This is a genomic window from Brachybacterium netajii (SeqCode), assembly GCF_054114245.1.
Genome location: NZ_JBSYXB010000011.1, coordinates 1 through 57,671, shown reverse-complemented (window position 1 = coordinate 57,671; position 57,671 = coordinate 1). Strand labels below are relative to the sequence as shown.

Genomic DNA, 57,671 nt, shown 5'->3' with positions numbered 1-57,671 from the left:
TCATGGACTGGGTGACGGGCCTGGTCATGCTGCTGATGCTGATCCCCGGGGTCATGCTCACGGTGTGGTTCCAGAAGCGCTCGCGCGTCGAGTACCGGGCGATCCGCTCGCACTCGGCCCGCCTGATCGTGCACTTCGTGGAGGCCATGGCCGGCATCCGCGCCGTCGCGGCCTTCCGCAAGGAGACCCGCAACGAGGCCGAGTTCGACACCCTCGCCCAGGACTACCGCGACGCCTCGCTGCGCTCGATCAACGTCTTCGGCATCTACCAGCCGTCGCTGCGCGTCCTCGCCAACGCGACGATCGCGGTGGTGCTGCTCGTCGGCGGATTCCGCGTCGTCGGCGGCGACCTGCAGGTCGGCGTGCTCATCGCCCTCGCCCTGTACTCGCGGCGCTTCTTCCAGCCCATCGACCAGCTCGCCAGCTTCTACAACACGCTGCAGTCGGGCCTGTCGGCCCTCGAGAAGATCGCCACGTTGCTCGCCGTCGCCCCGCACGTCAAGGACCCGGCGCGTCCGACGCCGCTGCCGACCTCCACCGGCCGCGTCGACTTCGAGGACGTCTCCTTCCGCTACTCGGCCGACGGGCCCGTCGTCCTCAAGCCCCTGGACCTGCACATCCCCGCCGGCCAGACCGTCGCGCTCGTCGGCCAGACCGGTGCCGGCAAGTCCACCGTCGCGAAGCTGATCTCCCGCTTCTACGACGCTACCGAGGGCCGCGTGACCCTCGACGGCGTCGACCTGCGCGACATCACCCTCGAGGACCTGACCCGCAACATCGTCATGGTCACGCAGGAGGCTTACCTGTTCTCCGGGACCGTCGCCGACAACATCGAGCTCGGACGCCCCGGCGCCCCGCGCGAGGACGTCGAACGGGCCGCCCGCGCGATCGGCGCCGACGTCTTCATCGAGCAGCTCCCCTACGGCTACGACACCGACGTGAACAAGCGCGGCGGACGCGTCTCCGCCGGCCAGCGCCAGCTCATCTCCTTCGCCCGCGCCTTCCTCGCCGACCCGCGCGTGCTCATCCTCGACGAGGCCACGAGCTCCCTCGACATCCCCTCCGAGCGGATGGTGCAGGAGGGGCTGACGAAGCTCCTCGGCGAGCGCACCGCGCTGATCATCGCCCACCGCCTCTCGACGGTGATGATCGCCGACCGCGTGCTCGTCGTGCACGACGGCGAGGTCGTCGAGGACGGCTCCCCGCAGGAGCTCGTCGCCGCCGGCGGGAGGTTCGCGGCGCTGTACCGGGCGTGGCAGGAGTCGATGTAGGGGGCGGAGGTCTCGGGTGCGTCACCGGCCCGGGCCGGCTCGTCGGCACCCGGGGCCGTCGCATAAAATGGTGGGGCTCCCGCGACATCCGACGGCGCCCGGGCACGCTCACTCGGTCTCGCCTGCAGCATCACGACGCCGATCTGCCCTCGGGAGCCGCGCATGGCCACACTCGCACTCATCATCGGACTTCTCGCCGTCACCGTCGTCTGCGTGGCGCTCGGGGAGAGAGTGCGATTGCCGTACCCGATCCTGATGCTCCTCGCGAGCTCGCTGATCGCCTGCATCCCCGGGCTGCAGCACTTCTCGATCGACGCCCACCTGATCCTGCCGCTGTTCCTGCCGCCGCTGCTGTTCGCGACCGCGCAGAAGACCAGCTGGTCCGTGTTCCGATACCGCTGGCGGACGCTGCTCGTGCTCGCCGTCGGCCTCACCGCGATCACCGCCTTCGCGGTCGCCGGGACCGTGTGGCTCCTCGTGCCGGGCCTCGCCGTGCCGCTCGCGCTGATGGTCGGCGCGATGGTCGCCCCGCCCGATCCGGTCGCCGTCGAGGCCGTCGCCGGCCCCGCCCGCATGCCCCGCCGGATGCTGTCGATGCTGCAGACCGAGGGCCTGTTCAACGACGCCGTCGCCCTGGTCCTGTTCACCTCCGCGCTGTCGGCTCTGACCAGCGGCGACGAGCTCGGCTGGGGTCTCGTCCCCGAATTCCTCCTCGGCGCCGCGATCGCCGCCGCGATCGGCTTCGGGATCGGCTGGCTGTACCGGACCGCGACCCGCATGGTGACGACGACTGCCGCCCGCACCGCCATGAGCGTCGTCGTCCCCTTCGCCGCCTACATGCTCGCCGAGGAGCTCCACGCCTCCGGCGTCATCGCCGTGGTCATCACCGCCCTCGAGACCCGGCGCAAGAGCCGGGCCGAGGACTCCGAGGCCCGCATCTCCCGCTACACCTTCTGGGACGTGGCGAACCTGCTGGTCACCGGTCTCGCCTTCGGCCTCATGGGCATGCAGCTGCGCGACATCGTCGTCGAGGAGGGGTGGGCGGTCCTCGACTACCTGCCGCTGTGCGCCGCGGTCTGCGCGATCGTGATCGCGCTGCGATTCGTCGCGATGCTCGTCGTCGCCCCGCTCGAGCGCTCCGGCGGCGAGCAGCACGTCAGCTGGAAGGACTCCGTGGTCCTGACCTGGTGCGGCATGCGCGGCCTCGCGACCCTCGCGCTCGCCCTCGCGATCCCCACCACGACGGCCTCCGGCGACCCCGTCGAGTACCGCAACATGATGATCATCGTCGCGAGCGCCGTGCTCCTGGTGACGCTCGTGCCCACCGGCATCGGCCTCGGCTGGCTGCTGCGCCTGCTCAAGCTCCAGGACGACGGGTCCATCACCGACGACGAGATCAGCGAGCTCACCGAACGCGGCAAGCAGGCCGCCCTGGCCGCGATCCAGGAGCGCTTCGGGGAGACCGGCGAGCTCTCCGAGCAGCAGATCGCCGCCCTCAAGAAGAAGTTCCGCAGCCTTCGACAGGAGCTCGACACCACCACGCAGGCGATGGCGGCGCTCACCCCCGACGGCGAGGTCGCCGACCCCGAGGAGATGCGGAAGCTCCAGGCCAAGCGCAAGATGATCCGCCGCGGACGCGAGCTCATGGTCGCCGCGCAGACCGTCGGGCTCGACGCCGCCCGCGCCGAGGTCCTCCAGGCCCGCTCCGAGCCCGGTGTCGACCCCGAGGCCGCCGACCACGTGCTGCGGCAGCTCGACCTGCAGATCATGGCGGCACCGCCGGCGCACGGGAGGGCGAAGGCGAAGGCGGGGCGCTGAGGAGGATCCCTGCCCGGAGGGCGGAGTGCGGAGTGCGAGAGTGCGAGAGTGCGCAGACAGGCCAGTGCTCTCCGGCGCCAGCTCTGAGGGATACGACGCCGACGGAAACCCCCGCACGGCGTAGGATTCTTGGACAGGCTGTACCGGATCGGACCGCTCTCGATGATGCGTTGCTGGTCAGGGCGTGTGTGCCCCGTGCAGCGGGGATGAGCCTGCGCTGATGAAGGCCAGGACGGCCTCCTCGGCGTGTTCCCCGCGCAGCGGGGATGAGCCCCTCGGGTTCGAGCACCGCGAACGAGTCGATCGGTGTGCCCCGCGCAGCGGGGATGGGCTCCGCTCACGAATGACGGTCCGGCCTCCGATCCGGTACGACCCAGCCCCAGCAGGCGACACGGGTTCGAATCCCGTTGGGGGGCATCGCACGATCCCAGCGTCCCTCCGCCTCCCTTACGGCGGCTCGCCCTCTCCCACGTCTCCCTCATCCCCCTCATCTCCGGCCCCCTCGCCCTCGCCCCCGCGCTCCCGCTCCGACCTCGTATACCGCGCCGGGTACGTCGTCCGCGTGATGCCGTGGAAGCTGGTCCACCGGACGCCGTGTCCGGCATCGGACGCACCGGTGCCCGTCGTCTCGACGCCCGCCGCGTTGTTCTCCTTGTCGTTGTGGTGGACGCAGGTGCCCTGCCCGTTGCTGAATGCGGTCACACCTCCGCGGCTGTGGGGCTCGACGTGGTCGAGCTGGCGGGGTGCGGCGTTGCAGAAGGGGCCGCGGCAGGTGCCGCCATCGCGCCAGCGGACGAGCCGCTTGAGCGCGGGCGGGAAGGCTCGGGCGACGGATTCGACGGCGACGAGCTCTCCGGTGCGCGGGTGCGTGTACAGGCGCCTGAGGGCGACTCGCATCGCGGGGCCGTCGGGTCCGAGGGGCTCCTCAGGGGGTTGCCCGTCGGGTCCGGGGGCCGGCTCCTCGAGCGATCGGCGCAGCTGCTCGCGCACGAGCTCGGGCGGGACGGGCCCGTAGCCCTCGATGTGGGCGACGTCGTCGGTGCCGGGGTCGAAGAGGGCGCGGTCGGTGATGATCGCTCCGACCTCCAGGGTGACGGGCTCGAGCCCGCCGTCCTCCCCGGTGATGGCTCTGACCAGGGAGTCCGCCATGATCGCCTGGTGTCCGCGGTCGTCGCCCTCGGCGCGGAGACGCTCGGACTCGAGCTCGAGGCGCTTCATCGCCGCGCGGGCTCCGACGGCCGGCAGGTACGCCTTGAGCGTGGCCATGCCGTGGGGCTCGTGCGTGAGCGTCACGTGCGCGGATCGGCGTTCGCGGTGGTGGCGGTCGGCGGCCTTCTGCGGGTCGTCCGTCCGGACGAGCTTCGCGAGGTCCGCCTTCCAGCGGCCCGTCCCCTCGTCCTGCCGGAGGGGCAGGAGCTTCTTGATCTCCTGGTCGACCTCGCGCTGCTCCTCGGGCTCGAGCGGTCCGACGGTGCCGGCGGCCATGTGCGCGACGGCGTCCATCATGCGCCCGTGGGCGAGCGCGTCGAGGGTCTCGGGCATGGTCCCGACGAGCCGACGGGCTGCGGCGAGATCGCGGCCGACGGAGGTCGTGGACTTCCGCGTCGCCATCGAGAGGTCCTGGCGGATGCGGCTCGCGACGGCTCGTCGGGCGCGTCGTTCGGCGCGGTCCGCGGCGGGCCCCTCGTGGGCGTTCTCGGCGCGCGCCTCGGCGACGGCATCGCGCTCGGTGGCCTCGGCGAAGGCGACCGCGGCCCGGTCGCCGAGGGCCTGGAGGGCGCTGCGGGCGTCGGCGATCGCGAAGACGATCGCGTGATAGTCGCCCGCGCTGCGGGAGCCGACGTCGAAGAGCGCGCCCGGGTCCGACGCCAGCTCGGCGAGCTCGGCTGCGACCTCGGCGAGGATCTCGCCGGCCGGTCCGGGCTCCTGCCCGCGCAGACCGAGACGAGGAGGACGGGGCGTGTCGCCGTCCCTCTCGTGCGGTGCGCTGATGCAGGTGGTCATGGCTCCATGCTCCCGACGGCGACGCCGGTCCGACAGCGCAGGCCCGAGAATGTGGACCGCGGGGGTCTGGGGAGGAGCACTCCCGCCCCGGGTCCCCGGCTCGCGTCCTCGGCTCGCATCGTCGGCTCGCATCCTCGGCTGGCATCCTCGGCTCGCACCGTCCGACCGCCCGCTGCGCCGCCCGCCCCCAGCCCCCGCCCGGGCACCCGGCCGATAATGGCCGCATGAGCACTCTCTCCGACTTCTCCGCGACCGCCATCGACGGTTCTCCGACCGCTCTCTCCCAGCATCTGGGCTCCGTCGTGCTGGTGGTGAACACCGCCAGCCAGTGCGGCCTGACGCCGCAGTACGAAGGCCTGCAGGCTCTCCACGAGCGCTTCGGCGAGCAGGGGCTGACGGTGCTCGGCTTCCCCTGCGACCAGTTCGGCCATCAGGAGCCCGGGACCGAGTCGGAGATCGCGCAGTTCTGCTCGACGAGCTACGGCGTCACCTTCCCGCTCCACGCGAAGGTCGAGGTCAACGGCGACGGCGCGCACCCGCTGTACCAGTGGCTGACCGGCGCGCACGAGACGCCCGCGGGGTCGACGATCGAGCCCGGCGACATCGCCTGGAACTTCACGAAGTTCCTGCTGGACCGCGAGGGCCGCGTCATCGCGCGCTTCGAGCCGACAGTCACGCCCGACGAGCTGACCGGCCCGATCGAGGACGCGCTGGCCGCGAAGGCCTGACCCGCCCTCGGGCGGGACGGATCCGGTCTGTCGCGCCCGACCGGCCCGAAGCGCCCGTCGTACGCATCCACGGTGCACCGGCGGCACGCCTCGTCGGATCACTCTGCGCCGATCGCTTGACAGCATCCCGCTCTGTGCCGCATCATCTCCGTCATACGATTAACGCATCGTCGCTGAGCACCTAGGAAGCACCGGCAGGACGGCATCACCGCCGCCCGCCGGAACCCCTTCCGCCGACGAGCCCGAGCCGCCGAAGGAGGCGCACCATGGCCAAGCGCCCCACCATGCACGACGTCGCCGCATCCGCCGGCGTCTCCCAGGCGATCGTCTCGCTGGTCCTGTCGGGGAACTCCGCGGGACGCGCGTCGGAGACCACCGCCCAGCGCGTCCGCGAGGCCGCGACGGAGCTCGGCTACCGCACGAACCTGCAGGCCAAGACGCTCAAGACGGGCGTCGGCGAGATCGTCGGCCTGGTGGGCGACGAGGTCGCGACCTCCCCCTTCTCGGGCCAGATGATCAAGGGCGCCCAGGACCGCGCCTGGCGCGAGGGCAACGCGCTGATGACGGTCGACACCGGCGGCGAGCAGGAGCTCGAGGACGCCGCGATCGAGACGATGCTGTCCCACCAGGTCCGCGGGATCCTCTACACCGCGATGTACCACCGCGAGCTCGAGGTCCCGGATGCCGCGCTCGAGGCGCGCACGGTGTGCCTGAACGCCCGCGACCTGTCCGGTCGGGTCCCGAGCGTCGTGCCCGACGAGGAGCGCGGCGGCTACGAGGCCACCCGGCTGCTGCTCGAGGCGGGGCATACGCGCATCGGCATGATCAACATCTTCATCGGCGAGACCCTGCCGGCGGCCCGCGACCGGCGCCGCGGCTACGAGCGCGCGCTGCGCGAGGCGGGCATCGAGCCCGATCCCGAGCTCGTGCGCGCGGGCAGCGGTCTTCCGGCCGACGGCGATCGCGGGACCCGCGAGCTGCTCGCGCTCGACGATCCCGCCACCGCGATCTTCTGCGGCAACGACCGCACGGCGCTCGGCGCGTACCAGGCGCTGCAGGCGTCGGGCCGGCAGATCCCCGAGGACATCTCCGTCGTCGGATTCGACGACCAGGACGTGCTGCGGGACTTCTTCCACCCCCCGCTCACCACGATGCAGCTCCCCTTCCACGCGATGGGCGAGCGCGCCGCCGACCTGCTGCTGGACCCGTCGGCTCCCGCCGAGGTCCATCCGATCCACTGCCCCGCGATCCTCCGCGGGTCCGTCGCCCCTCCGAAAGGACACGCCGCATGAGAACCGACACCGCCGTCGGGCCGGCATCCCCACCGGGCTCGCCCGTCCCCGCCGCTGGCCCCGCCTCCGCCGGCAGCGCCGGCAGCTCCGCCCTCGCCGGCAGCTCCGGGAGCACCAGTCGCACTGATCGCGCCAGCCGCCCCGGCCGCCCGACCTCCGCCGACGGGCGCCCGCCCTCGCGACGCCTCGCGCTGCTGCGACGCGTCCTCCACAGTTGGCAGTTATACGTTTTACTCGCGCCGGCGCTGATCTACCTCGTGGTGTTCAAGTACTGGCCGATGTACGGCGCGCAGATCGCGTTCCGCGACTACAACCCGGCCGACGGCTTCTTCTGGAGCCCCTGGGTGGGCCTCGAGCACTTCCAGGCGTTCATCTCGAGCTTCCAGTTCGGGCGGATCCTCGCGAACACGCTGACGATCAACACCGTCGGCCTGCTCGTCGCCTTCCCGGTGCCGATCATCCTCGCGCTGATCGTCAACCAGATGTCCAACGAGCGCTTCAAGCGGCTGACGCAGACGATCCTCTACTCCCCGAGCTTCATCTCGGTCGTCGTGGTCGTCGGCATGATCCGCCTGCTGTTCTCCCCGAGCTCCGGCCTGGTGAACCACCTGATCGGGCTCGCGGGCGGGGAGTCGATCTTCTTCATGGGCGCCCCGGAGTGGTTCCGTCCCCTCTACATCGGCTCGGACATCTGGCAGAACGCCGGATTCTCGATGATCATCTACCTCGCGGCGCTCACGGCGATCGATCCGTCGCTCCACGAGGCGGCCCGGATGGACGGGGCGAACCGCTTCCAGCGCATCCGCCACATCGACATCCCCGGCATCCTCCCGGTCATCTCGATCCTCTTCATCCTGGCCGTCGGGAACATCTTCAACCTCGGCTTCGAGAAGGTCTACCTGATGCAGACAGACCTCAACCTCCCGACCTCCGAGGTCATCAACACCTATGTCTACAAGGTGGGTCTGCAGGGCGCCCAGTTCTCCTACTCGGCGGCCATCGGGCTCTTCAACTCCGTCCTGAACCTGCTCCTTCTGCTGACCTTCAACTGGGTCGCCAAGAAGGCCGACCAGTCAAGCCTGTGGTGATCCCGATGACGAGCTCCCCGACGACCTCCGCCGCGCCCTCCGTGCCCTCCCCCGGCGCGCACTCCCCCGGCGCCCCCTCTGCCCCGTCCCCTGTCTCCCGGCCCGCCCGTGCGCAGCAGCGCGCGAGCCGCATCGGCGACATCCTGTTCGTCGCGATCGCCTACGGCATCATCGCGTTCGCGATCATCGTGATCGTCTACCCGCTGTACTTCATCGTCATCGCCTCGATCTCCGATCCGACGCTCGTGCAGCAGGGGAAGGTGGTGCTGTTCCCGCGAGGCGTGACCTTCGACGGCTACACCACGATCTTCGGCACGTCGACGATCGTGCGGGGCTTCCTGAACTCGGTCCTCTACACGACCGTCGGCACCGTCATCAGCGTGACGATGATCCTCTGCGGGGCCTATGCGCTGTCGCGCAGGGACATGCCGGGGCGGAACATCTTCATGATCCTCTTCGTCATCACCATGTTCTTCGACGGCGGCATGATCGCCCGCTATCTGGTGGTGAAGGAGCTCGGAATGCTCGACACGATCTGGGCGGTCGTGCTCCCGGGCGCCGTCGGCGTCTGGAACCTGGTGATCGCCCGGACGTTCTTCGAGCAGAACCTCTCCCCCGAGCTGCGCGAAGCCGCTCAGCTCGACGGGGCGAGCGACTTCCGCTTCTTCTTCAGCATCGCCCTGCCGCTTTCGACCTCGCTCATCGTGCTCATGGCGATGATCCACATCGTCGCGAACTGGAATGCGTTCTTCGACGCGATGATCTACCTGTCGGACGAGTCGAAGTATCCGCTCCAGCTGATCCTCCGCAACGTCCTGATCCAGTCCCAGGCCAGCTCGGGCGGGCTCGACATGGCGTCGATGGATTCGACCGCCGCCGCCCAGAAGATGGGCGAGCTGCTGAAGTACGCCATGATCGTCGTCTCCACGGTCCCGCTGCTCGTCGCCTTCCCCTTCCTGCAGCGCTACTTCGTGAAGGGCGCGACGCTCGGCGCCCTCAAGAGCTGACCGCCGGTCCCCGCGCACACCGCCCGACGACGCACACCCTCCACCACCGCCCCGTCATACGAAAAACTCCCCTCTCACCTGCGACCATCCCGCTCTCCGGAGCACATGACGAAGGAGTCATCCCATGTCCAGCAGCCTGACCCCCACCCCGGCCGGCACCCCGTCCGACACCCGGACCGGCACCCGGCCCGACACCCGGCCCGACACCCCGTCCAGCCCCCTCTCCCGCCGCCGCTTCGCCCTCGGCGCGACCGCCCTCTCGGTGACGGCCCTGGGTCTCGCCGCCTGCGGGCGTCCGTCGGCCGAGGCCGTCGAGGACCTCTCGGCCGACGTCGGCCTGACCGACTCCGGCCTCCCGATCGTCACCGGCGATCTCACCCTCTCCTTCGGCGGCGCGAAGTCCGCCCTCGCCCCCGACTACGAGACCATGGAGCTGGTCCAGACCTGGGCCGAGGACTCCGGGATCACGATCGACTGGGTCAACGAGCCCGACGAGGTGTGGGCGGAGAAGAAGAACCTGCTCCTGGCCGGCGGCGATCTGCCGGACGCCCTGTTCAACACCGGGCTGAGCGACGCCGAGGTCACCAAGTACGGGGAGAACGGCACCCTGCTCGCCCTCGAGGAGCTGATCCCCGAGCACGCGCCGACGCTGAACGCGATCCTCGAGGAGCGTCCGGACATCCGTTCGGCGATCACGAGCGCCGACGGCCACATCTACACGCTGCCGAGCGTCGAGGAGCTCAACCTCGTCGAGTTCCCGCGCATGCTGTTCATCGACACCGCCTGGCTCGAGCGCGAGGGCCTGGCGCTGCCGACCACCGTCGACGAGTACCACGAGGCGCTGCTGGCGTTCCGCGACTCGGGTCCGAGCGGCACCCTGCCCCTGTCGTTCATCGGCGCCGGCGACATCGCCGACCTCATCGCCGCGATCGGCGGCCAGGCCGACAACCCCGATCACCGCATCGTGCAGGACGGGAAGGTCATCTTCACCGCCCACCAGGAGGGGTACCGCGACGCGCTCGCGACGCTCCACACCTGGAGCACCGAGGGGCTCATCGACCAGGAGGCGTTCGCCCAGGACTATGTCGCGTTCATCGCCAAGGGCAAGGCCGATCCGCAGACGCTCGGCTCCTTCTACTTCTGGGAGATCCCCGAGGTCGTGGGGACGGAGCGGGAGGACCAGTACGAGCTCGTGCCGATCTTCCCCGGCCCCGACGGGACGCGCCGCGCCTGCGTCGCCAACAACCAGGAGATCAACCGCGGCGCCTTCGCGATCAGCGCCCGCAACGAGTACGCCGCGGCGACGCTGCGCTGGGCCGACATGCTCTTCGACCCGGTCATGAGCGCGCAGGCGAACTGGGGTCCGATCGGCGTGACGCAGCAGGTCAACGCCGACGGGCTGCTCGAGCAGATCCCCGTCGGCGAGGGCGAGACCGAGCAGGAGCGCCGCGTGAAGGTCTCCCCCGGAGGCCCGAAGATCATCACCGCCGAGGACTTCGAGACCGTCGTGCTTCCCGAGCCCCGCGCGGCCGAGCGGCAGGCGCAGATCCTCGAGCACTACGAGCCGTACCGGGCCAACGAGAAGTACCCGCCGGTCATGCTGTCCCCCGAGGAGCTCGACCGCCTGTCGACCATCGAGTCCGACATCCGCACGCTCGTCGAGGAGAAGGCCTCGACGTGGATCGTCAAGGGCGGCATCGAGGACGAGTGGGACGGGTACGTCTCCCAGCTCGAGACCATCGGCGTGAGCGAGCTCGTCGCCGTCTACCAGGAGGCCTACGACCGCTTCACCGACGCGGCCTCCTGAGCACCGCCGCCCCACCGCACCCCCGCACCCCCCACTGACGGAGAGACCATGACCGCGCCCAGCGCAGCCCTCACTGACCGCCATCGACCCGCCCTGCATCTCACCCCGGGATCGACCTGGATGAACGACCCCAACGGGCTCATCCGGCACGACGGACGGTGGCATGCGTTCTTCCAGACGAACCCCGAGGGGAGCCAGTGGGGCCGGATCAGCTGGGGCCACGCGGTCTCGGACGACCTGGCGACCTGGGAGGAGCTGCCGATCGCCATCCCGTCGTCCGAGACCGAGCTGATCTTCTCGGGGAGCGTCGTGCACGACGCCGCGAACGTCTCGGGGCTCGGAACCGGCGCCGCCGGCTCCGGTGATGGCGCCGGCTCCGGCGCCGGCGGCTCCGGTGATGGCTCCGCCGCCGACGGCCCCCTCCTCGCCTTCTACACCAGCGCCTACACCGACCGGCATCCGACGCTCGCGGGCCGCCAGGCCCAGTCGGTCGCCTCCTCGACCGACGGCGGCCTCACCTGGACCCCCTATCCCGGGAATCCGGTGCTCGACCGCGGGAGCGAGAACTTCCGCGATCCGAAGGTGCTGTGGCATGAGGAGACCGGGCGCTGGGTGATGGTCACGGTCGAGGCGCTCGACCACACGGTCCACCTCTTCACCTCCCGCGACCTCCTGACCTGGGAGCATGCCTCGGCCTTCACCCATCCCGCGCTCGACGGCGGGATCTGGGAGTGCCCCGATCTCCTGCGGGTCCCCGTCGATGGGCCGACGACCGAGTCCGACGACGGATCCGCCCGCGAGGCCTGGGTGCTGATCGTGTCGACGAATCCCGGCGGTCCGGCGGGCGGCTCCGGCGCATGGTGCTTCGTCGGCGAGTTCGACGGCACCGCGTTCACCACGGCCGACGAGCAGCCGCGCCCCCTGGACCTCGGTCCGGACTGCTACGCGATCGTCTCCTTCGCCGGGGTGGCCGGCGAGCCGCTGCTGCTGGGCTGGATGAACAACTGGGCCTACGCGTCGACGACGCCGACGGACCCGTGGCGCTCCTCGATGACGCTCCCGCGTCGCCTCGGGCTCCGCAGCGGAGGCGCGGGCCTGCTCGAGCTGGTCCAGCGTCCGGTGGTGCCGGAGGGCATCGAGACCCTCGATCTGGGTCGTATCGAGGACCCGCAGGCCGACGGTCGGCGCTCCGCCGGCCCGCGCTCCGCCGGTCGGCACTCCGACGGCCCGCGCTCCGAGGGATCCCGGCTCCTCGCGGAGGTCGACGGGACCCGCGCGTTCCGCTGCCGGGGCACGCTGCCCGTCGGACGCGCGCAGCGCCTGGTCCTCCGCTGGACCACGGACGTCGGCCTGCGCGAGCTCGCGATCGAGATCGCGGCCGACGGGTCGGTCGTGATGGACCGCAGCCTCGCCCACCGCGACGAGTTCGCCCCCGAGCATCCGCGCTCGGCCGCCTCTCCGACGGTGCCCGGCGCCGCGGAGGTCGTCCTCGACCTGGTCGTCGACCGGTCGTGCGCGGAGCTGTCGATCGACGACGGCCGGGAGCTCATCTCCCAGCAGATCTTCCCCGGACCGGGTGCGGTGGAGATCCTCGTCGAGTTCGCCTGAGGGGTCTGCCCCGAGCCCGCCTGAGCAGTTGGCTCCGAGCCCGTGCGCGCCATCGGCCGCACGGGCTCGAGGCCGTCGCCGTCCCGCTCAGCGGTCGCCGTCGAGGCTCAGCACCGGCACGTCCGGGACGCTGAAGCCGAGCACCTGCCCGTAGAACGAGAGCGCCGCCTCGGTCGCGCGGATGATCGAGGAGGCCTGCCGGAAGCCGTGCTGCTCGCCCTCGAACAGCAGGTAGGCGTGCGGGATGCCCTTGGCGGCGAGCGCGTCGCGGAACAGCTCCGACTGGCGCGGCGGGACGATGCGGTCCTCATCGCCCTGCAGCAGCAGGACGGGGCAGGACAGCTCGTCGACGTGGCTCAGGGGCGCCCGCTCGACGTACAGGTCCCGACGCTCCGGGTAGGGGCCGACGAGGCCGTCGATGTAGCGGGATTCGAAGTCGTGGGTGTCCAGGCGGAAGCCCTCGAGCTCGGCGACGCCGTAGCTGGAGACGCCGGCGGCGAAGGCGTCGGTGCGGGTGAGGCAGGCGAGGGTGGTCCAGCCGCCGGCGCTGCCGCCCTCGATCGCGAGCCGGTCGCCGTCGGCGATCCCCTCGGCCACGAGGTGCTCCATGACGGCGACGGTGTCGGCGACGTCGACGACGCCCCACTGGCCCCGGAGGCGGTCGCGGTAGGCGCGGCCGTAGCCGGTGGAGCCGCCGTAGTTGATCTCGACGACGCCCAGTCCGCGGGACGTCAGGTAGGCGACGGACAGGTTCAGCACGGGCGGGACGTGGCTGGTGGGGCCGCCGTGGACGCGGGCGATGAACGGCGGGAGCTCGCCGTCGCGTCCGGCGAAGCCCTCCTGGCGGGGACGGTAGAGGATCGCGTGGACGACGCCGCCGTCGGCCGTGGGCACCTCGATGGCCTCGCCGATGGGCAGGGCCGACGGGGCGGGGGCATCGCTGCGGGATGAGCGCACGAGCGTCAGCGGGGACAGCGTCGGCCGGGACGGCGTCAGCGTGCTCGCGCCGCCGGTTCCGTCGCCGCTCGCACCGCCTGTCCCGGCACCGGCCCCGTCGCCCAGGTCGAGCACGGCCTCGTAGATCGCGGGGAAGGCCGTCGGGGAGGCGCCGGCGAGGACGAGGCGCCCGCGGGGGCCGACGAGGAGCCCGCCGAGGGAGGTCAGCGGGCAGTCGAGCTCGACGAGCGCGCCGGTGGCCACGTCGAGGACGCCGAGGCGGTCGGCGGCGCGGCCGAACTGCACGAGGACGCGACGCTCGTCGAGCACATGGAACCAGGTCGTGCCGAGGGTCCACAGGGCGCCGGCGAACTCCTGCTCGGCCGCGGGCTGCCCGTCGGCGAGGATCGTGCCCTCGCGGAGCACGGGGCGGGACCCCTCCTCCTGCGTCCACAGGCGCGGGTTCCACCAGCCGGTCTCGTCGGAGACGAACAGGAGGCGGTGGTCGTCGAGCCAGGCGGGCTGGAGGACGGAGACGTCATCGCCGCCGGCGATGATCTCGCCCTCGCCGGCGCTGCCGGCGATCAACGGGGCGACGTGCAGTGCGGTGCCGTCCCAGGGCATCCGCGGATGCTCCCAGCTGATCCAGGCGAGGCGCGTGCCGTCGGGGCTGAGGCTCGGGAAGGCGACGAAGCGGGCCGACGGGGTCACGCGGCGGATCCGCACGGGGTCCTCGGCGGCGGAGCCGTCGAGGGGGACGGCGGCGATGTAGCGCTCGATGTGCGGGGCGCCGTCAGCGTCGGCGCGGGGCCCCTCGGCGCCGCCGGTGTGGTCCTCGCAGATCCACCAGACCTCGGCGGTCCCGTCGGCGAGGGTGACGGGGGTGGGGCAGGCCCAGCGCAGCGAGGGCCCGTGGGCGGACTCGACCTCGGGGCCGACGGGCGTCAGCGGGCGCGGCTCCTCGCCCTCGCGGAAGGCATGGACCCGCTGGTCGGCGAAGTCGACGAAGACGATGAGGGGGCGGGCGGCACCGGAGGAGTCGGCGGCGCCGGATGCGCCGGTCTCCGCATCCGCGTCCGACGGCACCGCAGCCCAGGAGCTCCCGCCGTACTCGTGCACCCGCGAGCGGGCGTTGTAGGGGGCGGGCAGCACGGTGACGGGCGCCCCGGTGGTGCCGGTGGCGTCGGTGGCGTCGGCGGCGGCATCGGTGCCGACGGTGCCGACAGCGCCGGCGCGGACGATCGCCTGACGGCCGCCCTCGGTGGCGATCCCTTCGAGCCACCACAGCTCCTCGCCCACCAGCTGCGGACCGCCGAGGCGGGTGCCGCCGGTCGCGAGCCGGCTCGCGCTGATCGGGGAGGGCCAGGAACCGTACGGGAGCGTCGTCGTCATACGGCCCAGACTAGGCGCGGAGGCAGGCCCGCGGCGGCGCGGGAGCCGACGCCTGGGAACGGAGGGCCGCTGGGGAGGAGCATTCGCGGGGCGAGCGTCGGCGCGCGCACGGATCTGTCGCACGACGATCCGTCCCACGACGATCCGTCGCACGACGGTCGGTCATACGACGATGCGTCCGCTGATCCGCACCGTCGTCTCGCCCCCGATCCAGACGGTGCCCGTGCTGTCCGCGTCCGTGCTGTCCACGTCGATGCGGACGCGGCCGCTCCGTCCGAGGCGCGTGCCCTGGGAGACGGTCCACGGCGGCGTCCGGGCGCGGCGCTCGAGCATCCACTGGGCGATGCCGGCGTTGAGGCTGCCCGTGACCGGGTCCTCGAAGCCCGGCGTCCCGGAGTCGGGGTCGGAGGCGACGAAGCCGCGCACCTCATATGCGGGCGCGTCCTCGTGCGCGCCGCTCGCCGCGCCACCCGTCACGCCACTCGCCGCGCCGACGACCCCGATCGCGCCGAGCTTCCGCCCGGGCAGCCGGGCGAGGTCGGGCTCGAGCGCGAGGACCTCCTCGGCCGACGCCAGCTCGACGACGTACCAGCCAGCCCCGTTGTCGACCCAGGCGTGGTCGAGGATCGCCGCCGGGGCGATGCCCAGCGCGTCGGCCGCGAGCCACAGATGCTCGGGGTCGAGGGGACCGGTCCGACGCAGCGGGGGCGCCGCGAAGGCGAAGGTCCCCTGCTCGACGCGCACCTCGACGAGCCCGATGCCGCACTCCTGCACGATCCGTCGCCCCGGCGCGGCGTCCCGTCCGTCGGCCCGGCCGTCTGCCGGGTCGCCGTCCGCCGGGTCGCCGTCCGCCGGGTCGCCGTCGTGCGCCGCGAGCCAGGCCGCGGCGGTCCCGAGGGTCGGGTGGCCGGCGAAGTCGAGCTCGCCCGTCGGCGTGAGGATCCGGACCCGGTAGTCGGCGCCCGGCTGCGTCGGCGGCAGCACGAAGGTCGTCTCGGAGAGGTTCGTCCAGCGAGCGATCGCCTGCATCGCGGCGTCGTCGAGGCCGTCGGCGTCGAGCACGACGGCGAGCGGGTTCCCGCCGAAGGGGACCGCGGTGAACACGTCGACCTGGGCGAAGGCCCGGGAGCGGGGAGTCGAGGGGGTCATGCGGGCATCCTCCCACTGTCCTCCGACGGCCTGCTCAGCCCCGTGCGCGAGCCCCTGCGCGGTCCCGGCGCGTTCTCTGCCGCGGCTCAGCCCAGCGGGTGCCACACGAGCTCGAACAGCTCCGCGGGCTCGATCCCGGCGAGCGCGCAGAACAGCGCGATGTGCGCGTCCTCGGGGTCGATATCCGCTCCGTCGCCACCGCCGCCGAGGATCGTCTCGACGGGCAGCGGATCGCCCTCGTCCTGCACGAGCTCGCGCTCGAGGAGGACCCGCAGCCGGGGGCGCGTGCCGAGGACCTCGAGGGCGAACACGTCGGCGGTCCCGCCGATGGTCACCAGGACAGTGCCGTCGGGGGCGCCGGCGGCCAGCCCGGGCAGGCTCAGCACATCCGCCGTCCGGTCGACGAGCAGGGTGTGCTCGCCCACCTGCGCGGCCGACGGGCCGGTCGCCGCGAGGCCGCTCGCCTCCCAGAAGTCGAGCGGCGCGCCGAGCACGGCGCCGAGGGCGGCGGGGGCGGTGCGCGGGACGAATCCGAGCATGACGTTCAGCGACATGCCGCGGAGCCTACCGCCGTCGGCCCCGTCGGCCGGCTGCGCGACGACCGGCAGCCCGTCGTCCGACGGCGCGTCGGCCGACGGATCCGACGGGGTCAGCGCCAGCCGCGATCGTCGTCGTCCCAGGACCACCCGGACGGATCCTCCGGGCGGTAGGTCGCGGCGATGGCGTCGATCTCCTTCGGGGTGATCTCGCACAGATCGCCGAGGGCTCCCATGACGAGGGTGAGCTCCTCGCGGGCGATCCGCGCCGACTCGTCGCGCTGCGGGAACCCCTCATCGCCGTCGGAGGCGCTCCACTCGCGGCCGCGGCGGATGTGGACCTCGGCGACCGTCCTCGAGAGGGCCTGCTCCAGGCGGCGGCGCCGCTCGATGCGCTCGCGCTCGGTCGTCCCGGGATGCTGCTTCTCCATGACTCTTCACCCTGTCTCCCATAGGCCGGAGGGCGTGCTTCGCCCAGGTCTCGGCTATAGGCAGGCCCTCTGCCGCCGCAGACTGCGCGGAGGAGGAGGGGGTCGATGGATGAGGACAGCCGGTCCTCGCGGGTCAGAGTACGACGACCGGATGCGGGGCCGCAAGGCACCGCATCCGACCGACACCCCCGCTCCCCCGGTTCCCCGGTTCCCCGGTTCCCAGCTCCCCCGCTTCCCCGCTCGCCCGGTTCCCTCCGATTGCGGGCTCGCCTGGCGCGCGGGCCCCTCGGAGTGGCAGAGTGTCCGCCAGGTGAGCCGGGAAGTCTGGTCGGCACAGGGCAGACGCATGCCCTGGTCCCTCGCCCCGCCTCCCCCCAGGAGATCCGATGACGTTCCCCGCCTGGACCATCGCACCGTTCGTGCTGATGCTCGCCGCGATCGCGATCGCGCCCCTCGTGCCAGCCCTCGCCCACCGGTGGGAACGGCCGCGCAACCAGCTGATCTACGCGCTGGTCCTCGGTCTGCCCGTCGCGATCGGGGTGCTCGCCGTCGGCGAATGGGAGCTCGTGGTCGACGCGCTCGTCGAGTACGGCCAGTTCATCGCGCTGCTGTTCGCGCTGTTCGTGGTGTCCGGCGGGATCTTCCTGCGCGGCGACATCGCCGCAACGCCGCGCACCAACACGATCTTCCTCGCGATCGGCGGACTGCTCGCGAGCTTCATCGGCACGACGGGCGCGGCGATGCTGCTGATCCGTCCGCTGCTGAACACGAATGCGGAGCGGAAGCACAAGGCCCACACGGTCGTCTTCGCGATCTTCATCGTGGCGAACTGCGGCGGCATGCTGACCCCGCTCGGCGATCCGCCGCTGTTCCTCGGGATGCTCCACGGCGTCCCCTTCCTGTGGACGCTGAACCTGTTCCCCATGTGGCTGTTCGTCAACGCGATGCTGCTGCTGTCGTACTGGGCGCTGGACCGTCGGATCATCGCGCACGAGCGTCCGGAGGACGTCGAGATCGACCGCACCCGCACGGTCCCGCTGCGTCTCGTCGGTGCCTCGAACCTGATCTGGTTCGCGGTGATCATCCTGGCCGTCGCGCTCGCGCCGTCGATCGACGCCGAGGCCATCACCCACGGCGAGGCCGGGATCGGCGACGTGATCCCCTGGCGCGAGATCATCATGGTCGGCGCCGCGCTCGCCTCCCTGCGGTTCGGGGACCGGACCGTCCGCTACGAGGACAACGCCTTCGAGCTCGGCCCGATCCAGGAGGTCGCGGCGCTGTTCATCGGCATCTTCCTGACGATGATCCCGGCGCTCGCGGTGCTCCGCGCGGCCGCTCCCTCACTGCCGCTCGACGAGATCACGCTGTTCCTGTTCACCGGCGGCCTCAGCGCGGCCCTCGACAACGCCCCCACCTACCTGACGTTCTTCGAGATGGCCTCGCAGCTGCCGGGCGAGCCCCGCGTCGCCGACGTCCCCGAGCTCTACCTGATCTCGATCTCCCTCGGCGCCGTCTTCTGCGGGGCGATCACCTACATCGGCAACGGCCCGAACTTCATGGTGAAGTCCGTCGCCGAGTCCCGCGGCGTGCAGATGCCCAGCTTCGGCGGCTATATCGTGCGCGCGTTCATGTACCTCGTGCCGACGCTCGCGGCGATGGTGCTGCTGTTCATCGCGCAGCCGACATGGGCGAAGGTCGTCGGCGCGCTGCTGACGCTCGCGCTCCTCGCTCGCGCGCTCCTGCTCGCCGCGTCCCACCGCGGCGGCGTCGGCTCCGCGCTCGACGCGCTGGACCCCGACGCGCGCGCCACCCGTCCGCCGGGCGCGCTCGAGGACGCGCCGCGGGAGGGCTGAGGCCCTCCCTCTGCCGACGGGACCGGAGGACGACAGGAGCAGATGACCCGCACGCGGCGGATCATCTGCTCCTGGTGGTCGATCAGGACCGGCCGGTCGGCGCCGATCGCTCGGCGCCGACCGCTCAGCGCTGATCAGGCGTCGTCGTCGCCCTCGGTGCCCTCGGCATCGATGTCGACGTCGCCCGCGACGGGAGCCTCAGCGGCGCCCGCGGCCCGACGACGAGCGGCCATCGCCGCACCGCCCGCGCCGACGAGGCCGAGGCCGGCCGCGATCGGCAGGGCCGCGCCGAAGCCGGTCTTGGCGAGGTTGCCGACGGGGTTCGACGAACCGCCCGAGGTGGAGCCCCCGGAGGTCGAACCGTCGGAGGTCGAACCGCCCGACGTCGAGCCGCCGGTGGACGAACCGCCGGTGGACGAGCCGCCGTCGCTCGCCGCGGGGGCGGAGGTGGTCGGCGCCGCGGTGGTGGGCTCCTCCGTGGGCTCCTCGGTCGGATCCACGGTGGGCTCCTCGGTCGGGTCGACCGTGGGCTCCTCGGTGGGCTCCTCGGTGGGCTCCTCCGTCGGCTCCTCGGTGGGCTCGTCCGAGGCGATCGGGAGGATCTGCACGACGGTCGGCTTGGGGCCGGTGCCGTCGAACTCGGGGAAGAAGGAGACCTGCTCGTCGAAGGAGCCGTCCTCGCCCGGGTGCTGCACGGAGACGAAGGCGGTGCGGTCGACGTCGCGGACGATCGGGCCGCAGGTCTCGCCGTCGCGCGGGACGGAGAGGAACTGCTCGGTGCGGCCGCGGTTCTCCCCGTCGAGGGTGACGCGGAACAGGCCGTCGTTGTAGCCGATGCCGCTGGGGGCGCCGTCGGTCGAGATCCACAGGTTGCCGACCGAGTCGAAGGCCAGGTTGTCGGGGCAGGAGATCGGGGAGACCTGGTCCAGCGGGAAGCCGGAGAAGTAGGTCGAGGAGTTCTGCGCCGGGTCGCCGCAGACCATCAGCAGGTTCCAGGCGAAGGTCGTCGAGGTCTGGTCGCCCTGCTCGTCGATCTCGACGATGTGGCCGTCGCGGTTCTCGGTGCGGGGGTTCGCCTCATCGGCGGCCGCCTTGCCCTCGGTGCCGCGGTTGGAGTTGTTCGTGCAGGCCACGTACACCTTGCGCGAGTGCAGCGAGGGCTCGACGTCCTCGCAGCGGTCCATCTTCGTCGGGCCGACGGTGTCGGCCGCGAGACGGGTCAGCACGAGGACCTCCTCGACGGACATGCCGTCGACCTGGGACTCGCCGTCCAGGACCAGGGGCAGCCACTCGCCGGAGCCGTCGAAGGCGCCGTCGGAGGGGACCGCGCCGGAGCCGTCGATCTCGGTGGCCGGCGAGTTGCCGGTGAACTTCGCGACGTAGAGGTCGCCGTTCTCCAGCAGCGTCATGTTGTGCGCGCGATCGCCCTCGATGTAGGTGTCGCGGGAGACGAACTTGTAGAGGTAGTCGAAGCGCTCGTCGTCGCCCGAGTAGGCGACCGCGCGGCCGTCCTCGGCGATGATGACGTTCGCGCCCTCGTGCTTGAAGCGGCCCAGCGAGGTGTGCTTGCGGGGGGTCGACGTCGGATCCCACGGATCCACCTCGACGATCCAGCCGAAGTGGTGGGCCGAGTTCTCCTGGCCCTCGTTGCGGGTGTCGAAGCGGGGCTCGACGTTCTCCCAGCCGCGCGCGGTCGCCTCGTCGGACATGCCGTAGCGGGCGTCCTCCTCGGTCGTGCCGGAGGTGCGGAAGTACCCGTTGAAGTTCTCCTCGCCGCTGAGCAGCGTGCCCCACGGGGTGAGGCCGCCGGCGCAGTTGCCGTAGGTGCCGTGCGTGGTGAGGCCGTCGGCGAAGTCGACGGTGCGCAGCAGCTCCGAGCCCGCGGCGGGGCCGGTGAAGGCGTACTCGGTGTCGTCGAGGAAGCGGCGGTTCAGGGGCGCGTCGACGACGTAGTCGTAGGCCGACTCGCGGTCCTTGCGCTCGAGCTCGACGACGGTCAGGCCGTGCGCGGCCATGCCGATCGCGACGACCTCCTCGGCCGACGTGCCGGCCGGGAGCATGATGTTCTCGTTCGTGTACTCGTGGTTCACGAACATGACCGCACGGAGGCCGTCGGAGCCGGGGATCTCCTGGATCTCCGTGTAGTCGTTGTTGTAGCCGAACTGCTGCTTCTGGGCCTCGCCGCTCTGGGCGTTCCACTCGAAGTCGGGGGCGTCGGACCACAGCTTGTCGCCCCACTTGATAACCGGGTGCCACTCGAAGCCCTCGGCCACGGTGAACTCGTCGACCTCCCAGTTCACGGGGTCGATCGCATCGAACTCGAGGGCGCTGCCGTTGGGGGCGGCCGGAGCGGCGGGGACCACGCCCAGGCCCGGGGCGGCCTGCGCGGGCGTCGCGCCCGAGGTGCCGGCGACGGCGATCGCGATGGCACCGGCGGCGGCGCCGCCGAGCGCGGTGCGACGGCTCAGCACGGCCGAGGCGATGTCGCGGAAGTAGCCGTTGGAGCTGGAGTTGCAGGTCTCCATGGTGCAGGCGTTGTTGCACTTGAGAGCACAGGTCACGGCCGAACGCTTACCGGCGACGTGCCCCTTCATCAGCAGAGGGAGATCGATCAGAGCCATGAGGAGGTTCCTTCGGGTCGAGGGCGGACTCGTCCCCGCTCTCGCCGGGACGACGTGCTGACCCTCTGTCAGGAAGGTGTCCGGCAAGGCAGGAGCGGGCGCACCGCGAATCGACCTGCAGGTGAACACTCCGGTGGAACCGGGCGGATCGGCGGGGCGCCGGGAGGGGCCGACGAGCCGCTCCTGCGAAGTCGCCGGGCACCGGAATCGGCCGACGACGCCCGGGTCAGCGCCCCCTCACGGCCTCCGCGGCGGCACGAAGCTCTTCGGCTTCACGAGCACGACGGGCGCGGCCGACTCCATGACGACCCGCTGCGAGGTCGAGCCCAGCAGGATCTTCCCGATGGGCGTGCGCTTGCGGATCCCGAGCACGACGAGGTCGACGTCCTCGGCGTCGATCGCGTCGAGGATGTCGTCGGCGGGGTCGTCGCGGCGCGGGACGGTGCGCAGCTCGAAGGGCACCTCCGTGTCCTTGAGGCGCACGGCGAGGGGGCGGGCGTCGGCGACGCCGCGCGCCTTGCGCGGGTCGGGGCCGGCCTCGGAGGCGAGCACGAGAAGGGTGGCGCCGCGGCGTCGTGCCTCCTCGACGGCGAACTCGAGCGCGGCCTCGCTGGTCGCGCTGGGGACATAGGCCAGCAGGATGGTGGGCATGGCTCTCCTGTGTCGTCGAGGGTCGGTCGTCGAGGGTCAGTCGTCGTAGTCGCGGAAGCGGGTGCGGCGGGCGCGGATGGCGCCGTTGTAGAGGTAGCTGGCGATGAACAGGATCAGGCCGATGCCGAGGAGCGCGCCGGCGATGACGTAGTTGCGGGTGTCCTGCGCCCACGGGCCCACCAGGAAGAGCGTGGTGGCGGCGCCGAGGAACGGCAGGACCGTGGGGGTGACGTAGTGGTCGGCGTCGACGTGGTCCTTGCGGAGCACCACGACGGCGATGTTGACGAGGCCGAAGACGGCCAGCAGGAGCAGCGCGGTGGTGCCGCCGAGGGCGCTGATGGTCTCCGCGTCGAGGACGAGGCGCACCACGAGGATGAGGCCGACGGCCAGGGCGGACGAGAAGGCGATGCCCGCCCAGGGCGTCTGCCGGCCCGGGAGCACGTACTTCAGGAAGCCCGGCAGGACGCCCTGGCGGGACATGCCGTAGAGGAGCCGGGAGGCCATCATCATGTTGATCAGCACGGTGTTCGCGACGGCGAAGATCGAGATGAACGGGAAGATATCGCCGATCGGGAGGCCCGGGGCGCCGTGCTCGACGACGGACAGCAGCGGGGTCGTCGCGGTGGTCAGCTCGCCGATCGGCACGATCGCGACGGCGGTGAGCGAGACCAGGATGTAGACGACGCCGGTGATCGAGAGTCCCGTGATGAGCGCGCGCGGGAAGTTCTTGACGGGGTCGACGACCTCCTCGGCCATGTTCACCGAATCCTCGAAGCCGACCATGGAGAAGAACGCGAGGGCGGTCGCGCCGACGATCGCCATCAGCAGGCCCTTGTCCTCGGGCGTCTCGAAGAGGATCACGCGCGAGAAGTCCGCCTGCCCCTTCGCGATGGCGAAGAAGCCGACGAAGATGACGAGCGCGAGACCGGTCAGCTCGATGAGGGTGAGGACCACGTTCGCCTTCACGGACTCGCTGACCCCGTAGAGGTTCACGGCGCCGACGAGCAGCACGAAGCCGATCGCGATGGCGGTGGCGAGGGTGGCCGCCGAGCCCTCCCCCATCCGGTCCGTGAGCCCGAAGGCGACCAGCACGTTCTCGGCGAGGAACACCGAGGAGGTGGCGGCCGAGGTGATGCCCGAGGAGAGCACCGCGAAGGTGACCATGAAGGTCAGGAAGTGCAGGCCGAAGGCCTTGTGGATGTAGTGGCCGGCGCCGCCCGCCCGCGGATACTTGGTGACCATCTCCAGATACGACAGCGCCGTGACCATCGCGACCGCGAAGGCCAGGATGATCGGCACCCAGCCGGCGCCGCCCACCTGGGAGGCGACCTTGCCGGTCAGCGCGTAGACGCCGGTGCCGAGGATGTCGCCGACGATGAAGAGCAGCAGCAGCTTCGGGGTGATGGCCTTGCGCAGCTCGCTCTCGCCGTGCTCGCCGACGCCGCCTCCGGCGTCGATGCCGGCCGCGCCGCCCGCGCCGGCTCCGCCCGCGCCGGAACCGCCGGAGCCGGGCCCGTTCTCGCTCGGTGCGCTCATGAGGAGTCCTCCCAGCTCGGGGTCAGGTGCGCGGCACTCTACCGCACCGTGACCGCCGTCACACCATGTCGGGGCGGGTGTCCTCGTGCCCTCTCGTCGCGGCGCGCTCGAGCTGGATCAGATCGGGGCCGGGCCCGTCGGCCGCCTCATGGCGGGACATGCGCAGGGTCTGCACCCACAGCCGCGAGGCGTCGGAGGAGATCGCCATGACGCCGAGGGCGGAGGCGCCCGCGGAGACCAGCAGCGAATGGGTCGCATCGCCCGTGATCGCGGTCGCGAAGGCGAGCCGGGCGACGGCGTCGGCGAGGAACAGCGTCATCAGCGCGATCCGCGACCAGCGCCGCCTGCGGAGCACGCCGGTCTGCAGGATCACCAGCAGGAGCGCGAAGACGGTCGCGTACCAGAGGGAGCCGACGGCGGGGAACAGCAGGTTCGCGTCGTCGGCGAGGGCCTGCAGGTCCAGCCCGGCGGCGCGGCCGATCCACTGCACGATCACGAGCACGACCTGGAGGATCACCAGCAGGCCCGTGAACAGCACCGTCGGCGGCGGGAGGTGATGGTCGGCGGCGCTCGCGACGGCCTCGTGGAAGTCCTCGACGGCGCCCTGCCACTGCGCCGCGAGGGTGTCCTCGCCCTCCGGCGGCTGACCCGCCGGCCGCTCACCCGTCGGCCGCTCCCCCGCGCCGTGCGCGTCGCCGACGGGGAGCGGCGTGCGCATCAGGTCGATCGTGCGGGCGCGGGCCGCGGCGATCGCGGCCTGCGTCGCGGCGTGGGCGCGGGGACGCAGGCGCGTCGTGCCCGTGGGCCGGTGGCGCGGGAGCATGACGGCGCTCGATCCGTCGGACCGGGCGGCGCAGCCGGAGACGTCCACGACGGGGAGGCTGCCGTCGGTGGAGAAGCGGTCGCCCTGGCCGTTGCGGGACTGGTAGGAGGTGGAGAAGTCCTCGATGACCTCGACCTCGACCTCCGGATCCGCGTAGCGGACGGTGTCGATGAGGTAGTCGCGCTCGACGTCGGTGTTCTCGTCGATCCGGTGGGTGACCTGGAGGGTGAAGAAGGAGAACCCGACGGCGCGGTCGTAGGTGCCGGCGGCGAGCCAGTCGGCCCGGTACCCGCCGGGCAGCACGAAGTCGCGGGGCATGCGCCAGAAGCGCACGTGATGGCGCTTGGCGGTGGTCCCGCCGACCTCCTGCTGATAGGTGAAGTCGTGGCGCCGCCCCTGCAGGTACAGGTCGGAGACGGGCGCCGCGGGATACGAGCGGCGCAGCAGCGTCGCGGTGACCATGTCGAGGGCGGAGCCGACGGTGCGCTCCTCGGCGAGCACCCAGCCGGCTCGCCGCATCGCCACATGCAGGTCGACCTCGTCGCCGTCGAGAGCGAGGTTGATGGGGTCCGAGAGCATGCCCTCGGCGGTGCGGGTGCGGCCGAGGAAGTAGTCGGGCAGGTAGATCCACGTCATCAGCTGATGCAGGCGCGGGAGCGTGATGTAGGTCAGCAGGATCCAGAAGCCGACGAGGTAGAGCAGCCGCACGGGCGTCAGCGAGAAGCCCTCGACGAGGTACAGCAGCGCGAGCCAGATCGAGATGACGACGCCGGCGACGATGAACAGCGTGTCCAGCAGGGCGTACAGCTCGAAGCGCGGGCCGCGCACGGAGTGGCCGCGGCGATGGTCGTAGACCGGCGGCTCCTCCGGGACGGGACGACGCAGCGGGACCGGACGCGCGGAGCGCGCCGGGGTCACCGCCCGCTCTCCGGGGAATGCGCCGTCATGGGCCCCATCGTAGGCGGGAACCCCTGAGGGCCGACACGGTGCCCGGGCGACGGGCGGGCAGGCAGGCCCGGGGGCGGGAGGCCGACGGGCCGACGCTCCGCCCAGCGCGAACGGCGCCCCACCCGCACCGCGGCCCGGCCTACGGTGGGACGCCCGATCCGCCGACCCCGGCGATCGGCTCCCGGTCGGCCGTGCGTCGGCCGTGCGGACCGTCGGCCGACCGCCGGACGGGCCCCGCACCGCAGGGGAGGACCAGCACGCGAGGGAGGGACACCCCTCCCATCAAGGAGAAGCACCGCATGACCAGCACCCCCGAGGTCCGCTTCCACGACGGCCGCAGCATCCCGCAGGTCGGCTACGGCGTGTGGCAGGTCGCGGACGATGTCGCGGCCGATGTCGTCGAGCAGGCGATCCGGGCCGGCTACCGGCACATCGACACCGCCGCCGTCTACGGCAACGAGGAGGGCGTCGGCCGGGCGATCCGTGCGGCCGGAGTGCCGCGCGAGGAGCTCTTCGTGACCACCAAGCTGTGGAACGACGCGCATGCGCACGACGACGCCCTCGCCGCCGTCGACGAGTCCCTCGAGAAGCTCGGCCTCGACCATGTCGACCTGTACCTCGTGCACTGGGCGAAGCCGATCCAGGGCCGTTACGTCGAGGCGTGGAAGGCTCTCGTCGAGATCCAGAAGCAGGGGAAGGCGACGTCGATCGGCGTCTCGAACTTCCCCGCCGAGCAGCTCGAGGAGATCATCGAGGCCACCGGCGTGGTCCCCGTGATCCACCAGGTCGAGACCCACCCCTACTTCCAGCAGCGCGAGCTGCGCGAGGTCGAGGCCCGCCACGGGATCCAGCACCAGTCCTGGTCGCCGCTCGGCCAGGGCGGCGAGCTCCTCGCCGACCCGGCGATCGTCGAGATCGCCGCGGCGCACGACGCCGCCCCCGCGCAGGTCGTCATCGCCTGGCACCTGGCGAAGGGCTTCGTCGTGATCCCCAAGTCCGTCACCCCCGAGCGCATCGCCGCGAACCTCGCCTCCACCGAGCTCGTGCTCACCGAGGACGAGATCGCGCGGATCGACGCGCTCGACCGCGCCGACGGCCGCATCGGCGCCGACCCGGCGACCTGCGACTTCTGACAGGTCCCGCCGTCGGGCGCCCGCACGGCGCCCGGCGGCGGCCGCCGGTCGCCCCGCGGCCGACGGTCGCCCGACAGCGGTCGGCCGGCGCTCCGCGCCCGACGGCCGTCGGCGCATCGCCCCGGCTAGGCTGGTGGCGGCGCGCCGGCCGCGCCGTCGTCGGCGCTGGTCGCAGCTGCGACACCCGGCACCGATGCCGGCACCGGCGCCCGTCCCTCCGCCCCGTCGAGGAAGGCTCCGCCATGACCACCCCCGCTCCCGTGCCCGCCACCCCGTCCGGCTCCACCGGCTCGACCGGCGCGTCCGGCTCGTCCGTCCCCACCGTCCGCCTGTCCGACGGCCACGGGATCCCGCAGCTCGGCTACGGGGTCTTCAAGGTCGATCCCGACATCGCCGCCGACGTCACCGGTCAGGCCCTCCGCGCCGGCTACCGCCACATCGACACCGCGATGGCCTACGGGAACGAGGCGGGCGTCGGCCGGGCGATCGCGGAGTCCGGGATCCCGCGCGAGGAGATCTTCGTGACCACGAAGCTCTACAACGCGGACCATGACCGCGACCGCGCCCTCGCCGCCTTCGACACCTCCCTCGAGGAGCTCGGCACCGAGTACATCGACCTGTACCTCGTGCACTGGGCGGTGCCCTCGCAGGGCAAGTACGTCGAGGCGTGGAAGGCGCTGATCGAGCTGCAGCAGTCCGGTCGGGTCCGCTCCATCGGCGTCTCGAACCACCCGCGCCCGCAGCTCGAGGAGATCATCGGGGCCACCGGCGTCGTCCCCGCGCTCCACCAGATCGAGCTGCACCCCTACTTCCAGCAGCACGACCTGCGCTCCCTGCACGCCGAGCACGGGATCGCCACAGAGGCCTGGGGTCCGCTGGGGCAGGGCAAGCAGGGCCTGCTGGAGGACGAGACCCTGGTGCGGATCGCCCGGGAGCACGGGGCGAGCCCCGCGCAGGTCGTCCTCGCCTGGCATCTCGCCGAGGGCATCGTGACGCTGCCGAAGTCGGTCACGCCCTCCCGGATCGTCGAGAACCTCGAGGCCGCGCAGCTCGAGCTCTCCGACGCCGACATCGCTGCGATCCGCGCGCTGGACCGGCCCGACGGCCGCGGCGGCGCCGACCCGGCGACGAAGACCGCCTGAGCCGGCTCGAGGCGCCCGACGGACCGCCGGCGGGCCGCTCAGTAGTAGACGGCGAGCGGCCCGTCGGGCCCGTCGATGACCTGCACCGGGGTGTTGAACACGCGCGAGAGGATCTCGCCGTCCATGATTTCGGCGACGGGGCCGTGCTCGACGACGCCGCCGTCCTTCATGGCGATGATGCGGTCGGCGTAGCGGGCCGCGAAGTTGATGTCGTGGAGGACCACGACGATCGTGCGGCCGAGCACCCGGGCGGCGTCCCGCAGGCGGCGCATCATGTGGACGCTGTGCTGCATGTCGAGGTTGTTCAGGGGCTCGTCGAGGAGCACGTACTCGGTGTCCTGCGCGAGCACCATGGCGACATAGGCGCGCTGGCGCTGCCCGCCCGAGAGCTGGTCGAGATAGCGGCCCTCGAGCTCCTTCAGGTGCAGGAAGTCGATGGCCTCGGAGATCTTCTCCTCGTCGCGGGCGGTGAGCCGGCCCTGCGAGTAGGGGAAGCGCCCGAAGCCGACGAGCTGGCGCACGGTCAGCCGGGTGATGAAGTGGTTCTCCTGGCGGAGCACCGAGATGATCCGCGCGAGGTCCTTCGAGGCGGTCGTGGAGACGTCGAGGCCGGCGACCTCGATCGCGCCCTCGTCGATGCCGAGGAGGCGCCCGACCATCGTCAGCAGCGTGGACTTGCCGGCGCCGTTGGGGCCGACGAGCGCTGTGACGCCCCCGGCGGGGATCTCGAGGTGCAGGGGCCCGATCTCGACGGTCCCGTCGCTCGAGGTGTACTGCTTGCGCACGCCGTCGATGGTGATCACAGGCGACCCTTCCGCATGATGACGACGAGGAAGACGGTCCCGCCGACGAGCTCGATGATGATGGACACGACGCCCTGCGCGTAGAACACGTGCTTCATGACGTAGTACGCGCCGGCGAGGACGACGAAGGCGACGAGGAAGCCGATCGGCATCAGGCGCCGATGGTCGTTGGTGCCGGCGAGCTGGTAGGTCAGCGTCGCGGCGAGGAAGCCGAAGAAGGTCATGGGGCCGACCATCGCGGTGGACACCGCCATCAGCACCGACACCAGGATCAGCGTGATGATGGTGTGGCGGCGGTGGTCGACGCCGACGTTCACCGACACGTCCCGCCCCAGGGCGATCACGTCGAGGCGGCGCGCGTTCAGCCACAGCCCGGCGCCGGCGGCGAACGCCAGCGGGATCGCGTAGGGCAGGTAGGCGGGGTCGGCGTTGGAGACCGAGCCGAACAGCCGGGCGGTGAGCACGTCGAACTCGCTGGGCGTGAGCAGGCGCTGCATGAACGCGGAGACGGAGCCGAGGCCGCCGCCGATGATGATGCCGACGAGCAGCATGATCTGCAGGTTCGCGTAGCGGCCGCGCAGCAGCCATCCGTAGAGCGCGAGGGAGAGCCCGACCATCGCCGCGACCTGCAGCAGGAACTGCCCGGTGCCCTGGAGGGCGACGACCCCGGCGACGCCGAGGAGGTAGACGGCGGCGGTCTGGATCGCCGTGTAGAGCGACTCGAAGCCCATGATCGACGGGGTGATGATGCGGTTGCTGGTGACCGTCTGGAACGAGATCGTGGCCATGACCTGGCAGAACGCGACGAGCGCCATCACCACGAGCGAGGTCAGGCGCAGCTCGGCGATGAGCCAGAAGCCGCGCGAGCCCGTCGGCATGGGGTTGTCGACGGCGAGCAGCCCGAAGGCGAGGCCGGCGGCGGCGATCGCGAGGGCGATCAGCAGGATCCAGTAGCGGCGGCGGGCGCGCGCGTCGGCGAAGGGACCCGAGAGGGCTCGCGGGGCCGCGGTCGCAGCGGGCGCCGCCTGCGCGGCCGTCGGGTCCGGCGCGGCCGACGGGTCCGGTGCGGCCGACGGGTCGCCCGCTGCGGCGAGGGCGGCCGACGGGGTCGCGCCGAGGGCGGCGGCCTGCGCGGCGAGCGCCTCGGGCAGCGGCGGTGTGGTCCGGCGGGCCGGGGCCTCGTCGGCCGGGGCGGCCAGGGTCTCGTCGGCCGGGGCGGCAGGGCCGGGGGCGGTGGTGATGGCGGCGATGGGGTCGGTGGTGATGGTCGGGTCAGCCATGACGGCGCTGCCTCAGCAGGAGGAGGATGAAGACGACGGCACCGAGGATCCCGAGGATGAGGGACACCGGCACCTCGAAGGGCATGATGATCGTGCGTCCGACGAGGTCGCAGACGGTGACGATCGCGATGCCGAGCAGGCACACCCACGGGAGGTTCGAGCGGAGGTCGTCGCCGCGGACCATCGAGACGACGTTGGGGACGATGAGCCCGAGGAACGGCAGGTTGCCGACGACGACGGTGACGATGCCGGTCGCGACCGCGACGAGGCCCGTGCCGAGCAGGACCATCCGCTGATAGTTCACGCCGACGTTGGTGGCGATGTCCTCGCCGAGCCCGGCGACGGTGAGGCGGTCGGCGACGAGGAAGACGGCGACGCCGACGAGCAGGACGATCCACAGCACCTCGTACTGCCCCCGCAGCACCGAGGTGAAGGAGCCGGCGAACCACACGCCGAGGTTCTGCAGCGCGTCGAACTGGAGCGCCACGAAGGTCGACACGGAGCTGACGACGGCGCCGAGCATGATGCCGATGATCGGGACGATCAGGGAGCTGCGCAGGGTGACGCGGCGCAGGAAGGCGAAGAACACCATCGTGCCGATGAAGGAGAAGACGATCGCGACGACCATGCGGGTCATCAGCGAGGCCGTCGGCACCAGGATCATCACCGCGATCAGGCCGAGGCCTGCCCATTCGGTGGTGCCGGTGGTGGAGGGCTCGACGAAGCGGTTCTGCGTCAGCAGCTGCATGATCAGGCCGGACATGGCCATGGCGGCGCCGGCGAGCACGAGCGCGATGGTGCGCGGCACACGGGTGATCGCGAACATCTGGGCGCCGTCGTCGGCCCCGAAGATGTCGTAGACGCCGGTCAGCAGCGAGGCGGCCAGCAGCGCCACGACGACGAGGACGCCGACGAGCAGCTTGAGGTCGACGAGCTTCTCGCGGCCGCGACGGCGCACGGGAGCCGCGGTCGCGACCGGCGCAGTCGGTGCGGCCGGAGCGGCCGACGCGGCCGGCTCAGCGGGAGGGGTGGAGGTCATCGGGGTCACCGGGCAGGAGGGGTCGTGCGGAGCGGGGGCGCCGCGCGGGGGCGGTGGAGCCGAGGACGGCGGAAGGGCCGCGCGACGGACGGGAGCCTGCCGATCCCGTCCGCCGCACGGCCCTCACCGTGAGGGCGCTCCTCAGGCCTTGGCCTCGAGGGCGTCGGCGAGGGAGTCGAAGTACTCGGTGTACGTCTGGACGGACTCGTTGGTGTACGTGTCCGCGGGCATGTACACGATATTGCCCTCGGCGACGGCGGTGACGCCGGCGAGCGCCTCCGAGGCCTCGAGGATCTCGGCGGCCGGCTGGTAGGCCGGGTCGTCGGCGCTCACGGCCGCGTCGCGGTCCATGACGAGGATCCAGGTGGGGTTGGAGTCCGCGATCGCCTCGACGGAGATGTCGTCGCCCTGGTGGTCGTCGGAGGAGCCCTCGACCTCGAGCGCCGGCACGAAGCCGAAGGCGTCGAAGGTCCAGCCGAGGGCGCGGCCCTGGCCGGGGGCGATGAAGCCGATCTCGCCGCCGGAGACGTTCACGGCCATGACGGTGTCGGAGCCGTTGTAGGCGGCGGTGACGCGCTCGATGGAGGCGTCGAAGGCGTCGTTGAGCTCCGTGGCCTCGGTCTCCTTGGAGAAGATCGTGCCGAGGGTCGTGATCTGGCGCTTGAGCTCGTCGGCGAAGGGCTCGTCGTCGCGCGGGTCGAGCTCGAGGACGACGGCGTCGGGCGCGAGGGCCGCGAAGTCGTCGTGGTACTGGGAGAAGCGCTGGCCGTTGATGATGAGCGTGGGCTCGGCGGCGACGACGGCCTCGAGGTCGGGCTCGCGGTGGTTGCCGAGGTCGATGATCGACTCGTCGTCCTTCAGCGGGTTCGTCGACGGCATGAGGGCGCGCGCGGCGGCGGTGAGGGTGATGCCCCAGTCCGCGAGGGTCTCGAAGGTGCGGTTGTCGGTCGCGACGACCGAGGCCGGCGGGACGGCGACGGTCTGGACGCCGTTGTTGTCCTCGACCTCGACGGTGCCGGCGGCGGCGTCGGAGCCCGCGTCGCTCGCGGCGCTCGAGCCGGAGGCGGTCGAGCTCTCCTCGGAGCCGCAGGCGGTCAGCAGGACGCCGGCGGCGCCGAAGGCGGAGAGGGCGCCGAGCGAGCGGCGGGAGATCAGGGCGGAGGTCCGGGGGAACGCGGTCATGGGGAACGGCCTCTGTTCGGGGGTCGGGGAATGCTCCACGGCGGAGACGATATTGAGGCTAGCCTCGCCTGAGCTTTTTCGCTAACCCGATGTAGCGGAAATGAACGCTCGGTGGCGTGAGAGTTCTCGCAGCACGATCGCGCCTCGGCCCTTGAGGTCCGCGCGACTCTCTGGCACGCCCGCGGGCGGCGGGACCCGCGCGAGAATGCTCCCTGTGATCACCGCCGCCGTCCTCCTGCGCACGCTGCTCGGGGTGGGCCTGCTCGTCGCCCTCACCGCGATCGTCCTCACGGCGACCCGCGCGCCGCGCCGCTGGGCGCCGGCTCTCGCGATCCTGCGCGGGATGCTGCAGCTCGCCGCGATCAGCGTCGTCCTCACCGGGGTGATCACGAACCCCTGGTGGGTGGGCCTCGCGCTCGCGGTCATGTTCGCCGTCGCCGTCGTGACCAGCGCGCGCCGCCTGCGCTGGACCCGGCAGACCCTCGCGCTCGTGGCCGCGGCCATGGCCGCGGGCGTCGGCGCGAGCCTGACCATCGTGTTCGCCACCGGGGCGATCGCGCTGAGCCCCCGCTACGCGCTCGCGATCGGCGGCATCGTCATCGGCAACACGATGGCCTGCGCGACCCTCGCGGGGCGCCGGCTGATGCAGGCGGCCGACGAGCGCTGGGACGAGATCGAGGGCTGGCTCGGCCTCGGCGCGACCCCGCGCCGGGCGACCGAGGAGATCTCGCGGCACGCCCTCGCGGAGGCGCTCATCCCGAGCACCGACCAGACCCGCACGACCGGGCTGGTGACGCTGCCGGGCGCGTTCGTCGGCGCGATCTTCGGCGGGATCTCGCCGCTGGAGGCGGGCCGCTTCCAGGTCGTCGTGCTCGCCGCGATCATGGCCTCCGGCGCGATCACCGCCGCGATCGTCGCCTTCGGTCTGGGGCCGACGGTCCGACGCGGCGAGAGCCGGGCGCGCTGACGGCTCGCGTCGTCAGCGGCCGACGGGCACGCTCCGTCGGCCGCCGACGGGCTCGCATCGTCGGCGGCCGACGGGCTCGCGCGATCAGCGGCCGACGGGCTCGCGGGCCGGCGCCGGCTCCTCGGCCGCGACGACACCACGGGAGCGGGAGGTGAGCACCTTCTTGCGCAGCGCCGCGATCACCATCGGCAGCACCGAGATCGCCACCAGCAGCAGCACGGCGACCTCGAGGTTGTCGGCGATGAGCTGCACGCCGCCGAGGGCGAAGCCGAGCAGCACGAACAGCGCCGCCCAGCCGACCGCGCCGACGGCCGACCACAGCAGGAACACCTTCCGGGGCATCCGTCCGACGCCGGCGACGACCGTCACGAAGGTCCGCACGATCGGGACGAACCGGCCGATGACCAGGGCGCGTCGGCCGTAGCGGTCGAAGAACTCGATGGTGCGGTCGAAGTAGGCGCGCTTGAGGATGCGCCCGTCGCGCTCGTAGAGCTTGGCGCCGGCGGCACGGCCGATCTCGTAGCCGATCACGTTGCCGGCGAAGGCCGCGAGGGTGAGCGTGATCAGCGAGATCCACAGCGGCGTCGTGATCGCCCCGGAGCGGGTGAACATCCCGACGGCGAACAGCAGCGAGTCCCCCGGCAGGATCGGGAAGAACAGGCCGCACTCGATCAGCACGATCAGGTGCGCGACCCACCAGAACGCCGAGCCGAAGCGCTCGAGCAGTCCGGCGGGGTCCATGAGCAGGTGGAGCAGTTCGATCACGGGAGGGTCCTCCTCGGGCGGGCCGGGACAGGACCGGCGGGGTGAGCGGGCGGAGCGGCACGCGGGGCGGTGGGCAGTGCGGTGGGCGACGCGGTGGGCGGGGCGACGAGCGGCGCCGTGAGCCGGGCCAGGATCAGGGCGAGCACGGGGACGAGCACGGCGGCGACGAGCACGTCGGTGGGGTGATGCATCCCCAGCGCCACCCGGGACCAGGCGGTCGCCACGACCACCAGGACGCTCGCGGCCGCTCCGATCGCGACCGCGGAGCGCGGCAGGAACGCCGACGGCGCGGTCGGCGTCCGCGGGGCCGGCGCGGTCGGCGTCGGCGGGGTCGGCGTCGGGCCGGTCAGCGAGAGCATGATGCCGCAGCAGAGGGCCGCCGCGAAAGCGGTGTGCCCGCTGGGGAAGCTGAAGGAGGCCGGCTGCACGAGCAGCGGGTGCGCGAGATCGGCGAGATCGGGCCGGAGCCGCTGGACCGCGAGCTTGAGCAGCTCCGAGCAGCCCCAGGGCACGGCGATCAGGAGCGCCGTGCGCACGCCCGCGCGTCGGCTGCGCCGCAGGAGTCCGCAGCCGACGGCCGCCAGGGCGGCGAGACCGAGGGCGAGGGGGCCGCTGAAGACCTCGGCGATCCCCACCGCGAGCAGCGTCGTGAACGGGCCGAGGGCGTCGTTCGCGGCCCGGACGAGCGCGTCGTCGGCCGCACGGACCGCCGGCAGCGGCGCGACGAGCAGACCGACGAGCATCGCCGCGACCAGCACCGCGAGCAGCGCGGCGAGGCGGACGACGGTCTCTCGTCCGGCGTACGAGCGGGAGGCGCCGGGGGCAGGGGAGGTCACGGGGACCAGCTTCGACCACGCCCGGCCCGATCGCGCACCGATCCGGCGTACGTGCACGGAACCTGCGCAGATGCTCCCCAGGTCGGCACCCGGCGGCGCGCAGGACGCGGCCCGGCACGGCCCCGCCCCCGCCCGGCGGGTTCGCAACGATCCCGTGACCTATTCCGCATGGACGCTGTTGGACAGCAGCGCAAGGGCAGGCTTACCTTTTTCCGCGTCAAGCCCTGCGGGCGACCATGACGGTCGCCCGGACCGGACTCCGCCGTCGTCCTCGGACGACCGACGCCGCCTCGGCCCGGGGCACCGTCGACCCCGGAGTCCGTCGCCATGTTCCTGCCCAACCTGCTGATCTCGCTGCGAGAGGGCCTCGAGGCCTCGCTCGTCGTCGGGATCCTGGTGGCGTACCTCGTCAAGTCCGGCCGTCGCGACGTGCTGCCGAAGCTCTGGGCGGGCGTGGTGCTCGCCGCGCTGGTCCCGCTCGTCGTCGGCGCGATCCTCACCTGGGGCCCGAAGACCCTCACCTTCCAGGCGCAGGAGATCCTCGGCGGCACGCTGAGCCTCATCGCGGTCGCGCTGACCACCGGGATGATCTTCTGGATGTCGAAGAACGCGAGGTCGATGAAGCATCGCCTGGAGAGCGACCTCGAGAAGGCGCTCGAGAGCGGCACCGGCTGGGGCGTCGTCCTGATCGCCGCCATGGCCGTCGGCCGCGAGGGCGTCGAGACCGCGCTGATCCTCTGGGCGACCGTGAAGTCGTCGATCGAGTCCAGCGTGTACGTGACGACCGCGGGCATCGTGACGGGCTTCGCCGTCGCGATCGTGCTCGGGGTGCTGATCTACCGGGGCGCCCTGCGGCTGAACCTCGGTGTCTTCTTCACCTGGACCGGGGCGTTCCTGATCCTCGTCGCCGCGGGCATCACCGCCTACGGCATCGGCGACTTCCAGGAGGCGGGCGTGCTGCCCGGCATCACGCACCGCGCCTGGGACCTCTCCGGCCTGCTGCCGGCGACGAGCTCGCCGATCTACTGGCTGTACGTGCTGCTCAACGCCATGTTCCAGGTGAACGTGAACCCGACGGTGCTGCAGGTCGTGGCCTGGTTCGCGTACATCGTCCCCGTCGGCGCCCTGTTAGTCCGCCGCACCCGCGCGCCCCGTCCGGGCCGCCCCGCCCCCGCCCCGCCCGTCCGGGCCGGCGCCTGACCGCAGTCCGCCGCCCTCCCGCTCGCCCTTCCGCTCATCCCCTCAGGGCGCTTCTCGTGCGCCTGCAGTCCCCACCCCGCCGCCCCACGCTCCCAGGAGACCCGTTGACCCTCACTGCCGCTTCCTCCGCCCGTCGGCCCGTCCGCTCCTCGCGCCCCTCGCGCCGCTCCCTGCTGGGCGCCGCGCCGATCGCGCTCATGGGCCTCGGCCTCGCCGCCTGCGCCGACAACGTCGACACCTCCGCCTCGTCGGCCTCCGACGGCGGCGGCGCGGGCGCCGGGACGATCACGGTGACCATCACCGACGACGCCTGCGAGCTCTCCGCGGCGACCGTCCCCTCCGGCCAGGTCACCTTCTCGATCACCAACTCCGGCACCGTCCCCAACGAGTTCGAGATCCTCGCCGAGGACAAGCTGCGGATCCTCTCCGAGAAGGAGAACATCGGCCCCGGCACCACGGTCTCCCTCACCACGGCGCTGCGCGAGGGCACGTACTTCACCGCGAGCAAGCCGAACATGGTCGGCGCGCTCGTCGGCCTCGCCGCCTTCACCGTCACCGCCGGCGAGGAGGTCGAGGTCGACGAGGACACCGCCGCCCTCGAGGAGGCCGCGGTCACGAACTACACCGCCTACATCAAGGACCAGGTCGGCCAGCTGGTCGCCAACGCGCAGCTCTTCACCGACGCCTACACCAGCGGCGACACCGAGCTCGCGCAGGCCCTGTTCCCGCAGGCCCGCCGCTTCTACGAGCGCATCGAGCCCACCGCCGAGGCCTTCGGCATCGAGGAGGCCGGCGACCTCGACGTCGCGATGGACGCCCGCGTCCAGGACCTCGCGGCCGACGCCGGCGTCGCCGTCACCGACCCGTCCGTCCTCGCCGGCTGGACCGGATGGCATCGCATCGAAGCCGACCTCTTCACCGAGGACGGCTCGCCCTTCGACTTCGCCGACGACGCCGCCCGCCAGGCCGCCGCCGACGACCTCACCGCGAACATCCAGGTCCTCTACGACCTCGTCTACGGGACCGAGACCGGCCTCGGCGGGGCCGCCTTCTCGATCACCCTCGAGGACGTGGTCCAGGGCGCCCAGGGCCTCATGGAGGAGGTCGCGACCGGCAAGATCGTCGGCGAGGAGGACACCTTCTCCCACACCGACCTCGACGACTTCCAGGCCAACCTCGACGGCGCGCAGGTCGCCTACGGCAACGTCCAGGACCTCGTGAAGGCCCAGGACGCGGACCTCGACGCGACCATCACCGAGCGCTTCGACGCCGTCCAGGCCGTGCTCGACCAGCACGTCGACGGCACCACCCCCGACGGCGAGCCCCGCTTCGTGGACTACTCCACCATCGCGGCCGTGCAGGAGGACGCCGGCGAGGCGCCCTCGACCGACGACTACACCGACGAGCAGCGCGCGATCTCCGACGCCGTCAACGGCCTCGCCGAGAGCCTCTCGCAGGTCGCCGGGACGATCCTGCACTGATGAGCACCCCCGAGGAGAGCACCGCGGGCGCGGCCGACGTCGGCGCGGCGGAGTCGAGCACCGCGGGCACGAGCACCGCAGACACGAGCACCGCGGACACGAGCACCGCAGACACGAGCACCGCAGACACGACCGCGGCGGACGCCAGCACCGCCGACGCCCCGCGCCGGGACGTCGGCCGCCGCGGGCTGCTCGGCGCGGCCGGCGGCGCCCTCCTCGGCGGGGCGGCGCTCGGCTTCGGCGGGGGCCGCGCCTCCGCCGGGGCGAGCATCCTCGGCGTCGGCACCGCGACGACCGGCGCCGACGGGACCGTCGACCCGCTCGCGACCGCGCACCCGCTGCGCGGCGAGCACCAGGCCGGGATCGTCACGCCCGCCCAGGACTGCATGTTCACGGCCGCCTTCGACGTCACCGCGGAGAACCTCGACGCGGTCCGGCAGCTCATGGGCGACTGGCTCGTGGCGGCGGAGCAGATGTGCGCGGGCGAGCTCGTCGGCGGCACCCCGTCCGCGAACCCGTACCAGGTCCCGCGGGACACCGGCGAGGTCTGGGGCTACCCGCCGAGCTCGCTGACGATCACCGTCGGCGTCGGCGGGAGCCTCTTCCGCGACGCCGACGGCAACGACCGCTTCGGCCTCGCCTCCCGCAGCACCGCCGTGCTCGACGCCGGCATGCCGACCTTCGGCAACGAGGCGCTGCGCTCAGGCCAGTCCGACGGCGACATCGTCGTCCAGGCCTGCGCCGACGACGCCCAGGTCGCGATGCACGCGATCCGCAACCTCACGCGCCTGGCCTTCGGGACCGCCGCCCTGCGCTGGAGCCAGATCGGCTACGGCCGCACCTCCTCGACGTCCACCGCGCAGGAGACCCCGCGCAACCTCTTCGGCTTCAAGGACGGCACCAACAACATGAAGGCCGAGGACGGCGCCGACGCCCTCGCCGAGCACCTGTGGATCGCCCCGGAGGACGACGGCGGGGACTGGCTCTCCGGCGGCTCCTATCTCGCGCTGCGGAAGATCCGCATGCAGCTCGAGGTCTGGGACCGTCTGCAGCTGCGCGAGCAGGAGGACGTCTTCGGCCGCGACAAGCAGTTCGGGGCGCCGCTGTCCGTCGAGGGCGCCGCCGAGGCGTCCGCCGAGTTCACCGCCCCCGACTACGAGGCCGAGGCCTCCGGGGAGCCCCTGATCCCCGTCGACGCGCACATCCGCCTGGTCTCCCCCGAGAACAACGGCGGCGCCCGCATGCTCCGCCGCGGCTACAACTACACCGACGGCAACGACTCCCTCGGCCGCATCGACGGCGGACTGTTCTTCGCCGCCTTCGTCCGCGACCCCACGACCGGCTTCTACCCGATCCTGTCGACGATGAGCCGCTCGGACGCCCTCGTCGAGTACATCCAGCACGTGGGCTCGGGCCTGTTCGCGATCCTCCCCGGCATCGCCGACGGCGACACCATGTTCGGCCAGCGCCTCTTCGGCACCGACGGCTGAACCGCGATGCTCCCGATAGTCTGAGCCGAGCCGTCGGCCGAAGCGTCCTCGGGACGCCGGACCACGAGCGGGAGGGACCACGAGGATGAGCGGAGCGCACGGCCCCGGGCAGCCGCCGTCGCTGCCCGACTTCCGCGGCGGCGAGGGCGTCGGATCCCCGGCTCCCTCCGGACAGTACGGGTCCTCCGGGCCGTACGGGTCCTCCGGGCCGTATGGTCCCCCGCCACCGCCACCGCCCCGGTCTCGCCGCGGGGCCGTGCTCGGGATCGCGGGCGGCTGCGTGCTGCTGCTGGTCCTCGTACTGGTGGCCTCGCTGGTCCTGTGGCGCACGGTGATCTCCCCGCGCCTCGAGGGCCCGACCGCCGGGCCCGAGACGTCGTCGTCGGAGACGCCGTCGGAGGATCCCTCCACGACGGAGCCGCACGGCGAGTACATCCCCGGCGAGGAGACCGAGCCGGTCGCGGGCCCCGCCCCGACGATCACCGAGAAGCCCAGCCGGCTGTGCGAGTTCGCCGAGCCGACGGCGGAGGAGCCGCAGGTCGAGGGCATGGTCCGCGGCGGCGGTCTCGAGTACGAGATCCAGCCCGGATGGAGCATCGCCTTCGACTGGGGCGATCACGACGCCTACGTCACCGGCACCGCCTCGTCCTCGCAGGAGGTGGAGAACTGGTGGTACTCGGTGTCCTCCCTCGGCTGGGTCGAGTTCCCCGAGTCCGAGGGCGGCTATCCGGGCGCGCAGGAGGCCGCGCGCACGATCCTCCAGTGCGACATCACGCGCACCGAGGTCCGCGAGCTCTACGCGGACCCCCTCGTCGTCCAGGACCTCCACGAGGAGGCCGTGACGATCGACGGCTACGACGGCTGGCTGATCTCCGGGACCCTCGAGCTGTCCGAGGAGCAGCAGGAGGAGTTCACCGTCACGGACGCCTGGAACCTCGTGGTGATCGTCGTCGACGGGCCCGACGGACCCGGCGCCTTCGTCGGCGGCGCCGCCACCGGCATGGACCAGCAGGTCGCCGACCTCGACGCCATGGTCGCCAGCCTGTCCGTCGTGATCTGACCGGGCGGGCGCACGCGCCCTGTCCTCCGACGTCTACGCTTGACCCGCGCCTGCGCACCAGGCCGACGGACGACGAGTGGAGAGATTCCGATGCAGACATCCCATGACCAGCGGTCGGCCGCGTCGTCGACCGCCGCATCGGCAGCACTGGTGTCCACGGCATCGGCACCGCTGTCGTCCACGGCATCGGCACCGCACCTGCTCTCCGCCGACACCCCTGCCACCGACTGGTCCTCGCAGACCTACCCGATCGGCAACGGACGCGTCGGCGCGAGCTTCTTCGGCGGCGTCGACGAGGAGGTCGTCCAGCTCAACGACATCTCCCTGTGGGCCGGATCCGCCGACTACGACAACGCCTACGAGGGCGAGGCCGAGGACGTCACCGACATCTCGATGACCGGCTACGGCACCTTCCTCTCCCCCGGCCGCCTCCGCCTCGCCATCGCCGACGCCGTGGGCGACGCCGACGGGACGAGCCGCGCCGACGGGACCGCCCCAGCCCCGGTGAGCGCCGGCCCGCATTACCGCCGCACCCTCGACGTCGACACCGGCCTGCACGTCGTCGAGCATGCGACGACGCAGGGCGCGCGCGTGCGCCGCGAGGCCTTCGCGAGCGCCGACGCCGATCTCCTCGTCCTCGAGATCACCGCCGATCGCTCGATCGACCTGCGTCTCCGCCTGGAGTCCGACCAGGAGGGCACGACGATCGGCCTCGCCGAGGACGGGCCGTCGGCGTCGATGTCGGCGTCGGTGTCGGGGACGCTGCTGGCGACCGGGACGCTGCTGGCGACGGGGACGCTCGGCAACGGCCTCGAGCACGTCATGGCCGTGCGCGTCGTCGACACCGACGGCGTCCTCGAGAGCATCACCGCGGACGGCACCGTCGGGCTCGCCGAGCTCGAGGATCCCGCCGTCGGCCTCACCATCCGCGGGGCGCGCAGCGCGCGACTGCTGATCGACCTGGGCACGAGCTTCGCGATCGCCCCGTCGGACGGCTGGCGCGGGCCGAGCCCGCTGCCGCTGGTGACCGCGCGCCTCGAGGCCGCGGCCCGGCGCGACCCCCTCGAGCTGCGGCAGACCCACCTCGACCACCTCGCCGCCCTGCTCGGCGGCGTCGACGTGCGCTGGGGCGAGAGCGAGCCCGCGCTCCTCGCCCTGCCGACGGCGCAGCGCCTCGCCCTCCATGCCGACGGCGGCGCGGACCCCCATCTCGAGCGGACCCTCTTCCGCTACGGCCGCTATCTGCTGGTCTCGTCATCGCGTCCGGGCGGTCTGCCGGCGAACCTGCAGGGCCTGTGGAACGACTCCAACACGCCGGCCTGGGCGAGCGACTACCACTCGAACATCAACCTGCAGATGAACTACTGGCCGGCGGAGACCACCGACCTCTCCGCCGCGCACACGGCGCTGATCGACTGGCTGTGCGCGATGCGCGAGCCCCTGCGACGCGCGACCCGGGCCTCCTTCGGCGACGACGTCCGCGGCTGGACCTGCCGCACCTCGAACTCGCCGATGGGCGGGAACTCGTGGGAGTGGAACACGGTCGCCTCCGCCTGGTACGCGCAGCACGTCGTCGAGCACTGGCGCTTCGGCCGCGACCGCGCGTTCCTGCGGGATGTGGCCTGGCCGTTCGTCCGCGAGGTCTGCGACTTCTGGGAGGACCGGCTGGTCGAGCAGGCCGACGGGAGCCTCGTCGCCCCCGACGGCTGGTCCCCCGAGCACGGTCCCCGCGAGGACGGGGTCGCCTACGACCAGCAGATCGTCCGGGACCTCCTCGACGGCGCCGTCGAGCTCGCCGCCGCCCTCGACGGCGAGCTCCCCGGGACCGACGCCGCCTCCCGCGCCCTCCTCGAGCGCACCCGCGACCGGCTCGCCCCGGACCGCATCGGCCGCTGGGGCCAGCTCCAGGAATGGCAGGCCGACCGCGACGAGCCCGACGACCTCCACCGCCACACCTCCCACCTCTTCGCCGTCTATCCCGGCAGCCGGATCACCCCGTCGGCGACGCCCGAGCTCGCCGCGGCCGCCCTCGTCTCCCTCCGCGCCCGCTGCGGCGAGCCTCCGGCGAGCGCCGACGGGGGCGCGGGGAGCACCGGCGCGGGCGCAGCGGGCGCCGGCGCGGGCGCAGCGGGCGCGGGCACGGGCGCAGCGGGCGCGGGCACGGGCGCGGGCGCGGGCGCAGGGAGCCCCGGTGGGGCGGCGCCCTTCTCGCATGAGCAGGTCTCCGGGGATTCGCGGCGCTCGTGGACCTGGCCCTGGCGGATGGCCCTGTTCGCACGCCTCGGCGACCCGCATCGGGCCTACCAGATGCTCCGGGGCCAGCTCGCGCACTCGACCCTCGAGAACCTCTTCGCGAACCATCCGCCGTTCCAGCTCGACGGCAACTTCGGCGTGACCGCCGCGATCGTCGAGCTCCTCCTGCAGAGCCACGACGGCGCGATCCGCCTGCTCCCGGCGCTGCCCGCAGAGTGGTCAGCGTCCGGCTCCGTCACGGGCCTGCGCGCCCGCGGCGGCTTCCGCGTCTCCTTCACCTGGGCGGACGACGAGGTCACCGCCTGGGACGTCGTCGCCGATCGCCCCGGCGCCCCCGAGCTGGTCGACGTGATCGTCGGCGGCGAGCGCCGCACCATCACCCCTGTGCGCGAGACCTCGGCGCTCAGGGCCTTCGCGCCCGGGCACGGCTGAGCGGGCCCTGCGAGCGAGCGTCGAGCAGGCATGAGCGGGTGCACCCTCGCAGCGTCGAGCAGGCATGAGCGGGTGCGCCCTCGCAGCGTCGAGTGGGCATGAGCTGTCGCTCTGAGCGCTCAGAACGAGCGCTCATGCCCACTCGACGGCCGCTGAGTAACAGAGCGAACGGGGCGGCCCCGGAACGGGCTCGCGACATGACCTCGCGCGTGAGGCCTTCACGCCCAGGCGCGCCTGGGCTAACCCCCTCGAGCAGATGCCCCTGACCAGGCTCCCCGCATCGTCCAGTGGGCAGAAACTGTCGCTCTGAGCGGCCAGAACGAGCGCTCATGCCCACTCGACGCTCGCTGAGGAACAGGGGCTTCAGGACAGCCTCGAAGCGGGCTCTCGCCCGCACCTCGCGCGTGAGGCCTTCGCACCCGGGTGCGCCTGGGCTGGCCCCCTCGAGCAGACGCCCCTGACCAGGATCCTCGCAGCGTCGAGTGGGCATGAGCTGTCGCTCTGAGCACTCAGAACGGGGGCTCATGCCCACTCGATCCTCAGAACGTGGCGGAAGGGGCGGACTGGGCGGACAGGGCTAGCGAGCGGACAGGGCTAGCGAGCGGAAGGGGCTAGCGGGCGGAAGGGGCGGATGAGGCTAGCGGGGCGGACGGAACGACGGCGAGGATCTCCCCGTGGAGGACGGTGAACCAGCCGTCGGGGTCGTCGGCCCAGGCGAGGTAGGCGCGCGCGAGGGCATCGCGATCGTCGGCGTCGGCCCAGCCCTCGCGATCGAGCTGGTCGGCGAAGGGGGCGGTGGTGATGCGGCCGGCCCAGGTGGCGGCCCAGGCCGCGCGGGTCGCGGGCGTCGCCTGGAGGTCGACGGAGGCGGAGGCGGTGACCTCGACGAAGCCGGCCTCGTGGGCCCAGGCGAGGAGGCGTCGGCCGGCGTCGGGGGCGCCGCCGTTGGCGCGGGCGGCGCGCAGGTAGAGCTCCATCCAGCGGGCGATGCCCGGGACCTCGGGGAACCAGCGGAAGCCCTCGTAATCGGCGTCGCGAGCGGCGACGAGCCCTCCAGGGCGGGTCACGCGGCGCATCTCGGCGAGCATCCGGACGGGGCCCGGCACATGCTGGAGCACCTGGTGGGCGTGGACCACGTCGAAGGAGGCGTCGGCGAAGGGCAGGTCGTGGCCGTCGCCGACGACCACCTCGACCTCGTCGAGCCCCTGGCGGTGCAGCTCGGCGCGGGTGATCTCCGCGGACTCCTCGGCGACCTCGAGCGCGATCAGGTTCTCGGGGCCGACGATCCGGGCGAGGTCCGCGGTGATGGTGCCGGCGCCGCTGCCCAGGTCGAGCAGACGCTGCCCGGCCCGCAGGTGCGGCAGGAGGTGGGCGGCGGAGTTCGCGGCGGTCCGCTGCCGGTGGCTGTCGAGGACGGCGTCGCCGTAGCCGTGGGTGTAGGCGGCGTCGGTCGAGGCGTCGACGGGAGAGACGGCGGGAGAGGCGGCGGAAGAGGCGGCGGGAGCTGCGCTGTCAGGCATGCGGCGACGCTACGCCCCCGGTTCTCCGCCCGCCTCTAGCGATCGCATCGCGGACATACATCTCAATATTCGAGATTATGCGGGAGCGGGAGTGGACCGCCGCCGGTCCATCAGCGAGGCGAGGATGACGACCGCGATGCCGACGAGCACGCCGATCACGGTCTCCAGCACGCGCGCCTGGAGCATCGGGCCGACGGGCTGCGGGTGCGCGAGCTGCACCATGAGCAGGGCGAGCGGCGTGATGAACAGCAGCGCGAACGCATAGTTCCGCAGCACGTACATCTCGGCGAGGAACTGCAGCAGCACGACCCACACCACGAGCTGCCAGGGCTCGGAGGGGAAGGACAGCAGGAACGCGGTGGTGATGATGCCGAGGGCGGTGCCGATGACGCGGTGCAGGCCGCGCTCGATCTGCAGCGCCCGGCCGGGCGCCGAGAGCAGGGCGATGGCGGCGATCTGCGCCCAGTAGGGGAAGGGGAGCCCGGAGGCGAGGCCGAGCGCGCCCGCGGCGAGGGAGGCGAGGGCGAAGCGGAGGAACTCGGAGCGCAGCTGGGCGGCGGTCCAGGTCTCCTCGCCCGGGACGGCGCCCCGCCCGGGATGCCGCTCCCCGGCCCAGTGCCCGAGCAGGCCCAGGCCGATGCACAGCGCGGCCGTGGCGGCGGCGACCAGGAAGGCCGTCCAGATCGGGGCGGCGGGCGGGGCGGAGGCGACGGCCGCGACCGCGAACAGCGGGAAGATCGCGCCGGCGGGCTTGAGGCCGCGCGCGAGCACGAGGGTCGCGGCGGCGCCCGCGACGACGGAGCCGACGAGGATCGCGGTCCACGACTCGGCCGTCGGCCCCAGGTTCTCGCCGAGGCGGGCGAGGGCGGCGCCGAGGGTGACGCAGACGGTGATCATCGCGCCCGCGAGCGACTGCCGGCGGAAGCGCAGCGCGGTGGACTCGTAGCGGGAGTAGATGCCGGTGAAGGCCCCGAAGCCGACGTACATCGCCCAGTCCAGGCGGTCCGTCGCGAGGAGCACCAGCAGCGGGATCGCGAGGCCGACGGAGATGCGCAGCGCGGGGATGTGGTCGACGCGGCTGGGCGCGAGGCTCAGCATCCGTCGTGCGGTCTCCCGGATCCGATCGGGCGTCTGCGGCATGGGGCTCCTTCCGTGCGGCCGGGCACCGCGCGGCCTGATCCCGCGCGGCCGCGGTCCGGCCGAGGACAGGGTATGCCCGCCGTGCACCGCTCCGGTGAGACAATCCGGGCAGGTCCCGTCCCCATCCCCGCGTCCGGCGCGCGCCGGCACTCCTCCCGGAGGCGACATGTCCCATCCCGGCAGTCCTGATCTCCCCGCCGCACCCGAGCCCGCAGTGCCCGGTCCAGCAGGCGGTCCAGCGGGCGGTCCCGTCGCCGACGGCCGCTCCCGCGGTCCCGCCCTCATCGAGACCACCGGCATCGAGATCATCGCGGAGTCCGAGCGGACCGCGAAGCCGCACGACCTGTTCTGGCCGTGGTTCGCGGCGAACGTGTCGGTCTTCGGCATGAGCTACGGCTCGTGGATCCTCGGCTTCGGGATCTCGTTCGGGCAGGCCGTGATCGTGTCGCTGATCGGGATCGTCGTGAGCTTCGCGCTGTGCGGGCTGATCGCGATCGCAGGCAAGCGCGGGAGCGCGCCGACGATGATCCTGTCCCGCGCGGCCTTCGGCGTGCACGGGCAGAAGGTGCCGGGCGTGGTCTCCTGGATCACCTCGATCGGCTGGGAGACGATGCTGGCGATCTCGGCGGTCCTCGCCACCGCGACCGTCTTCCAGGCCCTCGGCCTCGCCTCGGGGACGCCGGTGCTGGTCATCGCCACCCTCGTGATCGCCGCGATCATCGTGACCGCCTCCGTGCTCGGCTATCACACGATCATGCGCATCCAGTCGGTCCTGACCTGGGCGACCGGCGCCATGACGATCCTGTTCATGATCCTGACGATCCCGCACATCGACCTCGCGGCGGTGCGGGAGGCCCCTGCGGGCTCGCCGCAGCAGATGATCGGCGCGCTGGTCATGGTGATGACGGGCTTCGGCCTGGGCTGGATCAACATCGCCGCGGACTGGTCGCGGTACCAGCGGCGCTCGACGTCCGACGGCGCCATCGTCCTGTGGAACACGATCGGCGGCTCCGCGGCGCCCGTCGTGCTCGTCGTCTTCGGCCTGCTGCTGGCGGGCTCCGACCCCGACGTCCTCGCGCGCATCGGCGACGACCCCGTCGGCACCCTCGTGACGCTGCTGCCGCTGTGGGCGCTGATCCCGTTCTGGATCGTGGCGGTGCTGACGCTGGTCTCGGGCGCCGTCAACGGCATCTACTCCTCGGGCCTGACGCTGCTGAGCCTCGGGATCCGCATCCCCCGCCCGGCCGCCGCGTTCGTCGACGGCGCGATCCTGACCGCGGGCACGATCTGGGTGGTGTTCTTCGCCGGCAGCTTCATCGGCCCCTTCCAGAGCTTCCTGATCACCCTCGGCGTCCCGATCGCCGGCTGGGCGGGCATCCTCATCGCCGACGTCCTCTCGCGCCGCGCCGACTACGACGAGCAGGCGCTGTTCGACCCCGCCGGACGCTACGGCGCCGTCGACTGGGTCAGCGTGGGCACCCTCGCCGTCGTCTCGGTCCTCGGCTGGGGCCTCGTGGTGAACAGCTATGCGGAGGACGCCCCGTGGAACAACTGGCAGGGCTACCTGCTGGAGCCGCTGGGCCTCGGCACCTTCGTCGACGATCCGGCGGGTTCCTGGTGGGACGGCCCCTGGGCGTACGCGAACCTCGGGGTGCTGCTCTCGCTCGTGCTCGGCTTCGTCGTCACGCTGATCGCGCGCCGCGGGACGATCCGTCGGCAGGAGCAGGGGGCGTAGGCGGAGGCGCGCCCCGCACGCCCCGCTCACCCCGCTCACCCCGCACACCCCGCACACCCCGCTTAGAGTGCCCTCATGCACGCCTCGACCCCGGCTCCCGCGTCCCGCCCCTGGCTCGTCGTCGTCGATCCGCAACGGATCTTCGCCGACCCGGGCTCCGACTGGTGCTCGCCGTTCTTCGCCGACGCGCTGCCGGTGATCCAGGGCCTCGCGGGCGCCGTCGGCCCCGAGCGCACGCTCCTCACGCGCTGGCTGCCGACGGCGGACCGCCGCACCGCCTGGGGCGACTACTTCCGCGCCTGGCCGTTCGCCGACGTCCCGGCCGACGACCCGCTCTACGCGCTGGTCGACGGCGTGGCGGGCCTGTCCGCGCATCCGAGCGTCGACGAGCCGACGTTCGGGAAGTGGGGCCCGCAGCTCGCGGCCCGCGTCGGCGCACCCTTCGGGGCCGACGACGGGGCCGCTCGCACCGCCGACGACGGGACCTCCCGTATCGCCGACGACGGGGCCGACGACGCAGCCGCCCCGCGAGCGGTCCCGCATCTGCTGGTCACAGGCGTCTCGACCGACTGCTGCGTGATCACCACGGTCCTCGCGGCCGCCGACGCGGGGCTGCGCGTCACGGTCGTCACCGACGCGGTCGCGCATTCGACGGCCGCCGACGGCGCCGCCGCCCTGCAGGTGATGGGCCTGTTCCCGCCGCAGGTCGACCTCCGCACGAGCACCGAGGTGCTCGCCGCACTGGACGTCCCATCGGATGCCTCGTCGGACGCCGGCGCCCAGCCCGCCGCCGACGGCGCATCCTCCGCCGGCGCCGATGCCGATGCCGATGCCGCCGATGGCCCCCGGGAGCACTGACCGGCCGTGCCCGCCCCGCTGATCACCCTCGGCCACGGCCGCCTCGACCGCGATGAGCTGACGGATCTGCTGGTCGGCGCGGGGATCGAGCATCTCGTGGATGTGCGCCGCTTCCCCGGCAGCCGGGCCAACGAGGCCGCCGCCCGCGGCGTCGTGCCCGCGCTCTGCGAGGCCGCCGGGATCGCCTACCGCTGGGACGAGCGCCTCGGCGGGCGCCGGCGTCTCACCGCCGAGCAGGACGCCGCCTCCCCCGACACCTGGTGGCGCGTCGCCGCGTTCCGCGCCTACGCCGCCTGGACCCGCGACCCGGTGTTCCGCGCGGGCATCGCCGACCTCCTCACCGACGTCGCCGACGTCGCCGACGTCGCCGACGATGCGACCGGCCTCACCGCCGTCATGTGCTCGGAGTCGGTGTGGTGGCGCTGCCATCGCCGCCTCATCGCCGACGTCGTCCTGCTCGAGCACGGCGTCGCCGTCGAGCATCTGATGCCGGACGGCCAGCGGCGACCGCACGAGCCGAGCCCCGGCGCGCGCCTCGACGCGCAGGGTCATACGGTCTGGGACGGGGCCCCCGCACGATAAACCCCTGGCCACGGCCGCTCCGGAGCGCCTACGGTCACCCCATGCACCCGATGCGCTCGATCAGCTCGACCCGCCCGCTGCCCCGTACCGCTCTGATCACGGGCGTCGGCCGACGCCGCGGGATCGCCGCCGCGATCGCCGCGGGCCTCGCCGCCGACGGCTTCGACCTGGCCCTGTCCTTCCATGACGCCTACGACCAGCGGGTCAACGGCGAGCCCTCCGACGTCGAGGAGCTGGCCGCGGAGCTGCGCGGCCTCGGCGCACGGGTCGTGCTCCTTCCCGGGGACCTCGCGGATCCGACCGTCCCGGGCCGCCTCGTCGGCCGCGCCGAGGAGGAGCTCGGTCGCCTGGGCGCGCTGGTCATGAGCCATTGCGAGTCCGTGGACTCCTCGCTCCTGGACACCTCCGTGGAGAGCTTCGACCGGCACTACGCGGTCAACGTGCGGGCGAGCTGGCTGCTGCTGAAGGCCTTCGCCGAGCAGGTGCCGCTGCTCACGCCGACCCCGTCGGCCGAGCCGACCGGGACGCCGGCTAATCCGTCGGCCGAGCCATCGCCCGAGCCGGCGCCCGCGGACGCCCCCGCGGGCGGCGCCGTCATCGCGCTGACCAGCGATCACACCGTGCACAACCTCCCCTACGGGGCGACGAAGGGGGCACTGGATCGGCTCGTCCTGGCAGGCACCCATGAGCTCGCCGACCGCGGGATCCGCACCAACGTGATCAACCCCGGCCCCATCGACACCGGCTGGATGGATGAGGCGACGCATGCGGCCTGCGCGGCGCAGACCCCGGGCAGGGAGCTCGGCGGGACGGGAACCGTCGCCGACCTGGTGCGCTTCCTGCTCTCCGAGCGCGGCGCCTGGATCCGCGGCCAGCGGCTCCACTCCGACGGCGGCTTCTCGAGCCCGGCGCTCTGAGGCCGGGCCCGCCTCCGGGCCCGCATCCGGGGCCGGACCCGCATCCGGGGCCGCGTCCGAGACAGCCTCCGAGACCGGGTCCGCAGGGCCGCGCATATCACGCCGCACCGGTCCCCGACCGCCGCGATCGGCGCGTAGGATCATCCGCGCCCGCTGACGTGCCGACGACTGGAGTGACCCGTGGGATTGCAGAACCTCGAGGACATCCTGCCCTCCGCCTCCGCGGCGACGGCCCCTGCGTGCAGCGCGGATTCGCCCCTGTGCACGACGGACGCCGCGGCCGCCGCGCCGACCGTCTCCGCCGCGCCGACGATCCCCGATGCCGCCTCGCCCCGCATGGGCGCGCGCCTGGCGGAAGCCTGGCGCACCGGGACGCTGCTGCTGCCGATGCAGGATGCGGGCTCGCCCGTCCGCCTGCCCGGCCTGCACCCGTCGGTGCTGCCGCCCTCGCTGTCGGGGCCGGCGGAGGTGGAGCTCGCGGGCATCGGCGAGCACTTCGCCGCCTGGACCGTGGCCCCGCTGCGGAACGCCCCCGTGATCGTCCGGATCCCGCACACCGACGCCGCCGCGGGCGAGCCCCAAGCCTTCGACCATGAGATCGCCGCGCTGGCCCTCGCCCCCGCGGGCGTCGGCCCCGAGGCGGTCGCCTTCCAGGGCGACCCTGCGCGCAGCCCCCTCGGGCTGCCGTACGTCGTGACCACGCACGTGCCCGGACAGGCCCTCGCCCCGCAGGCCTGGACCCCGGCGCATCTGCGCGCCCATGCCCGTCTGCTGGCGCTCCTGCACACCGTGGCGGCGCCGGGCCGCGGGCCCGCCCGCCTCGGCAAGCAGCCGTGGAAGGACGTCCCCCGTGAGCACTCCCTGCTCACCGAGGTCGAGGCCGCCGCCGACTCCTGGCGCGCCGACCACCGCGAGCTCCTCGCCGAGCATCACCTGAAGCCCTTCCTCAAGGCCATGGTCAAGCGCGTGAAGAAGGTGGAGCCGCAGATCAAGGACCTGGACGGCTTCGTCCTGTCGCACGGCGACCTGTGCGCGACGAACATCCTGTGGGGTCCATCGGCCGACGGAGGGAGCGCCGCCGTCGGCGCACATGCGGCCGACGGCGGGAACACGGCCGACACGGATCCGTCGGTCCGCTACATCGACTTCGAATGGGCGCAGGCCGACGACCCCGCCCGCGACCTCGCGATCCTCGGCGGCTCCGTCCACGCGGGACCCTGGTACGTGCCGATGGGCGAGGAGCATGTGGCCGGGTTCGTGGCCGCCTACGTCGATGAGCGCCATCGCCTCGCGGCCGATCAGGGGACCGCGGGCGAGGTCCCGGCCTCGGTCTCCGACGTCGCCGCCCTGCGCGCGCGCATGCGCGCATGGACCGCCTACGAGCGCACCGGCATGCTCGTCCACCTCGCCTCCCGCGCCGCCGGGGCTCCGGGGGCGGGGGCCGACGGCGCCGCCGACGCGGGACGCGACGGCTCGACGCCCGACGGCGGCGGCTCGCCGATGCATCGCCGCGCCTTCGCGCAGCTGCGCCGGACCCTGGCCGTGGAGCTCGGGATCGACTGAGCTCGGGTGCCGGTTCGATTCTGCGCACCATCTGCGGCTCCATCGACCCTCATGCACGCCGAACCGACACGATATCGAGTTTTGTCTACCCCCCCTAGACATTGCATGTCTAGGGGGACTAGACTAAAGTGGCGACAAGGCCGATGAAGTACCGAGACCTTGCCATCCTCCTCCGTAACGCCGGTTTCATCTCCCGTCAGGGCAAGGGCGACCACGAGGTCTGGACCGGCCCGACCGGTACCACCGTCGTCATCACACAGACCCGTGATATCTCTCCGGGGCTCGTCCGCAGAGCATTGAAGGCCATCGACCAGGAGGAGAACCGCTGATGACCACCATCACCGCCACAGCCACTCGCTGGGAACATGGGTGGGAACTCGCCATCGATGACGAGGTCGTCACCCAATCCCGCACGCTCGCCGCCGCACCTCAGCAGATCCGCGACTATCTCGACACCATCGATGAGGACACGGACCATAGCGGCTGGACGATCACCCTCACCCCCGGCCTGGACGACTTCGCCGATCGAATCCGACGTGCACGTCGCTCATCCCGCGACGCCGCCCGTGCACAGGCGTGCGCCGCGCAGGAGATGCGTGAGCTCGTCGAGGATCTGAAGCGCGCCGAGTTCCGCGACGCCGACATCGCCGCATTCCTCGATGTCTCTCGCGGCCGAGTACATCAGATCTCCTCACGCGCTTGAGAGGCGTAACGCGACCCCGCCGCTCCGGTCAGCCCATCTCACGCGCGACCCGACCCCTACCGGTACTGCCGACGCCATGATCGACGGCATCTAGAGTCGGGACCGTGCCTCCAGCGTCCGCCGCGTCCTCCGCCTCCGGTGCGCCCTCGACCGGCCGCAGCCGGCCGCAGCTGCGCCGAGTCGGAACCGTGCTGCTCATCGCCTCGATCGCGGCCATGGCCGTCGCCGGCCTGTGGGCCTCCCGCCTCGGTCCGCCGCCGAGCTGGGCGTTCGACTGCTCGGAGACCTCCTGCATCGACCTGTGGTCGACGGCGCGCACCCACTACCTACGCATCGCCGTCGGCGGCGCCCTGACCTCGACGATCGGCTGGCTCCTGATCGGCCTGGGCGCCTCCACGGCGGCCCGGCCCGGGACCGTCGGACCGGGCGGGGCCGCAGGCGCACCCGGCGCCGGTCTCGAGCCCGGCGCCGTCGCGCCGGCGGAGCGACGGATCCTCGTGCGCGCACGGCGCGCCGGCCGCACCCTCCTGCTGGCGCTCCCGTCCTCGGCGGTGATCGCGGCACTGCTCGCGGTCGCGATGCGGTCGGCGATCGTAGTGTCCCGTCCGTTCGCCGTCGCCGCGGCCATCGCCGTGCTGACCTTCGCCGGCTGGTGGCTGCGACGACGGCTGCGTCCGGTGTCCCGCTCGGACGCGATCGGCACGCTGGGGGCGGGCGGCGTCCTGGTGCTCGCCGGTCTGCCGCTGCTCACGGGCGCCGTCATCATCCCGCCGACGGGGAGCGCCATGGTGCTGCTCCTGATCCTCGTCCCGCAGCTCTCGATCCCCGCCGGCGCCGCGGCCCTCGCCGTCGCCTCGACGATCGTCCACGAGGTCCTCAAGGCCGACGCCCGGGCGTCGGCCCCGACGGTGTCGGACCCGGGCCCGCCGTCGGCGCCGTCCGATCCCTTCGCCGCGCCGGTCCTCCGGCGGACGACGTTCGTCGTGATCGCGGCCGCCGCGGTCCTCGCCGCGCTCCCCATCCCCGCGCCGCCGTCGGACGCCCGCCCCGAGGCCGAGGCCCCGGCCGTCGTGGACGTCCCCGAGGACCAGGCCTCCTCCACACCCGCCGACGGCACCGACCCGGCGATACAGCCGCCGTCCGCAGCATCGCCCGAGGATGACGCGGGCCCGTCGGCCTCCGCCCTCGATCCCGCCGGTCTCCCGGCCTGCCGCGCCGATGATCTCGCGCTGACGGTCGCCGGCTGGGACCGGGCCGTGGGCGACGGCTACGCCGAGCTGCGCGCGACGAACACCGGCGCCGCGCCGTGCGCGCTGGTCGGGGCCCCGCAGCTGCGCCTCGAGCAGGGCGGCGAGGAGATCGCCCTCGACCAGCGGTCGGACGCCCCCGAGTCCGCCGACGACGCCGAAGCCGGTGGAGCCGAGCGCGAGACCGGGACGGACGGCATCGGGCTCCGCCCCGGCGACACCGCGGCATCCTCGCTGCACTGGCCCGGCTACGGCGCGGCCGCCGATCAGACCACGCCCCAGACGCTGAGCCTCCGGCTCGACCCGTCCGACGGGAGCATCGCCTCCGGAGACAGCGCATCCGACGACGACGTCTGGGAGCCCATCCCGTTCGACACGGGGTCGGGCGATGATCCCCTGGGCACAGGCCCCGGGCCGGCGCCGTTCGACCTCAGGGCCGGGATCGACGGCGGGGCGGAGATCGAGGTGGGGAGCTGGCGCGCCCGCTGACCGACCGGCCTGCTGACTCGCTGGCCTGCTGACTCGTTGCGCCGCCGCGCTCCGTCGACCGCACCCGCCCACCGGCCGCACGTGCTCGCCGGCCGCACGCGCTTGCCGGCCGCACGCGCTCGCCCGCCGCGCAGCGCCCGTCGGCCGCGTGGCATCCGTCGGCATGGAGTGCGCCGACGGGGAGGCGAGGACTATGCTCGTGCGGTCCCTTCGCGCGCCGGTGCACAGCCTGACGAGGCAGGTCGCCGTCCCGGGGGCCTGGTCCGTCCCGGCGCGACCATCCCCCACCTCGGAGACGATCCTCCTCATGCCCGATCCCGGCAGCTCCGGCAGCACCCAGTACGCGCAGCAGCAGAACGCGGTGCTCCACAAGACCCTGGGGCGCTTCGACATCATCTTCATCGTGGTCTCGGCGGTCGTCGGCCTCGAGATGCTCGGCTCGGTGTCCGCCCAGGGTCCGGAGACCTTCACCTGGCTGGTCTTCCTGATCATCGTGTTCCTGATCCCCTACGCGCTGATCTTCGCGGAGACCGGCTCCGCGTTCGTCGGCGAAGGCGGCGTCTACCTGTGGGTCCGCACGGCCTTCGGACGCCCCGCCGCGGCCGTCGCCTCCGCCTTCACGTGGATCACGCAGCCCGTGTGGGTCGGCGGCTCCATGGCCTTCCTCAACGCCGAGGCGGCGCGCGAGCATCTCGTGCACTTCGCGCCCGGCTCCGCCGCCGACTACGCCTTCAAGATCCTCTTCATCTGGCTGACGGTCCTCGCGGCCGTGCTCTCGCTGCGCCGGGCCAAGTGGATCCCCACCATGGGCGCCGTCTGCAAGATCGTGTTCCTGGCGATCTTCGTGGTCACCGCCGTCGTCTATGCGATCGAGCACGGCATCCAGGACCTCCCGATCGGCAGCTTCTCCCCCACCGCCGCCGGGTTCATCACCCTGATCCCGCTGCTGCTGTTCGCCTTCCTCGGCTTCGAGTCCGGCTCGAGCGCCTCCGGCGAGATGAAGGACGCGACCAAGGACGTCGCCTTCTCCGTCCTGCGCTCCTCCGCGATGGCGGGCGTGCTCTACCTGATCCCGGTGTTCACGATCCTGCTGGTCATCCCCCACTCCGACATCGACGGCGTCTCGGGTCTGATCACCGCGGTCGCGACCGTCTTCTCCGTCTACGGCTCCGCCGCGCCGACGATGCTGACGCTCGCCGTGCTGCTGTTCCTGCTGGCGAACATCGGCCAGGGCGCCGCCTGGATGATCATGTCCGACCGCATGCAGGCGATCGCCGCGGCCGACGGCTCCTTCTTCGGCGGCTTCTTCGGACGCTTCCACCGCACCCTCGGCACCCCGATCCGCGTCAACCTGCTCTCCGGCACGATCTCGACGGTGTTCATGATCGCCGCGATGCAGCTGACCGGCTCGAGCGCCGCCCTGTTCGACGTGGTGCTCTCGGTCGCGATCACGACCTACCTGTTCAGCTACCTCATCGTGATCCCCGCGGCCGTCCGCCTGCGCCTGAAGCACCCCGAGGTCCCGCGTCCCTTCCGCGTCCCCGGCGGCAACGGCGTCTTCATCGCCTTCGGCGTCGTCACCACGGGCTTCGTCGCGCTCGGCTCCTGGGTGTCGATCTTCCCCGGCACCCTCGAGTCCCTCATCGGCCTGGACTACGACTTCTCCACCGCCATGGGCGTCCCCTACGCCGCCTTCGAGGCGCTCACCCTCGGCACCCTCGCCTTCATCATCGGGATCGCCCTGATCGGCTACGTCGCCGGGCGTCGGCTCCGCGAGGAGTCCGCCGAGGAGGCCGCCGCCCGCGACGGCCTGGAGGCCGCGCCGCAGGACTGATCGTCGGGCGAGGGCCCCGCGGCCGGCGCGCTGGCACTGCGGCCGACGGGCGGGCTCAGCCGAGGCTGATGCTCAGCCGACGGGCGCGGCGGGCGCGCGGCCGATCCGCAGCATGACGACAGGCCAGGTCCGGGCGATGCCCAAACCTGGCCTGTTCTCGTGGTGCACGTCAGGACGCGCTGGTGGTGCGCATCGAGGTGCTGCGCCGATCAGGCGCCGTCCGGATCAGGACTCGTGGTCGTGATCCTCCTCGGACTCCTCATCCGCGTGGTCGTGCTCGTGGTCGTGCCCGTCCTCGTCGGACTCCTCGTCCGCGTGATCGTGCTCGTGGTCGTGCTCGTCCTCGTCGGAGCTCTCGCCGCCGACGGTGTACTCGCCGGAGACGGTGCCGGTGGTCACCTGGATCTCGTGGGGGACGACCGTCAGGTCGAGCTCGCGGTAGATCTCGCCGCTGGCCACGTCGACCATGGTGAGCTTCTGGGCGTCGGGGTCGACGACGAACGCGGTGCCGTCGGCCACCGCCAGCATCGGGCCGGCGGTCTGCCACTCATCGGGCTCGGTCCACTCGTCCATGACCTTGACCTCGTGGATCATCTCGCCGGTCTCCGGGTCGAGGATGTTCAGCTCGCCGTCGCCGGTGAGGACCAGGGCCTCCCCATCGGGACCGCGGTCCAGGGAGCGGAACCAGTAGGGGGAGCCGAGATCGACGGTGGTCATCGAGTCGTCACGGGTGTCGATCAGGGCGATCGTGGTGGGGTGCTCGGTGCCGCCCTCGGGATCGGCCTCGACCTTGTTGTCCGCCAGGACGATCGGGGAGTCGGCGCTGCCCTTCTGGTTGCCGGAGCGCTGGTAGTCGGTGTCCACGGCGACCTTGTGGAACTCGCCGTCGCGGTAGACGACCGGGCCGTTCTCGCAGCCGAGGGAGACGACGTCACCGGACTCGGTGGCCTGGGCGACGGCCTCGCCGTGCACGCCGGGGCAGTCATCCGTCTCGGCGACGAGGTTGCCGTCGGCGTCGAGCACCTGGACGGTGCTGCGGGACTCCTCGGTGCCCTGCGTGAGCAGCAGGTCCCCGTCGGACAGCGGGACCGCAACGCCGTGGTGCGGGGCATCCGCCGCGGTCTCCTCGAGCACGTCCAGCTCGCCGTCGGCGAGGGCGGTCGGGTCGATGATCGTGATCGCGCCGGTGCCGTCGGCGAAGAACGCCGTGCGACCGTCCTCGGCCACGACATGGCCGGGCGAGGGCGCCTCGAAGGACAGGTCCGTCAGATGCGGGGTCTGCTCGTAGTAGTGGAAGTGGTCGCCGTGGGCGACGGCCTCGAGGCCGGAGTCGTAGATCCTGAAGGTGTCCGAGGCGCTCACGGCGACGCTGCGGCCGTCGCCGGCCGCGTTCAGCCGCACGTAGCCGGCGATCTCGGTGTCGTCTAGGACCGTGCCGTCGGAGGAGTCGAGGGTGATCACGCCGCCGTCGTAGGCGAGGACGATGCGCGGGGTCAGCGCGCCGACCTCGGTGCGCTCGATCTCGGTCGAGGCGGAGTCGGCGGCGGTGGTCGAGCCGTCCGACGCAGCGGAGCCGTCGGAGGCCGCAGAGTTGCCGCCGCTGGCGCCGCACGCCGACAGGGCAAGGACGCCGACGCCAGCCAGCGCCAGGACGCGACGCTTCATGACAATCGTTCTCATCAGATTCATGCCAGAAAACTATCAGCTCACGATAATCATTACCATTTGAGGGTATGTGCGCTCGCTCACTCCTCGAGACGCTCCTGGGGGTGCCGTTCCCTCTGGTGCGGCGGGGGCCGCCCCGCAGCTCCAGGGCAGGGTGCCCGGGGCCGACGGCACCGCTGACACCGTGCCGAGGCGGCAGGGACGGCTCGGGACGTCATGGCCCTGCACCGGCACCGCACGGGCACCGGCGCTGCCCGCGGGCGCGGCACTGCCCGCGGGCGCCCCCGGCGCCTCTCACGGGCCTGTGGCGCTCCTCGGGAACAGCGTGCGGCTTACCCCGCGTCACTCGGGCCCTCGGGCCCGCAGGGGTCGCCGAGAGGGCACGAGAGGGCAGATGCAGAGGCCCCGTGCAGAGCTGCGTCGTGCGGGCCGGAGGCAGCGGGGTGGGTGACGGCAGTGAGGTGGCCGCAGGCTGCGGGGCGACCGCCGGCGGAGTCGTGGCCGACGCTTGGCCGACGGCAGCGCCGACCGTTTTCGGGCATGCGAAAAGGGGCGGAGGAGGCGAGATGCATTCGATCTTCCGATCGATGCTCTCAGCGGCTCCTCCACCCCTTCTCGGTGAAGATGTCCGGCGACGACCTACTCTCCCACACCCTCCCGAGTGCAGTACCATCGGCGCAATCAAGCTTAGCTTCCGGGTTCGGAATGGAACCGGGCGTTTCCTCGACGCTATGATCGCCGTAACTCTATAACGTCCCTCGCTCGCGGAGCGGGGAGTTTGTTCGATGTCACCGGCGGGGTTCGGGAGGCGAGAAGTCCTCAAAAGACCTCTCAGCGACTCCCGACCCTCTGGCCA

General features: G+C 72.4%; 44 protein-coding genes and 1 rRNA gene (1 of these 45 running past the window's edge). 26 read left to right on the top strand and 19 right to left on the bottom strand.

The window, feature by feature from the left end:
• Positions 1-1,271, top strand: the 3' portion of a protein-coding gene (locus tag ACXET9_RS15055; RefSeq protein WP_457887504.1) for an ABC transporter ATP-binding protein. The gene continues 544 nt to the left of window position 1, outside the view; the window shows 1,271 of its 1,815 coding nt (coding positions 545-1,815); the start codon falls outside the window, past its left edge; it ends in the stop codon at positions 1,269-1,271.
• Between the two features lie 162 nt (positions 1,272-1,433).
• Positions 1,434-3,089 carry a cation:proton antiporter gene (locus tag ACXET9_RS15050; protein WP_457887503.1) on the top strand — a complete coding sequence of 552 codons (1,656 nt, stop codon included), beginning with the start codon at positions 1,434-1,436 and terminating at the stop codon, positions 3,087-3,089.
• Between the two features lie 447 nt (positions 3,090-3,536).
• Here the strand turns inward: ACXET9_RS15050 and ACXET9_RS15045 are convergent, their stop codons facing one another.
• Positions 3,537-5,093 (bottom strand): HNH endonuclease, encoded by a 1,557-nt coding sequence (locus ACXET9_RS15045; protein WP_457887502.1) that lies wholly within the window; start codon positions 5,091-5,093, stop codon positions 3,537-3,539.
• A gap of 224 nt (positions 5,094-5,317) precedes the next feature.
• Between ACXET9_RS15045 and ACXET9_RS15040 the strand changes: the two genes are divergently transcribed.
• The 6 genes from ACXET9_RS15040 (at position 5,318) to ACXET9_RS15015 (ending at position 12,623) form a co-directional block, all read left to right on the top strand.
• Complete coding sequence (locus ACXET9_RS15040; RefSeq protein ID WP_457887501.1) at positions 5,318-5,821, top strand: glutathione peroxidase; 504 nt, start codon at positions 5,318-5,320, stop codon at positions 5,819-5,821.
• Between the two features lie 266 nt (positions 5,822-6,087).
• Positions 6,088-7,113: a LacI family DNA-binding transcriptional regulator gene (locus tag ACXET9_RS15035; protein WP_457887500.1), complete on the top strand. Its 1,026-nt coding sequence runs from the start codon at positions 6,088-6,090 to the stop codon at positions 7,111-7,113.
• Positions 7,110-8,201, top strand: a complete 1,092-nt coding sequence (locus ACXET9_RS15030) for an ABC transporter permease (RefSeq protein ID WP_457887499.1) — start codon at positions 7,110-7,112, stop codon at positions 8,199-8,201. The genes ACXET9_RS15035 and ACXET9_RS15030 overlap by 4 nt, the downstream gene beginning before the upstream one ends.
• A gap of 5 nt (positions 8,202-8,206) precedes the next feature.
• Complete coding sequence (locus tag ACXET9_RS15025) at positions 8,207-9,208, top strand: ABC transporter permease subunit (RefSeq protein ID WP_457887498.1); 1,002 nt, start codon at positions 8,207-8,209, stop codon at positions 9,206-9,208.
• A 124-nt stretch (positions 9,209-9,332) separates the two neighbouring features.
• Positions 9,333-11,015, top strand: a complete 1,683-nt coding sequence (locus ACXET9_RS15020; protein ID WP_457887497.1) for an extracellular solute-binding protein — start codon at positions 9,333-9,335, stop codon at positions 11,013-11,015.
• Positions 11,016-11,063: 48 nt separating this feature from the next.
• Positions 11,064-12,623, top strand: a complete 1,560-nt coding sequence (locus ACXET9_RS15015; protein WP_457887496.1) for a GH32 C-terminal domain-containing protein — start codon at positions 11,064-11,066, stop codon at positions 12,621-12,623.
• An 87-nt stretch (positions 12,624-12,710) separates the two neighbouring features.
• Here the strand turns inward: ACXET9_RS15015 and ACXET9_RS15010 are convergent, their stop codons facing one another.
• From ACXET9_RS15010 to ACXET9_RS14995, 4 genes are all read right to left on the bottom strand, one after another.
• Positions 12,711-14,951 carry a dipeptidyl-peptidase 5 gene (locus tag ACXET9_RS15010; protein ID WP_457887495.1) on the bottom strand — a complete coding sequence of 747 codons (2,241 nt, stop codon included), beginning with the start codon at positions 14,949-14,951 and terminating at the stop codon, positions 12,711-12,713.
• Positions 14,952-15,113: 162 nt separating this feature from the next.
• On the bottom strand, positions 15,114-16,100 hold the full coding sequence (locus ACXET9_RS15005; RefSeq protein WP_457887494.1) for a PhzF family phenazine biosynthesis protein: 987 nt from the start codon (positions 16,098-16,100) through the stop codon (positions 15,114-15,116).
• A gap of 86 nt (positions 16,101-16,186) precedes the next feature.
• Positions 16,187-16,786: a hypothetical protein gene (locus ACXET9_RS15000; RefSeq protein WP_457887493.1), complete on the bottom strand. Its 600-nt coding sequence runs from the start codon at positions 16,784-16,786 to the stop codon at positions 16,187-16,189.
• Positions 16,750-17,067, bottom strand: a complete 318-nt coding sequence (locus ACXET9_RS14995) for a hypothetical protein (RefSeq protein WP_457887492.1) — start codon at positions 17,065-17,067, stop codon at positions 16,750-16,752. Before ACXET9_RS14995 ends, ACXET9_RS15000 begins: the two co-directional genes overlap by 37 nt.
• 386 nt (positions 17,068-17,453) lie before the next feature.
• On the opposite strand from ACXET9_RS14995, the gene ACXET9_RS14990 reads away from it, so the two are divergent.
• Positions 17,454-18,920, top strand: a complete 1,467-nt coding sequence (locus ACXET9_RS14990) for a sodium:proton antiporter (RefSeq protein ID WP_457887491.1) — start codon at positions 17,454-17,456, stop codon at positions 18,918-18,920.
• Positions 18,921-19,054: 134 nt separating this feature from the next.
• On the opposite strand, the gene ACXET9_RS14985 is transcribed toward ACXET9_RS14990, so the two are convergent.
• The 4 genes from ACXET9_RS14985 to ACXET9_RS14970 form a co-directional block, all read right to left on the bottom strand.
• Positions 19,055-21,541, bottom strand: a complete 2,487-nt coding sequence (locus tag ACXET9_RS14985; RefSeq protein ID WP_457887490.1) for a PhoX family protein — start codon at positions 21,539-21,541, stop codon at positions 19,055-19,057.
• A gap of 237 nt (positions 21,542-21,778) precedes the next feature.
• The gene (locus tag ACXET9_RS14980) at positions 21,779-22,192 is read right to left on the bottom strand and encodes a universal stress protein (RefSeq protein WP_457887489.1); all 414 of its coding nucleotides are present in this window, start codon (positions 22,190-22,192) and stop codon (positions 21,779-21,781) included.
• Between the two features lie 36 nt (positions 22,193-22,228).
• Positions 22,229-23,728, bottom strand: coding sequence for an APC family permease (locus ACXET9_RS14975; RefSeq protein WP_457887488.1), 1,500 nt, complete (start codon positions 23,726-23,728; stop codon positions 22,229-22,231).
• A gap of 58 nt (positions 23,729-23,786) precedes the next feature.
• Positions 23,787-25,469, bottom strand: a complete 1,683-nt coding sequence (locus ACXET9_RS14970) for an LssY C-terminal domain-containing protein (RefSeq protein WP_457887487.1) — start codon at positions 25,467-25,469, stop codon at positions 23,787-23,789.
• Positions 25,470-25,798: 329 nt separating this feature from the next.
• Between ACXET9_RS14970 and ACXET9_RS14965 the strand changes: the two genes are divergently transcribed.
• The gene (locus tag ACXET9_RS14965; protein WP_457887486.1) at positions 25,799-26,632 is read left to right on the top strand and encodes an aldo/keto reductase; all 834 of its coding nucleotides are present in this window, start codon (positions 25,799-25,801) and stop codon (positions 26,630-26,632) included.
• A 242-nt stretch (positions 26,633-26,874) separates the two neighbouring features.
• Complete coding sequence (locus ACXET9_RS14960; protein WP_457887485.1) at positions 26,875-27,774, top strand: aldo/keto reductase; 900 nt, start codon at positions 26,875-26,877, stop codon at positions 27,772-27,774.
• A 38-nt stretch (positions 27,775-27,812) separates the two neighbouring features.
• Here ACXET9_RS14960 and ACXET9_RS14955 read toward each other — a convergent pair whose 3' ends face one another.
• From ACXET9_RS14955 to ACXET9_RS14940, 4 genes are all read right to left on the bottom strand, one after another.
• On the bottom strand, positions 27,813-28,577 hold the full coding sequence (locus ACXET9_RS14955) for an iron ABC transporter ATP-binding protein (RefSeq protein WP_457887484.1): 765 nt from the start codon (positions 28,575-28,577) through the stop codon (positions 27,813-27,815).
• A complete protein-coding gene (locus ACXET9_RS14950) occupies positions 28,574-29,857 on the bottom strand; it encodes an iron chelate uptake ABC transporter family permease subunit (protein WP_457887483.1) in 1,284 nt (427 codons plus the stop codon). Before ACXET9_RS14950 ends, ACXET9_RS14955 begins: the two co-directional genes overlap by 4 nt.
• Positions 29,850-30,896 carry an ABC transporter permease gene (locus tag ACXET9_RS14945; protein WP_457887482.1) on the bottom strand — a complete coding sequence of 349 codons (1,047 nt, stop codon included), beginning with the start codon at positions 30,894-30,896 and terminating at the stop codon, positions 29,850-29,852. The genes ACXET9_RS14950 and ACXET9_RS14945 overlap by 8 nt, the downstream gene beginning before the upstream one ends.
• Before the next feature lie 141 nt (positions 30,897-31,037).
• The gene (locus tag ACXET9_RS14940) at positions 31,038-32,078 is read right to left on the bottom strand and encodes a siderophore ABC transporter substrate-binding protein (protein WP_457887481.1); all 1,041 of its coding nucleotides are present in this window, start codon (positions 32,076-32,078) and stop codon (positions 31,038-31,040) included.
• A gap of 205 nt (positions 32,079-32,283) precedes the next feature.
• Between ACXET9_RS14940 and ACXET9_RS14935 the strand changes: the two genes are divergently transcribed.
• Positions 32,284-33,045, top strand: coding sequence for an ABC transporter permease (locus ACXET9_RS14935; protein WP_457887480.1), 762 nt, complete (start codon positions 32,284-32,286; stop codon positions 33,043-33,045).
• Positions 33,046-33,129: 84 nt separating this feature from the next.
• Here ACXET9_RS14935 and ACXET9_RS14930 read toward each other — a convergent pair whose 3' ends face one another.
• Positions 33,130-33,810 (bottom strand): DedA family protein, encoded by a 681-nt coding sequence (locus ACXET9_RS14930; protein WP_457887479.1) that lies wholly within the window; start codon positions 33,808-33,810, stop codon positions 33,130-33,132.
• Positions 33,807-34,646, bottom strand: a complete 840-nt coding sequence (locus ACXET9_RS14925; RefSeq protein ID WP_457887478.1) for a phosphatase PAP2 family protein — start codon at positions 34,644-34,646, stop codon at positions 33,807-33,809. The genes ACXET9_RS14930 and ACXET9_RS14925 overlap by 4 nt, the downstream gene beginning before the upstream one ends.
• A gap of 327 nt (positions 34,647-34,973) precedes the next feature.
• Here ACXET9_RS14925 and efeU point away from each other — a divergent pair, with 327 nt between their 5' ends.
• The 5 genes from efeU to ACXET9_RS14900 all read left to right on the top strand — a co-directional run bounded on the left by efeU (position 34,974) and on the right by ACXET9_RS14900 (position 42,562).
• Positions 34,974-35,846, top strand: a complete 873-nt coding sequence (gene efeU / locus ACXET9_RS14920; protein ID WP_457887477.1) for an iron uptake transporter permease EfeU — start codon at positions 34,974-34,976, stop codon at positions 35,844-35,846.
• A gap of 104 nt (positions 35,847-35,950) precedes the next feature.
• Positions 35,951-37,327, top strand: a complete 1,377-nt coding sequence (efeO, locus tag ACXET9_RS14915) for an iron uptake system protein EfeO (RefSeq protein ID WP_457887476.1) — start codon at positions 35,951-35,953, stop codon at positions 37,325-37,327.
• Positions 37,327-38,817, top strand: a complete 1,491-nt coding sequence (gene efeB / locus ACXET9_RS14910) for an iron uptake transporter deferrochelatase/peroxidase subunit (protein ID WP_457887475.1) — start codon at positions 37,327-37,329, stop codon at positions 38,815-38,817. Before efeO ends, efeB begins: the two co-directional genes overlap by 1 nt.
• Positions 38,818-39,073: 256 nt before the next feature.
• Positions 39,074-39,877 (top strand): hypothetical protein, encoded by an 804-nt coding sequence (locus ACXET9_RS14905; protein ID WP_457887474.1) that lies wholly within the window; start codon positions 39,074-39,076, stop codon positions 39,875-39,877.
• A gap of 90 nt (positions 39,878-39,967) precedes the next feature.
• Positions 39,968-42,562, top strand: coding sequence for a glycosyl hydrolase family 95 catalytic domain-containing protein (locus ACXET9_RS14900; RefSeq protein WP_457887473.1), 2,595 nt, complete (start codon positions 39,968-39,970; stop codon positions 42,560-42,562).
• A gap of 611 nt (positions 42,563-43,173) precedes the next feature.
• Here ACXET9_RS14900 and ACXET9_RS14895 read toward each other — a convergent pair.
• Together ACXET9_RS14895 and ACXET9_RS14890 are read right to left on the bottom strand one after the other, a co-directional pair.
• On the bottom strand, positions 43,174-44,082 hold the full coding sequence (locus ACXET9_RS14895) for a methyltransferase domain-containing protein (protein ID WP_457887472.1): 909 nt from the start codon (positions 44,080-44,082) through the stop codon (positions 43,174-43,176).
• A 75-nt stretch (positions 44,083-44,157) separates the two neighbouring features.
• Positions 44,158-45,222 (bottom strand): FUSC family protein, encoded by a 1,065-nt coding sequence (locus ACXET9_RS14890; protein WP_457887471.1) that lies wholly within the window; start codon positions 45,220-45,222, stop codon positions 44,158-44,160.
• A gap of 166 nt (positions 45,223-45,388) precedes the next feature.
• On the opposite strand from ACXET9_RS14890, the gene ACXET9_RS14885 reads away from it, so the two are divergent.
• The 9 genes from ACXET9_RS14885 to ACXET9_RS14845 all read left to right on the top strand — a co-directional run bounded on the left by ACXET9_RS14885 (position 45,389) and on the right by ACXET9_RS14845 (position 55,150).
• The gene (locus ACXET9_RS14885) at positions 45,389-46,957 is read left to right on the top strand and encodes a purine-cytosine permease family protein (protein ID WP_457887470.1); all 1,569 of its coding nucleotides are present in this window, start codon (positions 45,389-45,391) and stop codon (positions 46,955-46,957) included.
• Between the two features lie 75 nt (positions 46,958-47,032).
• Positions 47,033-47,815: a cysteine hydrolase family protein gene (locus tag ACXET9_RS14880; RefSeq protein ID WP_457887469.1), complete on the top strand. Its 783-nt coding sequence runs from the start codon at positions 47,033-47,035 to the stop codon at positions 47,813-47,815.
• 6 nt (positions 47,816-47,821) lie between these two features.
• Positions 47,822-48,397 carry a DUF488 domain-containing protein gene (locus ACXET9_RS14875; RefSeq protein WP_457887468.1) on the top strand — a complete coding sequence of 192 codons (576 nt, stop codon included), beginning with the start codon at positions 47,822-47,824 and terminating at the stop codon, positions 48,395-48,397.
• 41 nt (positions 48,398-48,438) lie between these two features.
• Positions 48,439-49,314, top strand: a complete 876-nt coding sequence (locus tag ACXET9_RS14870; RefSeq protein WP_457887467.1) for an SDR family oxidoreductase — start codon at positions 48,439-48,441, stop codon at positions 49,312-49,314.
• A 180-nt stretch (positions 49,315-49,494) separates the two neighbouring features.
• Positions 49,495-50,877 (top strand): aminoglycoside phosphotransferase family protein, encoded by a 1,383-nt coding sequence (locus ACXET9_RS14865; RefSeq protein WP_457887466.1) that lies wholly within the window; start codon positions 49,495-49,497, stop codon positions 50,875-50,877.
• Between the two features lie 143 nt (positions 50,878-51,020).
• Entirely contained in the window at positions 51,021-51,206 is a 186-nt protein-coding gene (locus tag ACXET9_RS14860; protein ID WP_457887465.1) for a type II toxin-antitoxin system HicA family toxin, read from the top strand.
• Positions 51,206-51,580 (top strand): antitoxin HicB, encoded by a 375-nt coding sequence (locus ACXET9_RS14855; RefSeq protein WP_457887464.1) that lies wholly within the window; start codon positions 51,206-51,208, stop codon positions 51,578-51,580. Before ACXET9_RS14860 ends, ACXET9_RS14855 begins: the two co-directional genes overlap by 1 nt.
• Positions 51,581-51,684: 104 nt before the next feature.
• The gene (locus ACXET9_RS14850) at positions 51,685-53,316 is read left to right on the top strand and encodes a DUF4232 domain-containing protein (protein ID WP_457887463.1); all 1,632 of its coding nucleotides are present in this window, start codon (positions 51,685-51,687) and stop codon (positions 53,314-53,316) included.
• Between the two features lie 307 nt (positions 53,317-53,623).
• Entirely contained in the window at positions 53,624-55,150 is a 1,527-nt protein-coding gene (locus ACXET9_RS14845; RefSeq protein ID WP_457887462.1) for an APC family permease, read from the top strand.
• Positions 55,151-55,375: 225 nt separating this feature from the next.
• Here ACXET9_RS14845 and ACXET9_RS14840 read toward each other — a convergent pair whose 3' ends face one another.
• Both ACXET9_RS14840 and rrf read right to left on the bottom strand, forming a co-directional pair.
• On the bottom strand, positions 55,376-56,815 hold the full coding sequence (locus tag ACXET9_RS14840) for a hypothetical protein (protein WP_457887461.1): 1,440 nt from the start codon (positions 56,813-56,815) through the stop codon (positions 55,376-55,378).
• Between the two features lie 626 nt (positions 56,816-57,441).
• Positions 57,442-57,558 (bottom strand): 5S ribosomal RNA (gene rrf / locus ACXET9_RS14835).
• Between the last annotated feature and the right edge of the window lie 113 nt (positions 57,559-57,671).

Bases quoted from the DNA above. Each gene is read 5' to 3' on its own strand.
- ACXET9_RS15010 (WP_457887495.1), bottom strand. From the start codon at position 14,951: ATGACGACGACGCTCCCGTACGGTTCCTGGCCCTCCCCGATCAGCGCG.
- ACXET9_RS14895 (WP_457887472.1), bottom strand. From the start codon at position 44,082: ATGCCTGACAGCGCAGCTCCCGCCGCCTCTTCCGCCGCCTCTCCCGCC.
- ACXET9_RS15045 (WP_457887502.1), bottom strand. From the start codon at position 5,093: ATGACCACCTGCATCAGCGCACCGCACGAGAGGGACGGCGACACGCCC.
- ACXET9_RS14960 (WP_457887485.1), top strand. From the start codon at position 26,875: ATGACCACCCCCGCTCCCGTGCCCGCCACCCCGTCCGGCTCCACCGGC.
- ACXET9_RS15025 (WP_457887498.1), top strand. From the start codon at position 8,207: ATGACGAGCTCCCCGACGACCTCCGCCGCGCCCTCCGTGCCCTCCCCC.
- ACXET9_RS15050 (WP_457887503.1), top strand. From the start codon at position 1,434: ATGGCCACACTCGCACTCATCATCGGACTTCTCGCCGTCACCGTCGTC.
- ACXET9_RS14985 (WP_457887490.1), bottom strand. From the start codon at position 21,541: ATGGCTCTGATCGATCTCCCTCTGCTGATGAAGGGGCACGTCGCCGGT.
- ACXET9_RS14975 (WP_457887488.1), bottom strand. From the start codon at position 23,728: ATGAGCGCACCGAGCGAGAACGGGCCCGGCTCCGGCGGTTCCGGCGCG.
- ACXET9_RS14935 (WP_457887480.1), top strand. From the start codon at position 32,284: ATGCTCCCTGTGATCACCGCCGCCGTCCTCCTGCGCACGCTGCTCGGG.
- ACXET9_RS14855 (WP_457887464.1), top strand. From the start codon at position 51,206: ATGACCACCATCACCGCCACAGCCACTCGCTGGGAACATGGGTGGGAA.
- ACXET9_RS14965 (WP_457887486.1), top strand. From the start codon at position 25,799: ATGACCAGCACCCCCGAGGTCCGCTTCCACGACGGCCGCAGCATCCCG.
- ACXET9_RS15035 (WP_457887500.1), top strand. From the start codon at position 6,088: ATGGCCAAGCGCCCCACCATGCACGACGTCGCCGCATCCGCCGGCGTC.
- ACXET9_RS14890 (WP_457887471.1), bottom strand. From the start codon at position 45,222: ATGCCGCAGACGCCCGATCGGATCCGGGAGACCGCACGACGGATGCTG.
- ACXET9_RS14860 (WP_457887465.1), top strand. From the start codon at position 51,021: ATGAAGTACCGAGACCTTGCCATCCTCCTCCGTAACGCCGGTTTCATC.
- ACXET9_RS14845 (WP_457887462.1), top strand. From the start codon at position 53,624: ATGCCCGATCCCGGCAGCTCCGGCAGCACCCAGTACGCGCAGCAGCAG.
- ACXET9_RS14840 (WP_457887461.1), bottom strand. From the start codon at position 56,815: ATGAAGCGTCGCGTCCTGGCGCTGGCTGGCGTCGGCGTCCTTGCCCTG.
- ACXET9_RS14990 (WP_457887491.1), top strand. From the start codon at position 17,454: ATGACGTTCCCCGCCTGGACCATCGCACCGTTCGTGCTGATGCTCGCC.
- ACXET9_RS14940 (WP_457887481.1), bottom strand. From the start codon at position 32,078: ATGACCGCGTTCCCCCGGACCTCCGCCCTGATCTCCCGCCGCTCGCTC.
- ACXET9_RS14880 (WP_457887469.1), top strand. From the start codon at position 47,033: ATGCACGCCTCGACCCCGGCTCCCGCGTCCCGCCCCTGGCTCGTCGTC.
- ACXET9_RS14885 (WP_457887470.1), top strand. From the start codon at position 45,389: ATGTCCCATCCCGGCAGTCCTGATCTCCCCGCCGCACCCGAGCCCGCA.
- ACXET9_RS15030 (WP_457887499.1), top strand. From the start codon at position 7,110: ATGAGAACCGACACCGCCGTCGGGCCGGCATCCCCACCGGGCTCGCCC.
- ACXET9_RS14900 (WP_457887473.1), top strand. From the start codon at position 39,968: ATGCAGACATCCCATGACCAGCGGTCGGCCGCGTCGTCGACCGCCGCA.
- ACXET9_RS14950 (WP_457887483.1), bottom strand. From the start codon at position 29,857: ATGGCTGACCCGACCATCACCACCGACCCCATCGCCGCCATCACCACC.
- ACXET9_RS14945 (WP_457887482.1), bottom strand. From the start codon at position 30,896: ATGACCTCCACCCCTCCCGCTGAGCCGGCCGCGTCGGCCGCTCCGGCC.
- ACXET9_RS15020 (WP_457887497.1), top strand. From the start codon at position 9,333: ATGTCCAGCAGCCTGACCCCCACCCCGGCCGGCACCCCGTCCGACACC.
- ACXET9_RS15015 (WP_457887496.1), top strand. From the start codon at position 11,064: ATGACCGCGCCCAGCGCAGCCCTCACTGACCGCCATCGACCCGCCCTG.
- ACXET9_RS15040 (WP_457887501.1), top strand. From the start codon at position 5,318: ATGAGCACTCTCTCCGACTTCTCCGCGACCGCCATCGACGGTTCTCCG.
- efeU (WP_457887477.1), top strand. From the start codon at position 34,974: ATGTTCCTGCCCAACCTGCTGATCTCGCTGCGAGAGGGCCTCGAGGCC.
- ACXET9_RS15005 (WP_457887494.1), bottom strand. From the start codon at position 16,100: ATGACCCCCTCGACTCCCCGCTCCCGGGCCTTCGCCCAGGTCGACGTG.
- ACXET9_RS14980 (WP_457887489.1), bottom strand. From the start codon at position 22,192: ATGCCCACCATCCTGCTGGCCTATGTCCCCAGCGCGACCAGCGAGGCC.
- ACXET9_RS14995 (WP_457887492.1), bottom strand. From the start codon at position 17,067: ATGGAGAAGCAGCATCCCGGGACGACCGAGCGCGAGCGCATCGAGCGG.
- efeB (WP_457887475.1), top strand. From the start codon at position 37,327: ATGAGCACCCCCGAGGAGAGCACCGCGGGCGCGGCCGACGTCGGCGCG.
- ACXET9_RS14870 (WP_457887467.1), top strand. From the start codon at position 48,439: ATGCACCCGATGCGCTCGATCAGCTCGACCCGCCCGCTGCCCCGTACC.